Genomic DNA, 54,018 nt, shown 5'->3' on the forward strand with positions numbered 1-54,018 from the left:
ACCGAAATACTTGGTGATTGCTGCGGTCAGCGTGGTCTTGCCGTGGTCAACGTGGCCAATCGTGCCGATGTTGACGTGCGGTTTTGTACGCTCAAACTTTTCCTTTGCCATTCCTCAGGCGCCCTTTTGCGATTTGGGGGACCCTTGGTCCCGTGGTTACATCTGCGCGCGCGAGATATTTGGTTCAAAGGGGAAAATCAAGCACATCCTGCGTTAAAACCCGTTTATGACGCCGGATTTTGCGTAACCTCGACGGATTCCAGCGGCTGGATCAGGTCTGGCCGCCTGTCGAACCAGCCATTGTCCTTGTGTTCTTCGGCCAACCACTCTTCGACACGATCGGCTACTTTTAGTGCAAGACCGTCCATTTGCTCTTCTCTCGTGCGGGTGTGACCTGAGCCTGCCAAAGCACTTTCGCTGGTTGTATCTTCTAGAACCTGAAACTGCTTGCCCTTGGCCAGAAACTCTTTCTTGCGGACGTCGTAAACATTCACCAGGACGATAGCCGTGCTTTTGGGATTATAGATCACAGGCACGCCCGGAGGGGCCAGCATGTAACCTTCGAGGCTGATACCAATGTCATATTCCTGCGCGCCCTCGTAGCGGCCCAGACGAACATCCACCGCTTTCTGAATGGCGTCTTCCCATTCCTTAGGCGTCGCATCCCGAGACACCGGGCCCTGCTTGGCCTTCTCGGCAAATGCGTAATTGACGCGCAGCTTGAACTCGCCCAAGGATTCAGGTTCTTCATAAACCTGCGTCTGTGTACACGCGCCCATCAGGGCAAGTCCGGTGATCAGGGTCAGAATGCGCAGCATGTGTCTCGTCTCGATAGGCCTGTTTTTCTTTGATCTAGCGCACCGATACCGCCCGTGCCAAGCAGTATCGGCGGAATTTCACTGTTGTGGCCGCCTGATCACGAAAACTTATAGTCCCGCGGGAAGCCATAAGGCGGCTTTTTCCCGACACTTGCGCGCTTCGCGAGCCACTGAGACAAATCCGCCTCGTGCCGGGTCTTGTCGCCGCCCATGGACCACTTCAGACCCTCTTCCCAGTTGAAAGTGGTCACGTCGGACAGACCGCCGTCCAGTTCCAGCGTCCCCTGCCGGCCGCGCGCCATGTTGTATTTCTGCAGGCGCACGCCCTTACCGCGACCCATTTCCGGCAGCTCATCCACCGGGAACACCAGGAATTTGCCGTTCTGGGACACCACGGCGACGTGGTCTCCGTCGACCGGTTTACAGATCATCGCGGTCTCGTCACCCTTGACGTTCAGCACCTGTTTACCGTTGCGGGTCTGCGCCAGCACGTCATCCTCAGGCACCATGAAGCCGTTGCCCGCGTCCGAGGCCACCAGCAGCTTGCGCCCCGGCTTGTGGATCAGGATGTCGATGATCTGCGCTTCGTTCGGCAGATCAACCATCAAACGCAAAGGCTCGCCCATACCGCGCCCGCCCGGCAGGTTCGCCGAACTGACTGTATAGAATCGTCCATTCGAGGCGAAGACAAGCAACCGGTCCGTCGTTTCCGCGTGGAAGATGAACCGCGGGCCGTCGCCGTCCTTGAATTTAAGTTCGCGCTTCAGGTCGATATGGCCGGTCATGGCGCGGATCCAGCCCATTTGCGAGCAGACAACCGTGATCGGCTCTTTGTCGATCATCGCTTCAAGCGGAACTTCCTCGATCTGGCCGGCCTCGGCAAATTGGGTCCGGCGTGCACCACCCTCGTAGTCTTTGCCGAAGGTTTTCTTGGTCTCTTTAAGTTGCTCGGCGATCTTGGCCCATTGCAGGGCGGGATCGGCCAGCAGGTCTTCGAGATTAGCACGCTCTTCCATCAGCGCATCACGTTCGCGAACCAGTTCCATCTCTTCCAGACGGCGCAAGCTACGCAGGCGCATGTTGAGGATTGCGTCGACCTGCACTTCGGACAGTTCGCCCTCACCCGGCTTGGGCGAAACATAATCGGCTTCGCTGGTGGCACGGATGTGGTCGACGCCCCAATCCTCGCGCATCAGCGCGGCTTTGGGGTCGTCGTCATAGCGGATGATGTCGATCACCCGGTCGAGATTGAGGAAGGCAACGATAAAGCCCTCCAACACCTCAAGACGGTGGTCGATCTTGGCCATGCGGTGATGCGAGCGGCGGATCAGAACCTCTTGCCGGTGATCGAGGAAGGCGCGCAGCACTTCCTTCATCGAGCAGACTTTCGGAGTCACACCATCGATCAGCACGTTCATGTTCAGGCTGAACCGCACCTCAAGGTCCGAGTTGCGATAGAGCATGCCCATCAGAACCTCAGGGTCCACGTTCTTGGAACGCGGCTCAAGGATCAGACGAATATCATCGGCGGATTCGTCGCGGACATCCGCGAGGATCGGGATTTTCTTGGTCTGGATCAGCTCCGCGATCTTTTCGATCAGCTTGGATTTCTGAACCTGATACGGGATCTCGGTGACGATGATCTGCCACTGGCCACGGCCCAGATCCTCGACCTCATACTTACAGCGCAGACGGAACGACCCGCGCCCGGCGCGATAGGCCTGCGCAATGTTCTCGGGCGGCTCGACGATCACACCACCGGTCGGGAAGTCCGGGCCGGGCACGTAGTTCAGCAGGGTGTCGTCGCGCGCATCCGGCGTTTTGATCAGATGCAGGCAGGCGTCGCATAGCTCTGAAATGTTATGCGGCGGAATGTTCGTCGCCATACCCACCGCAATACCGCTGGCACCGTTGGCCAACAGGTTCGGGAACTGCGCGGGAAGTACAACCGGTTCGGTCAGTGTGCCGTCATAGTTGTCACGGAAATCGACGGCGTCTTCGTTCAGGCCCTCAAGCAGCGCCTCGGCCACGATGGTCATCCGCGCCTCGGTGTATCGCGAGGCAGCTGGATTGTCGCCGTCTATATTGCCGAAGTTGCCCTGCCCGTCGACCAGCGGGTAGCGGACGTTGAAGTCCTGCGCCAGACGCGCCATCGCATCGTAAATCGCAGCGTCGCCGTGCGGGTGATAGTTACCCATCACGTCGCCGGAAATCTTCGCAGATTTACGGAACCCGCCCGTCGCGCTGAGTCGCAACTCGCGCATCGCGTAGAGGATTCGCCGATGAACCGGCTTCAATCCATCCCGCGCATCCGGCAACGCCCGGTGCATGATGGTGGACAGCGCATAGGTCAGATAGCGTTCGCCAATCGCGCGGCGCAGTGGCTCGGCTATCTCGCCCCCGTTTTCAGGGGCCTCCATGTTGGGGTCGTCGATCGTGTCGGTCATAGATGATGTGATACGCCGCAAGAGCCCGCTGGTAAAGCAACCAGCATGTATTTTGCTGGGGACAAGTGGCGCTTTTTGCAACAGGGGGAGACAAGCCCCGGATTTCCCCCGTTTTTCGACTCGAACCCGGAAATATGGTAGGCTGTCTTTATTAGACTGCTGCTGAATTCTTGTTTCTTACGATTGATCTTGGGGGATGCGCCATGACGCGCCTTATTGTTATCACTTTCGCTGCCTTGGGCTGGTGTTTCTATGTAATGAGCGGCGGGCCGGACTTTGAACCGCGCGGCCAGCGCAGCGAACAACCTGTGCGCGTAGCAACAGCGCCGAAACCCGCAACCGTTAATAAGGCCGAGGAACTGGTGACCAATGTCGCGGCTGTGACGACCACCGCACGCGTGCAACCGGAGCCCGCAACCGAAGAGATCGTCCAGATCGTGCCGGAACCGACAAGTCTGCAATCGCTCTCGGGCATTTCGGTGTTCGACGATCAAAGCGCCAATATCACGCTTGCCTCACTGGAGGACGGAGTGGCGGGGCTGCGCCAGATCACCGAAGACGTGACGCAGGAGGCCGTAGAAACCGAGGTTATTCCCGAGCCTGAAAAAGACATCCGCGAAATCTCGGGTACCCGTGTGAACATGCGCGACGGGCCGGGTACAATCTATCCCATCATCGGCAAAGCGACCATGGGCCAAAAGGTCGAAGTCCTGAGCGAATCCGGAACCGGCTGGCTGCGCCTGCGCGTGTTGCCTGCGCAACAGGTCGGCTGGATTTCGGCTTCCCTGGTCAGAAAAACAGCAAACTGACGTAGTGCCGTCATTGTCCTGACCTCAACCTCGCCATAGCTTTGGCTTGAGTTAAGTTTCAGGAAGATCATGCAGAAAACCATTCTCATTACCGGTTGCTCGTCCGGAATCGGTTTGGACGCAGCACACGGCATGCGTGCGCGCGGTTGGCGCGTCTTTGCCTCCTGCCGTCAACAGCGCGATTGCGACCGGTTGCGGGCGCAGGGCTTTGAAAGCCCGCGCATTGACTACACGGATGCCGAAAGCATTTCCAAAGGCCTCGCCGAAGTGCTTGAGGCCACCGGCGGCACTCTGGATGCGCTTTTCAACAACGGCGCACACGGCCTGCCCGGTGCCGTCGAGGATCTGCCGACCGAAGGACTGCGCCTGATTTTCGAAGCCAACTTCTTTGGCTGGCACGAACTGACCCGCCAGGTGATTCCGGTCATGCGCGGTCAGGGGCACGGGCGAATCGTTCAGAACTCATCGGTTTTGGGTTTCGTCGCTTTCCCGTGGCGCGGCGCATATGTGGCCACGAAATATGCTGTCGAAGGTTTGACCGACACTCTTCGATTGGAACTGGCCGGAACGGACATCAAAGCGATCCTGATTGAACCCGGTCCGATCACGTCAAAAATCCGCGAAAATTCGATCCCCTTCTTCGAGCGCTTCATCAATTGGGAGAACTCGGCCCTACGCGAAAAATACGAGTCTTCGTTGTTGAAAAGACTGTACGAATCCTCAGGACCGGACCGTTTCGAGCTTCCAGCATCGGCCGTGACCAACAAGCTGGCCCACGCGGTCGAATCGAAAAGACCGCGTGCCCGGTATTATGTCACGACACCGACCTATATCGCGGGATACCTACGCCGCCTTCTGCCAACCCGTACTATCGATCGCATCCTGTCGGACGTCTGAGGCGAAGATTCTCATTCGCTTTTCACGGCTGCCCGGCTACATGGTAGCCTAACGAAACGAAAACGCGGACGGTGTACTCATGGACCTATTGATGGTCGTTTTGCTGTTGGCCATGGCGGCGGTCGTCGTCGTGCTGGCAATTGGAATCTCCAATTTCGGCAAAAGCGGCAAGGCTGCCGCGATGAAAAGCAACAAGATGATGCGGCTGCGCATCCTGTTTCAGTTCATTGCCGTGGTGCTCATCGTGCTCTACGTCTACCTGCGCGGACAGGGAGTGCAATAAATGGTCGTTCTGAACAAGATCTACACGCGTACCGGCGATGATGGCAAAACTGCTCTGGGCAATGGCGAACGCGTCGCCAAGTACTCAGGTCGTGTGGCAGCTTATGGAACCGTGGACGAGTTGAACGCCTTTGTCGGTGTCGCACGAACGGCGGCCGAAGGTGACGTTGACGCTGCCCTGGCGCGCATCCAGAACGACCTGTTCGATTTGGGCGCGGATTTCTGCCGCCCCGACATGGAAAAAGATGCCGAGGCCGACTACCCGCCGTTGCGGATCATTCCGTCTCAGATCGACCGGCTGGAAGCCGAAATCGACGTCATGAATGAAACACTGGAACCGCTGCGCAGCTTTATCCTGCCCGGAGGGTCGCAACTGGCGGCACACCTGCATGTCTGCCGGACGGTTTCCCGCCGCGCCGAGCGGCTGGCCGTAGAGTTGACCAACATGGAGCCTGTGAACGAGGTCGCTGTGAAGTATCTCAACCGCCTCAGCGACTGGTTTTTTGTTGCTGCCCGCTGCGCCAACGAAAACGGCACGTCAGACGTGTTGTGGGTTCCGGGCGCGAACCGCTGAAGCCAACGTTGAAAGCAATATTCTTTCGCGCCGTTGCGTCAAAATACACGAAACGCGACGTCTCAAGTTCATGACGTGACGATTTTGCTCTGTTGCAGCATGAATTGAGACGTTATTCAGTCCCCCGAGAGCATTGGTGGAGTCGCAACGCGGCTTACCATTTTTTGTGAGGAGCAAGCGCAAAATGAAGGTACTCGTGCCTGTGAAGCGCGTGATTGACTATAATGTGAAGGTCCGCGTGAAAGCGGATGGTAGCGGTGTCGATCTCGCCAATGTCAAAATGTCGATGAACCCGTTCGACGAGATTGCGGTGGAAGAGGCGATTCGCCTGAAAGAAGCGGGCAAGGCTGACGAAGTCGTTGCGGTTTCGATCGGTGTGAAGCAGGCGCAGGAAACCCTGCGGACCGCGCTGGCCATGGGCGCCGACCGCGCCATTCTGGTTGTGGCCGCCGATGACGTCCATCAGGACATTGAGCCGCTGGCCGTTGCCAAGATCCTGGCCAAAGTGGTCGAGGAAGAGCAGCCCGGCATCGTTCTGGCGGGCAAGCAGGCGATCGACAACGACATGAACGCCACCGGTCAGATGCTGTCGGCCCTGCTGGGCTGGAGCCAGGGCACCTTTGCCTCGGAACTGGACATTGAAGGCGACACCGCCAAGATCACCCGCGAGGTGGACGGCGGTCTGCAGACCATCAGCGTCAAGATGCCGACCATCGTGACCGTTGACCTGCGCCTGAACGAGCCGCGCTACGCGTCGCTGCCCAACATTATGAAGGCAAAGAAAAAGCCGCTGGATGAGAAGACCGCCGCCGATTACGGTGTCGACGTCACTCCGCGTCTGGAAATCGTCAAAACCGAAGAGCCGCCGGCACGTGCCGCCGGTATCATCGTAGGCTCGGTCGACGAGCTGGTCGAGAAACTCAAAGAAGCGGGGGCTGTGTAATGGCTGTTCTTCTTCTCGCAGAGGTTAACAACGGCGAACTGGCGCTGGACGCCACCGCCAAGGCTGTCACCGCTGCCAAGGCGCTGGGTGACGTGACCGTTCTGGCCGCGGGCGGTTCTGCCGCTGCTGCCGGTGAGGCCGCCGCCAAGATCGACGGCGTGTCGAAAGTTCTGGTTGCCGAAGACGCATCGCTGGGTCACCGCCTGGCGGAATCGACCGCAGCCCTGATCGTGGGCCTGGCCGATGGGTACGAGCACATCGTGGCCCCTGCCACCACCGACGCCAAGAACGTGATGCCACGCGTGGCCGCGCTGCTGGACGCCATGGTGATCTCGGATGCGTCCGGCGTGGTTGACGGTTCAACCTTCGAGCGCCCGATCTATGCGGGCAACGCGATCCAGACCGTCAAGTCGAACGACGCCAAGAAAGTCGTCACCTTCCGTACCGCGTCCTTTGATGCGGCCGGCGAAGGCGGTTCGGCTTCGGTTGAGACCATCTCGGTTGGCGACAACCCGGGTCTGTCGTCGTGGGTCGAGGACAAGGTTGCTGAAAGCGACCGTCCGGAACTGACCTCGGCTGGCGTTGTTGTCTCAGGCGGCCGCGGTGTCGGTTCAGAAGAGGACTTCAAACTGATCGAAACCCTGGCCGACAAGCTGGGCGCCGCCGTTGGCGCATCGCGCGCGGCCGTGGACTCGGGCTATGCGCCGAACGACTGGCAGGTAGGTCAGACCGGTAAGGTTGTTGCCCCCGATCTGTATGTCGCCGTCGGCATCTCGGGCGCGATCCAGCACTTGGCTGGCATGAAGGACTCGAAGGTCATCGTTGCGATCAACAAGGACGAAGAGGCCCCGATCTTCCAGGTCGCCGACTTCGGTCTGGTCGCAGACTTGTTCCAGGCCGTGCCGGAACTCACCGAAAAACTTGGCTAATCCTAAGGGTTTCTACGGAAAGTCTTGCCAGGCCCGCCAATAGGCGGGCCTTTTTCAGTTTAGGTTTCGAACGGGGCCAAGCAAAGCGGCCGCAATAGCCCGATGCGCCGCCGGCCCGATCATATGCTCCGCCATTGGCTGCTGCATCGTCCCGAACAACATGTCTTCAAGCTCATCCGACTGACCACTTACCTGAGTTGTCACATCCACAAAGTCAGCGCACTGGTTGGCTAGAGTGTCCATCATCTGATCCGTCACGCACACGCCGGGAAATTCGGGATGGTCCCTGCTTTCTGCATCCCAAAGCACTTGCAGCCGCAGAAGAATCACCGGTGATCTCAGCCGTTGCAGAAAGGTGCCAACCTGCCGAACCCAGTTGCTGCGCAGTTCGTCCGCCACCACTTCAAAGCGGGCATCCTCAAATCCATGCAAACACGTCAGCAAGTGGCGCACAAAATGTACATCGGTCAGGTCGACCTCGGGATACAGATATCTCAAGTCCTGTGTCGGTGCCAGAAACCGGTCGTTGCGCCTGGGATGGACGCGATAGAATCGGTTTGATTGCCCGAGCAAATCGGGCGCTTGCACAACGCAGGCATCAGCAACGTTGAGCAGGTCGAACAGCCCACCGTCGCGGCACAATGCATCGACGCCGCTGAACAGGCTTCCCAAATTCAAAACGCTCCGCTTCAACCCTTCCTCTAGTATCGTTGCAAAGGGTCGGTCGACAAATCGCCCGAATGTCTCATCTCCGCCGACGCAAGCCACGTAAGGTCGGTCCAACACTCGCTGCGCACCGCGAAACCACAACCTCGACCCGCCATACTGGCAAACGTCATGCCCGGGTCCCCCCGAGCTTGTTTGATGATAGCTCATAACACTCACCCAAATTTCACCCGATTGCCATTTAGAAGCCGCAAGTCTTGAGAAAATCCTAATGTGCGCATTTGAAGCAAATTCGAACAACCGGATTCCCTTGCCGCCCGCCCCGATCTGCCGATATTGTCGCCGTAACCCGGGACACAAAGGCACCTGAACATGGATGTAAAATCAGTCGGAGTGATTGGCGCAGGTCAGATGGGCAATGGCATTGCTCATGTTCTGGCACTGGCGGAGTATGACGTTCTGCTGAACGACGTATCGCAGGACGCGCTTGATGGCGCCATAGCGACGATTGAAAGCAATCTGGCGCGTCAGGCGTCGCGAGGCAAAATCTCGGACGCGGACATGCAAGCGGCGCTGAGCCGGATCAAGACGACCCTTGATCTGCCGGAACTGGGCCAGACTGATCTGGTGATCGAAGCCGCCACCGAACGCGAAGCAATCAAACAAGCGATTTTCGAGGACCTGCAGCCTCATCTGTTACCGCACACGATTCTGACGTCGAACACATCGTCCATCTCGATCACACGACTGGCGAGCCGCACGGACCGCCCCGAGCGTTTCATGGGATTCCATTTCATGAACCCCGTACCTGTGATGCAACTGGTCGAGTTGATCCGGGGCATTGCCACGGATGAAGCGACATTCAAGTCCTGCAAAGCGGTCGTCGATCGGCTTGGCAAAACAGCAGCCAGCGCTGAGGATTTCCCGGCTTTCATCGTGAACCGCATCCTGATGCCGATGATCAATGAGGCGGTTTATACCTTGTATGAAGGTGTCGGCAGCGTTCAATCGATTGACCAGTCGATGCGACTGGGTGCGAACCACCCCATGGGCCCGCTGGAACTGGCAGATTTCATTGGTTTGGACACGTGTCTGGCCATCATGAACGTGCTGCATGACGGGCTCGCGGACACCAAATATCGACCCTGCCCGCTGCTAACGAAATACGTCGAAGCCGGGTGGTTGGGGCGTAAGACCGAACGCGGGTTCTATGATTACCGGGGCGAAACTCCGGTTCCGACGCGATAAAAGGGGCCAGCCCCCGCGCCCGGATTTTATCCGGGCTCACCTCCGAGATATTTTCAGCCAGACGAAAAGCGGATCAGGGCTTGAGCGATTGGCCAAGCGCCATGGTGTGTTTTCTGAGCCAGGCCATGAAACCGCGCGGATCGCGTTCCAGCAATTGCATATCTTCTTCCGAAATCGGCTCGCCAATCACCGGCGACTGCGGCTTGTTGCACGAGCGGACGATTTCATGCAGCAACAGCCCCTGCCGCAAGATGGGCGAAAGTTTGTTGGCAATCTGATACGCGCGTGAGTTTCTACCAGGAAAGAAAATAGGCACCACCTGGGCGCCTGAACGCCGGATCATCTTGGCGGTGAATACGTTCCATTCACGCTCTATTGCTGGTCCGAACCAGTCGTCCGAGGACATCACGACCCCCGACGGGAACAGCGCAACTACGCCACCGTCTTTCAGGTGCTCCATTGCCTTGCCACGCATTTCCAGCATTTTGGTTTGTGCTTCCGGGTCATGCGGAAAAGGCACCGGGATCATGAAAGACGTCGCCGCCTCGTCCAGACCTGTCAGGACCGAGCGGGTCAGGATTCGGTAATCGCTGCGCACCTGTCCGATCAGCTCAGCCAGGATCATGCCGTCGACCATGCCGTGCGGGTGGTTTGCAACCACGACAACCGGCCCCTTCTTCGGCATCCGTTCAATCTGTTCCTGCGGTGTTGTTAGTTCGATTCCCATAGTCTTGAGGGCGCCGCCCCAGAACCGCTGACCACGATAGTATTCGTTCTTTTTCTCGAACTTGTTGACCATTCGCAGAATGGTCAATTTACCCGTGCACCATTCGATGGCGCGGATAGCTGTAGACGTCCAGGCATCGTCGAACGAGTTCGCATAGGTCAGGGTTCTACGGTCGTAGATTTCGCCCTGGTCTTCTGTCCCATCCACAACCGGGCCTGTCTTGGTCTCGTGCGTCGTTTCCGCCAATTCCTGGTCTTCCCGTTCTTCATGTCGCGACTGAGCGATCAGAACCCTTCGCCAAACTTGTCGTTCACCAGGGTTTCCAATGCATCAGCCAACGCCTCAGCATCCGGTCCGGACGTCTCGACGTCAATAGTCGTTCCGCGCGAGGCTGCCAACATCAAAAGACCCATGATACTGTCCCCTGATGCAGAAAGTCCGTCTTTGGACACCTCGGCCTGCGCATCAAAGCCCTCGACCACCTCAACCAGCTTGGCCGAGGCGCGGGCGTGTAGCCCCTTTTCATTGATTATTTTCAAGCTTCGATTGGTCATTCTTAATCAATCCGGTCTTAATCCAACGTCACGTTTTGCGCGTTAATGTACTTGCGGCCAGCCTCCATTGCCCGCCGAACAGCATCCCCGATCGGCAGGTGGCGACTTTTGGCCAGTTTAATCAGCATAGGCAGATTTGCACCGTAAAGGATACGGCGATCCTGCGGCGTGCAGGCTTTCAGACTCAGATTCGATGGGCTTCCCCCGAACAGGTCAGTTACCACGACGACACCGTCCCCGACATCGACATTGTCTGCAGCAATACAGATCTCAGCCTGCTTGGCCTCACGATCATGGTCGGCCTCGATCGAGATCGCGGCCAGTCCAGGTTGCTGCCCCACCACATGCTGCATAGCGGCCAGATACTCCTGAGCCAGCCCGCCGTGTGCTACGAGTACGATCCCGATCAATCCGGCCTCACATTCAACGATCGACGTTCCAATTCGCGGTGCCTAATTGCCACTTGCTGCCCCTGTTCTGCAAGGGCCTTTGCAACCGCTTCGGCGGTTGCAACCGATCTGTGTTGCCCTCCAGTACACCCAAAGGCCACCGAGAGGTGCGCTTTGCCTTCGGCGCGAAATGCCGGAAGCAGCAGCTTCAACAGATCAACGACCCGGTCGAAAAATGGCGCATAGTTCGCATCTGACTGAACGTAGTGCGCCACACCCGGGTTTCGACCATCTTCCGCCCGCAGTTCCGGTCGCCAATAGGGGTTTGCCAGAAAGCGGCAATCAAAGACCATGTCCAGCCCCCGTGGAAGGCCGCGTTTGTATGAGAAGGATTCGATCGATATCGCCAGATGCCGGCCGCCCTTCGGCGCGAACCAGCGCTCGACTTCCTCGCGCAGCTGATGAACGTTGAGTGGGCTGGTATCAATCAAGGTGTCGGCGATTTCGCGGATCGGGGCCAGTAGCTCCTTCTCCTGCCGGACACCGGTTTCAGGACCGGCATCGACCGCAACAGGGTGGCGCCGGCGGGTTTCCGAGAAACGGCGCAACAGCACTTCGTCGCTGCAATCGAGATAGAGTATCGTCAGGTCGACATGTTCCATCCGCCGAAGGCGCACGGCAAGTTCAACAAAACCGATGGTCGAGAAATCGCGGTTGCGCGCGTCAATGCCCAGCGCCATCGGGCGATCATTTTCGGGGCCGTCCAACAGGCGCATTAAAAGACCCATCGGCAGATTGTCGATGGCCTCAAAACCCAAATCTTCAAGCACACGGATCGCGGTTGACCGCCCGGCCCCCGAGGGACCAGTTACCAGAACGATACGCCGCTGTGGTTTCATTTGCTGGGCCATTCCGGGTCCACCCGCCCCATTTTTGTAAGTTGCATGAGTGCTCCTGCCAAATTGGGGACGCCGTGCGCCCGAAGCAAGGGAACAGTTTGCCTCAGGACTCGGACCAAAACCGGTTCCGGCAATCGCGCCGGCTCGGGCTGATCCATGTCCACGACGTAACTTATACTAACCGGCCCTATCGGTGACGCCTGGAGCAATCCAACACCGCGGGCCTCGATAATCCCACGGATGTTCGGCGCTGCATCTGCCATCACCTGATCCTCACCGTCACGCAACTCCACCCTGTCATCTGCGACAAAGTCGGCCCCCAGGGCCATCATCTGCAAGGCCAGAGCTGATTTGCCTGCCCCCGAAGACCCGACGATCAGAACACCTCGCCCCTCAACCGCTACGCAGCTTGCGTGAATAATGGCTGTGTCCCGGCCTTCTGCCTCAAAGAGAGTCGCGCCGTTCATGACTTATATGGGCAACCCAACGACAAAGCGCGCGCCCAGCGGGTCCGAGGTAATGTCAGCTTCGGTCGGTCGAATGTTCTCGGCCCAGATCACACCGCCATGTGCTTCGACAATCTGTTTGGAAATCGCCAGCCCAAGGCCCGAGTTATTGCCGAAATGTTCGGCTGGGCGCTGTGAATAGAACCTTTTAAAGACTTTGGTCAAAGCCTGTTCGGGGATACCGGGGCCGGTGTCTTCGACCACGACCAACACCCGATTTTCCCTCCGCCGAACCCAAACACGGATCGCGTCGCTTTCCTCGCAAAATGAAGTCGCGTTGGTGATCAGATTGACAAAGACCTGCGCCAGCCGTGCCTCGAGCCCATTGATTACAATCGGATCCGCGGGCAAGTCGGTGATATAGTCGATGCCCTTGGCCCGCGCCTCTTCACCCAGATATTGGCTGATATTGCCGACCAGCTTCACAAGGTCAAAGGGCTGTTCTTCTTCCTTGACCAGTTCGGCATCCAGACGTGATGCGTTCGAGATATCGCTGACCAGACGATCCAGCCGACGCACGTCATGTTCAATCACGCCCATCAGTTTTTCACGCTGGTCCTCACGCGTGACCATCCGCAGCGTTCCCACCGCAGATTGAAGGCTGGCCAGCGGGTTCTTGATCTCATGCGCGACATCGGCGGCAAACTGTTCGTTCGCATCGATCCGATTGTACAACGCGGTGACCATGCCGCGCAGGGACCGGCTTAGCAGGCCAATCTCATCCGGGCGTGCGGTCAGGTCTGGAATGCGGATACGGCCAGGGTTCACGCCAGCCCCCCGATCCTTGCCCAATTCAGCAGCGGCGGCCAGATCAGCCAGCGGGTTCGCAATGGTCGACGCCAAAACCAGACTAAGCCCGATCGAGACCAGCAGCGCGACAACAAACATCTGAAGGATGCGTTCTTGCTCGCGTCGGGCCAGTGCGTCGATTTCTCCGGATGGTCCGGCCATTGCAACAGCGCCAACGGCAGCGCCATCCTGCAGAATCGGAGCAGCAGCTACAATTACCGTTTCACCAAAGTCATCCTTGACCGCCTGCACCTGCATATGACCCTGAAGGGCTTCGGGGATTATGGACTGAACCCTTTGCGCTAGCGTTGGCGCGTCGCTGGGTTCAGCACCTGTGAAAACGCGTGACAAACCGGTCCAGACAGCGTTCAGGGCGTCGCTGATCAGCGTACTACCGGTCTGAAGTTCTGCTTCGGACATCAGCAGTTCCGATGATTGCGAGGCCGCCCCGCGCGCCCAACCGATCAGTGTTCCCCGAGCATCATAGACAAAGACCTCGCCCCCTGCGGGAAGGCTGAGGCCCTCAAGTGTATCCTTCACGTCCAGCGCGCTTGCACCCTGGGACAAATCTGACGCTTTCTGCCGCAACTGTGCTTCGAACACGTTGCTGACCAGTTGCGCGTCGCCGATCAGGTTGCGAGCTGTCTGCTGAACTTGCTCTTCCCTTGAATCGTCAAGGTAAAGCAGCCCTGTCACCAGAGTCACCAACGCGATCAGGTTGAAAGTGATGATCTTGCGGGCCAGCGGCGAGCCACGCATTGCGAACAGGTTGCGGCGACGGCGCGATGCCCTCAGCTCGGCCGACTCGGGATCCTGCGGGATGACCCAATCATCCCCCAGAACGACATCGCCGTCCCGCAATTCGCTGGCTTGTTCGGTATCGCGCACGAGACCCGGTTACCCCTAGTATGTGGCCACGCCTATTCTTCGTTGTACCTGTACCCAATTCCGTACAGTGTTTCGATCGCCGAGAACTCCGGGTCTGCAGCGCGCATCTTTTTGCGCAGGCGTTTGATATGGCTGTCGATCGTGCGGTCATCCACATAGACCTGATCGTCATAGGCCACATCCATCAACTGATCGCGGCTTTTGACAAAGCCCGGTCGCTGCGCCAGCGCCTGCAACAGCAGGAATTCGGTCACTGTCAAAGAAACGTCCGAACCCTTCCAGCTGACAGCATGGCGCAGGGGATCCATCCGCAGATCGCCGCGCTCCATAACCTTGGCGTCACCAGTGTTGGCCGTAGTCACATCGCCCGACGTCGCCTCTTGCCGGCGCAACAGCGCACGAATGCGCTCGACCAACAGGCGCTGAGAAAAGGGTTTCTTGACGTAGTCATCCGCACCCATCCGCAGACCAAGAACCTCATCGATCTCGTCATCCTTGGATGTCAGGAAAATCACGGGCATCTGTGTTTTCTGCCGCAGCCGCTGCAACAGGTCCATCCCGTCCATCCGCGGCATCTTTATGTCCAGAACGGCCATATCCGGCAGTTTCTTGTTGAAAGCGTCCAGCGCTGCCTGCCCATCGTTATAAGTCTCGACCTCGAACCCTTCGGCTTCGAGCGTCATAGAAACGGACGTCAGAATATTTCTGTCGTCGTCCACCAATGCAATCTTCGACATCGGGTTAACCCCTATTCCTGCTCACTCACGCAATAATTCGCTTATTAGTAAGGCATCTTTGGCGTTTTTACGGCCCCGAATCAATCCGTATCTGCGATTCGTGCGATTGTTGTCACACAGCTGCGGCAAAAAAGCCGTTAATGCGCGCGTAAAAGCGCCTTGTTTTCCGGCAGGAAATCCGTGGTGGCGCTAAACTTTGACTTGGTTGCGCTAACTGGGTCAAACCGCGCTGTTCATGCCCCAAACGACCGTGATAAGACCCGCCCATCCGCCGGTTTTTCCCGGTATACTGCCCCAAGAGCGCACCCCGGCCCAACCGCCGGCGCGCCGCCACAGGAGAAGAAACGCATGACATCTGGACGGGTTAACCCGCAATTCCGCCTCGAAGATCAGGGCATCGAGGGTCTGGGCAATGTCTATTACAACTTCATGGAACCGGCGCTGATCGAAGAAGCGCTGAAGCGCGGCGAAGGCACCCTTGGCAATGGCGGAGCTTTCCTGGTCACCACCGGCAAATTCACCGGCCGTTCGCCCAAGGACAAGCACGTCGTAAAGACTGACAGCGTCGTGGACACCATCTGGTGGGAAAACAACGCCGAGATGACCCCCGAAGGGTTTGACGCCTTGTATGCCGACATGCTCGAGCACATGAAGGGTCGTGACTATTTCGTGCAGGATCTCGTTGGCGGTGCCGATCCGGCCTACTCGATCAATGTGCGCATGGTCACCGAACTGGCCTGGCACAACCTGTTCATCCGCCACCTGCTGCGTCGCCCCGATCGGGAGGATCTGGAAGAGTTCGTTGCGGACTTTACCGTCATCAACTGCCCCAGCTTCCGGGCCGACCCGGCCAAGCACGGTTGCCGCAGCGAGACGGTGATTGCGCTAAATTTCGACCGCAAACTGATCCTGATCGGCGGCACCGAGTACGCGGGTGAAAACAAGAAGTCGGTCTTCACCTTGCTGAACTACATGCTGCCGGAAAAAGGCGTGATGCCGATGCACTGCTCGGCCAACCATGCCGTTGGCAATCCGGTCGACACAGCTGTCTTTTTTGGCCTGTCCGGCACCGGCAAGACCACCCTGTCGGCCGACCCATCGCGCACCCTGATCGGGGACGACGAACACGGCTGGTCGGATCGTGGGACCTTCAACTTCGAAGGCGGCTGCTATGCTAAGACCATCAACCTGAACGCCGAGGCCGAACCCGAGATCTACGCGACCACCAGCAAATTCGGCACGGTGATCGAGAACATGGTCTTTGACCCCGAAACCAAAGAGCTGGATTTCGAAGACGACTCGCTGACAGCGAACATGCGTTGCGCCTACCCGCTGGAATACATCTCGAACGCATCGAGCAGTGCGCTGGGTGGACACCCGAAGAACATCATCATGCTGACCTGTGATGCGTTCGGTGTTCTGCCTCCGATCGCACGGCTGACACCGGCGCAGGCGATGTATCACTTCCTGTCAGGCTTCACCTCGAAGGTTGCCGGCACCGAACGTGGCATCACCGAGCCTCAGCCGACATTCTCGACCTGCTTTGGCGCACCATTCATGCCGCGTCGTCCGGAAGAGTACGGCAACCTGCTGCGCGACAAGATCGCCCAGCATGGTGCGACCTGCTGGCTGGTCAACACCGGCTGGACCGGTGGTGCCTATGGCGTTGGCAGCCGGATGCCGATTCGCGCCACTCGCGCCCTGCTGACCGCCGCTCTGGAAGGATCACTGCGTGATGCTGAGTTCCGCAAGGATGCCAACTTTGGCTTTGACGTCCCTGTTTCGGTGCCTGGCGTCGCCGAAGTTTTGCTGGACCCGCGCCGCACCTGGGATGATCAGGCAGCGTTTGACAAGCAGGCTGAGAAACTGGTGCAGATGTTTGCGGAGAACTTTGAGCAATATCTGCCCTTTATTGATGATGACATCAAAGCCGTAGCAATCGGCTAAATCAAAAGGGGGCGGTCTCGCCCCCTTTTTTCTTTGCCCCAGGCGAGCAGAAACTAGGTTATCACCTTATAGTTGTATAATGCACAATGCATATACAAATACATTGCCCGACCCGTCTGATTAGAGTATTTCCGGATGTCATTATGATGAATGAGCCCGGCGCTTGCGCACCGGGCGGGAAGTAAAAAGACCTTGGGGCTACTCATGAGCGCGCACTCACATTCGCGATTTGAGCAACCTAATCAACTATCTAGTGTAATCCATCGGGGATGGGTGTCAATATGAGACGCGCCGCATATCATTGAGATTCAGCGAGCTGCTCACTTTCGCTCACGCGCGAAAGACGACAAGGAAAACAACAGGTAAAAAGAAATGACGGAAATCTCGAAACTGACCGAACTTCGCAAATTGATGCAGAGTATGGAACGGACTCTGGGCCTTGAGCAACTCTCTCCGGTTGAGCGTGACATTTATTACGCGGCCGAAGAACTGTCCAAAGCTGATCAGGAAGTCCGCACCTTCGGTCTGATCGAGCACACTCTTGTCCAAAGCGTTTCGCGTCCGACATTTTTCCGTGCGCTGAAATCGTTGGTGCAAAAGGGCTACCTGTCTCAGAGCGGCAGCGCCAATCGGGGACGGTATATCGTTCATGCGCCCAAATGATGCGCCCAACCTGCGCACTGATGGCTGAACACCGTGCGCAGATGGGCCTCTGATACTTTCTTTGCCTCATTGGCTTACGCAGTTGCATCATACCTCACCTTCGAGGTCCTGATGCCGCTTCAAAACGTGTTCTTTCCGGAATACCCAAGCCGGGCCAGTCTTCTGTTTCTACCCCATGGCGTGCGTGTGTTGGCAGCGTGGCTACTGGGTTGGCGCGCGATTTTCGCCTTGCTGCCCGGGGTCTTCATCGTTTTTGCGTTTCTGGGCGGCACCGATGTCTTTCTACCCAGCCGATTGCTGGCGATCGTCATCGCTGTAACAACTGTTCCGGCCGTTTTCTATCTGTGCAAATGGGCAGGCTGGGATCTGTTTCCCAGCCCCGACCGAAAGCCTTGCTGGTTGTGCGTCATGGGTGTGGGCGTCGTCACGTCCTTCCTTGTTTCCGCTTTGACCAACATGGCATTCGGCAGCGCAAAAGTGGAATACGTTGCCTTTTTGATCGGCGATATTTCGGGGCTGTTTTTTCTGATGCTCGGGCTGTATTACACGCTCCGTTTTGTGGACAGCAGGGGTTAACCCATCAGCCCCCGGCGGAGCAGGTTCAAACCGGCGACCAGCAGCACCATCAGCGTCACCTTACGAAACAGCGCTTGGTCGATCCGTGACTGCAATTGCATCCCAACCCACATTCCGGCTACCGCCGGCGCGATCAGAGCCGCGGAGAATGGCGCTGTGTCGGCCCTCAGAATGCCCGACCCCAGATGCGCCAGTGCCAGCGCAATTGCGCCAAGGCCGTAAATGACACCCTGAACACGCATCTGGACCGCTTTTGGAGTATTCAAAGCCGTCAGATACGCAACGGTCGGCGGTCCCCAGATGCCTGACATACCCCCAATGAAGCCTGCCACCGCCCCCATGATGATCTCGATACGGGCCGAAGGTTGTTCCAGTACAAGCTTCACCCCCAACACCTGAATCAACGCAAAAAACGCGACCGGAATGCCGACCATCAACAGAAAGGTCGACGTCGGCACCAGAGTGACCAGTTGGGCCCCCGCCAGAAGGAACACCAACCCGACGATCAGGAAAATACGAAACTGCTTGATCGATGACACAGCGGCAGGGACGCCCTGCCCCAAGGCCTGAAAGACATTGGTTACAAGTGTCGGAAGGATCAGCCCGGCAATGGCCAGCTCGGGCGGCAGGAAGATACTCAGCCCGGACACCAGCACCATCGGCATGGCAAAGCCGACTATTCCTTTGACCCAGCCCGCCAGAAAGGCAACGCCCATGGCGAACAGAAGATCGTGCAGAGTTATTATGGAAAACAATGTCATGACCCCGTGATATCACCTCTGGCGGGCGCTGCACTGCAAAAACGTCAAAGCAATTTTAGAACTTTTTCGCCACATAATACGTATTTTTGTTGCGCTGCACGTGCAGCATGATATGACCAGACGACACGAAAGAAGGACACGATTCATGGCCCATGACGGACAGGATATGACCCAGATGACGACAACCGCGATTTTGCCCGATCTTCTGACGCTGACCCGTGCGGCCGTACCCGCCGTTGAGGCAGTGTTCGAGCGCGCGCGCGAGTCGGTTCGCGGTATGGTTTCCGCAGATGGCCGGGTCTCAGGTGCCCTGATCGAGGCCAACCAGACGGCGGCCCACGGCCTGTCCTGGCTGGCCACCTACTCTCAGTCTCTGAAACAGATGCAACGCTGGGCCGAGGCGCTGGAAGCCGACGGCAAGTTTGGCGAGATCGAGCAACTGCTGCACCAGATCGCCTTTGGCGAATACCTGCATCAGGTCGCTGGCGGCATTCCCATGAATCAGGGCGAAGTCGTACGCCTTCAGGATATGGGTCTGGGCTGGGACGCTCTGTCCGGCTTCCAGATTTCCGAAATTCAAACGCTGATGGCGCAGGCCAACTCGCAGGCTGCTCGCAGCCGTCTGGTCGAGATGATGGAAGATCAGGCTGGCGCCACCATGTTCGGCGCCTCGGGTCTGGACGAAGAGCTTGAGATGATCCGCGACCAGTTCCGCCGTTATGCGGTCGAAAAGGTCGAACCTTTCGCGCACGAATGGCACCTCAAGGATGAGCTGATCCCAATGGAAGTCATCGAGGAACTGGCCGAGATGGGCGTCTTTGGCCTGACCATCCCCGAAGAATTCGGCGGTTTCGGCCTGTCCAAGGCGTCTATGTGCGTCGTGTCCGAGGAATTGTCGCGCGGCTATATCGGCGTGGGTTCATTGGGCACGCGGTCCGAGATCGCGGCCGAACTGATCATCGCAGGCGGCACCGACGAACAAAAAGCCAACTGGCTGCCGAAACTGGCCAGCGCCGAAATTCTGCCGACTGCTGTTTTCACTGAGCCAAACACCGGATCGGACCTTGGCAGCCTGCGCACCCGCGCGGTCAAGAATGCTGACGGTGATTACGAAATCACCGGCAACAAGACCTGGATCACCCACGCAGCACGGACCCATGTGATGACCCTGCTGGCACGGACAAACCCGGACACGACGGATCACCGCGGTCTGTCGATGTTTCTGGCCGAAAAAACGCCGGGCACCGATGACAACCCCTTCCCCACCCCCGGCATGACCGGCGGCGAGATCGAGGTTCTGGGCTATCGTGGCATGAAAGAATACGAGCTGGGCTTTGATGGTTTCAAAGTCAAAGGCGAAAACCTGCTGGGCGGCGAGGAAGGCAAAGGCTTCAAACAGCTGATGGAGACTTTTGAGTCCGCTCGAATCCAAACCGCCGCCCGCGCCATCGGCGTCGCCCAAAGCGCTCTGGATATCGCGATGCAATACGCGCAGGATCGCAAGCAGTTCGGCAAATCGCTGATCAAATTCCCTCGTGTGTCCGGCAAGCTGGCCATGATGGCGGTCGAAATCATGATCGCGCGTCAGCTGACCTATTTCTCGGCCTGGGAAAAGGACCACGGACAGCGCTGCGACCTTGAGGCCGGCATGGCCAAGCTGTTGGGTGCCCGCGTGGCATGGGCTGCGGCGGATAACGGTCTGCAGATCCATGGCGGCAACGGTTTCGCATTGGAATACAAGATCAGCCGCGTTCTGTGCGACGCGCGCATTCTGAACATTTTTGAGGGGGCTGCCGAAATTCAGGCACAGGTCATTGCACGGCGTTTGCTGGGCTAACCGGACTTCGGTATCCCGTTTCCCCAACTGACCCGGCCTTGTGCCGGGTCTTTCTTTTGTTGGCAGCTTTTCACGCAACCCTCCCTTCATTTTGTGCAAATACTGCCGCGACGGCTTCTGATCCCACGGTGGGGAAACTTCCCCCTTTGCTTTCGGTCCGAACCCCGTTACGCCACGCTGGGAAATAAACCGGACCCTGGGAATGGTGTGCACACAATGACCCGACTTATCTTTGCGCTTTGGACGACACTCGCAACCTTTGCCCTAGGCGGCTGCGCCACTGTTCAGCCGACCGCAGGTCTAAGCGATATTGATGCATTGGCGCTTGCGATTGAGGCTCTTGGTCCCAACGTCGATCCGGTTGAAGCGCAACAGGCCGCCACGATCACCTACACATACTCCCAACAGCTAAAGCGGGATTGGAACGTCACCGATCCGGCGATCGTTCATAATGCCAAGGTCATTAACGGGTTCCGCGAGAAGGGTCTGTGCAATGATTGGGCGCAGGCCATGACCCGCCGCCTTCAGCAGGAAAACTTCCGAACTCTGGACGTGCACTGGGCCACCTCACCCCCGACCGCATTCCGGATCATTCACCACTCGGCGGCGATCAGCGCCAAAGGAGACGCGATGCTTGACGGCATCATCCTTGACCCATGGCGCAACAGCGGGGCGCTGTACTGGGATCTGGTGCGCGAAGACACCAGGTACAACTGGCGTCCCCGCCTGGAAGTCCGCGAAGAGCTGCTGAACGGCGCGATACCCTACTAAAGTTCCCTTCGTGCCAGTAAACAGCTAAGACACCCATATCATGCGCCTGATCCTGACTTTGCCCCTGCTTGCCTTGTTTCAATGCGACAAGGACGAATCCGTTGCAGCCTATGGCGCGGCGGACCAAACATGGGTCCTGCAGGAAATAGATGGGCAGTCCTTTGAGGCCAGCGCTTTATTGCAATTCCCGGAGGAAGGCAAAATCGCCGGGAATGCCCCCTGTAACAGCTACAGTGGTATTTTAAACGCGCCCTATCCGTGGTTCGAGATTCAGGACCTCAGCGCCACCCGTGCCGCCTGTGCCGGGTTAGAGGCCGAGGGGTTTTACTTCGCAGCCCTCATGGCGATGACCCAATCCGAAGTGTCCGGTGACGTGCTGGTCCTGCGCAATGAAGACGGGCACGAAATGGTTTTCAAAGCCGCCGAGTGAACTGGTCCACAAACCTTGCCCGCGCTTCGGGCAAGGGATGGTGGCCCAATGACGGTGCCAGGTGGTTTTCCAGAAAATACCCAGTTGTCTTCAGGCCTGACGCAATCTCGGTATCCGGCGCAGTCCCTTGGCCGCGCAGACATGGCGGCAGAGGCAATAGTTTGTCTGCCCATTCCCCGGCGCCCTCGGCACTGACCGCGCGTCCGGTTTTTGGCGAAACATAGACCAGGCCGTCGGTGGCCCCGGTAACGGCACAAGCCGACAGGTCCAGACCGAACCCCAGCTCTTCCAGCAGCGCCAACTCCCACTGCATGTAGGCCAGCGGCCAAATCTCGTCCTGCCCCAGCAGATCCATCAACTGTTCGGTCTGCTTGTAGATCGCAGGGTGTGGTTCACGCTCTGGCAGGCAAAAGGACAAAAGCGCTACGGCTGCGTTCAGCCCTGCCAGTGCCATCCTCCCCGAGAACGCGGCTGCAGCGCGCGAACGCAAAGGCTCAACCTGAAAGGTGCCAAGATGTTCTTCCAACCGCGCGCGCCAAAGCACATCCAGCTGCGCACCTGGTTGCAGGATCGGGGCGACCTTACGGCTGGTGCCCCCGCGCACGACGCCGGCATGTCGGCCGTGATCTTCGGTGAACACCTCGATGATCGCCGCGGTTTCACCGTGTCTGCGAGTGGTCAAAAGGATGCCGTGATCGCGCCAGTCCAAATCAGGCTCCTTTCCCCTGAGGTTCGGCCTATCAGCGCAACAGATCGCAAGGCGTGCGCATCTGCAAGGGTCCTTGAACTTAGAACCGGGCCCGGAATGCCACCCCCACTAGTGGAGCTGTCTCATAGCTCTGCTGACTAAGTTCCGTGCCATTCGCATCATCCAACGTCAGGCGCCCATCCAAATCGGCCCCCGCGAACACGTTTAGCGAGACGCCGGGATTGGGGTTGTAGCCAAAGGACAGAACCACGGGGATGCTCTTGTCTTCGCCAACTCCGTTCGGTGCCAGCCCTTCCTCGTCGAGCCGGAATCGAACTCTCTCTGACCGCGCTGACAGGGCAACGTTCATAGTGTCATTCAGCGCATAGCTGAGGGTCAGGCCCGGACCCTGCGTGGCCCCAATCCCCGAGCCGGTGTTCAGGTTCCAACGATCATTGATGTCCCAGTCGACCAGCAGCGCCGGAAAAAAGTCGACGTCGTCATCTTCGAGCTGTGAAAACGCCCCAAAGGCCGGGCCAATAGTCAGGCTTTCACTTAATTTCCAGGCGATACCGGCGAAAACGCCATAGGTTCTGCCGTCTGACGCCTCGGCACCGCTCTGATAGTCCCACCTGATCTGCGGCGACACAAAAACGCTCGCTGTGTTGCCCACACGAAACCGCACCGGCGCCGAAATCCGGATATCGCGGATATCCTGCCATGGCTGGTTGCCCGCCTGACTGAAGTCGTAGTCAAACCTGCCGATGCTGGCCGACAGTCCTGCGGAGGCCCCGCCATCGAAATTGTACAACGCGGTGGTACGCAGAAAAGCGCGGCTCGCCGAAAAATCCCCGCCCTCACTCAGATTCGCGTCGCCCTGATAGGCCGCCAGCCCGTCGATCTGATACACCCAACCCAGCCGCTGTTGCGCGAATGTAGGTAGTGACATGAAGCCCAAAGCAAGAGCCGCGGAACTGCAGATTAAAGCAAGAGACTTCATCTTTTTCAACTCGATAGGGATAGCCACACACTTTCAGATAGCATTTCGCAGGGCTTGTTCAAATCAACGCAAGAACCAAAATTCTGAAATGTGTCGTCGCCGTCGCTTGCGCACCCTGTTCCAGTGGCAGAGCCTGTCGGCGGCCTTTGTGCTAAACTGCCGAAAGCCTGATATTTGCTGTTGATCGATTTGCGCGGGACACATCCTCGACACCTTTAGGAGCACAACATGAAGAAGTCATTTTTTACGTCTCCGTCCAATTACCCAGAACCTCTGAATGTACTGGGGGACAAAATAACGGTGCTGGCGCGCCTTGAGCAGATTGGTGACTATGCCGTTACTCTGAATTATGGCCACGAAGGGAATGGGCCGCCTCCGCATACGCACCCGTGGGATGAATCCTTTTTCGTCGTGAAGGGTGAGGTACATTTCACAATCGACGGTGAGACCAGAGTCGCGACAGAGGGCACTTTGGTCCATTTTCCCGCCGGTATGGTGCACAGTTTCAAATTCGGCCCTGGAGGCGCGCAATTGCTTGAAATCAGCGGCCGCGGCTCGCATGCCGTCGAGATGTTCACCGCCCTGGACCGTGAGGTACCGGGGCCGGTTCAAGACGGAGCTAAACTGGCAGACGTCCTACGGCAAACAGGTGTTGAGCTGGTCGGGTAAAGCTGTGTCCGAGCGCGGCTGTAGACCCGCCAGCGAAAGTCTCTGGCTTGACAACAGGCCGTCACCATCCTTTATTTAACAATGCTGTTAAACAGGAGGCCGCGATGCGAGGTATCACCATCACTTATACTTTCGATGGAGACGAAACCGAATGGGAGACCACGACAAGCGCTTTCATTTCGGCCATCGATTCAGATCCGGACGCTGCCGGCAAGTTCACCTATCAGGTCGCGGTCGCCGATGACGGGGTTTCCCGAATTCACTGGGGTCGCTGGGACAGCGCCGAAACGCTGGCGCATGTGCAGGCACAACCGTATTTCAAAACGTTTGCAGCGAAAGTGCGAGAATTTGCGGGCGGCGCGCCCAACGCAACCGGGCATGACGTCAAAGGCAAATCGACCGGGTGGTAGAGGTTATTCCAGCCCTTCTTCCCCCAACAGGTGCCGCCCCTGCCGGTCCTCGACCTCGACCACCCAGAGGTCAGGGTCGAAACTGCGTTGACGGGTGATGGCGTCATCCACATCTGACTCCGCGCCGCTGGACAGCTCGACCCATTTCCGCTCACCGCTCATCAGATCAAAACTGCGCTGAAACGCGACCGCCTGTCCGTCAAGAGTGTTGAGCTTAACCAGAACCGCGCCTGCCGTGTCGTCACCGTGAGCAACGACAAAAGCCGGGATTTCCTGGAATCGCAGGCGCGCCAGATAGGCATGGACCCAAAATTCAGCCGTCAGGCGGCTCATGCGTTGCCGTCTTTGAAATCCAGACCCATTTCCGAGTACCGTTCGGATTCTTCCAGCCAGTTGGGCCGGACTTTCACCTGCAGGAACAGGTGGATCTTGCGGTCGAGGAACTCTTCCAGTTCCGCCCGAGCAGCTTGGCTGACTGCCTTGATCGTTTCGCCACGTTTCCCCAGCACGATGCCTTTGTGGCCATCGCGCATGACGTAAATGACCTGATCAATCTTGGCCGAGCCGTCCTTGCGTTCTTCCCAGTTCTCAGTCTCAACGGTCAGCTGATAGGGCAATTCCTGATGCAGACGCAGGGTCAGTTTCTCGCGCGTCATCTCGGCAGCAATCATGCGCAGGGGCAAATCGGCAATCTGATCTTCGGGATACAGCCATGGGCCTTCCGGCAGTTCAGATGCCAGCCATTTACGCAAATCATCGACGCCATAGCCACGCTCGGCCGAAATCATGAAGGTTTCGGCAAACGGGTAACGCGCGTTCAGCTCACTTGTCAGGGCAAGCAACTTTTCGGACGGCACTTTGTCGATCTTGTTGATGGCCAGAGCGATGGTGCGGCCTTGGCCGATCTCTTCCAGACCTTCGAGGATGCGCTCGACCCCTTCCGTGATACCGCGATGCGCCTCGACCATCAGCACGACGACGTCGGCATCCGCAGCCCCACCCCACGCAGCGGCGACCATGGCACGGTCCAACCGGCGGCGCGGTTTGAACAGGCCGGGCGTATCGACAAAAACCAGTTGTGCATCACCCTCCATCGCCACGCCGCGAATACGCGCGCGAGTGGTCTGCACCTTGTGCGTCACGATCGAAACCTTGGCCCCCACCATGCGGTTCAGCAGGGTGGATTTGCCCGCGTTGGGCTCTCCGATCAGGGCGATAAATCCGGCGCGTGTGGTCATGTGTCTGGCGATCCTGTTTGCAAGTGCGCACCCCTATAGCAGAAAGCCCCGGCGGGCCAGAGGGTTTTGTCGCATTGCAGCCATGCAAATGCAGTGGCAAGCGGGGGCAACGCCGCGCCAATGCCAGCCAGGCGATCATTCAGATGATGAGGCACAATATGAAACGTCGGGAGTTCCTTTTAGGCGGCGGAGCCGCCGTCGGCGCGCTGGGTCTGGGCGGATTCGGAATGGCAAAAAGCGCTCAAGAACTGACGATCCAACCGGCAAGCTTTGCTCTGCGCGATACGGTCACGACCGGGATGGTCAGCCTGTCTCCGGACGCGCCTCCACCGGTTCTCTATGGCAAACAAGGCGAGGTCATGCGGCTGCCGGTGCGCAACACGCTGCCGGACTATACCGCGATGCACTGGCATGGCTTGCGTATTCCAAGCGGGATGGACGGCGTGCCCTACCTGACGCAGATGCCGATGGGTCAAGGTGAGCTGTTCGACTATGAATTCACCCCGCCAGATGCAGGCACCTTTTGGTACCATCCGCACTGCATGACGATGGAGCAGATGGCCCACGGTCTGACAGGCGTCATGGTGATTGCCGAGCCCGAGGATCCGGGCTTTGACAGCGAACAGGTGATCAATCTGCGCGATTTCCGGCTGAACGAAGAAGGAGCCTTTCTACCGGCTTACACTCAGCGTGGAGCGGCGCGGGCCGGCACCTTCGGCAACGTGCATACCGCCAACTGGTTGCAAAGTCCTGTCTACGAGCATTCGACAGGCAGTCTGGTGCGGCTACGCGTAGTCAACACAGACACAGCTCGCATCTACAAACTGCATCTTGAGGGCGGCAATGCCCGGATCATCGCGTGGGATGGACACCCGCTTGAGATCGAGGTCCCAATGCCCAGTGCCGACGAACCGCTGTTGGTTGGTCCGGGTCAGCGCGTGGATTTTGCTGTGGCGATGCCCGCAAATGAGGGCAAGGCCGTCGCGTTGATGGCCAAGCTCCCTGGTCAGCCGCACAAAGCCATGGCGCAATTGCGGTCGATTGGTGCATCAGCGGCGCGGGATTTGGAAGAATTGCGGCCTCTGCCCGTTAACCCCATCGCCAAACCCGATCTGGCCAATGCCGAAGTGCATGATTTTGTTTTTGGCTGGACACCTGAGGGGGGTGAGCCGAATAACGGGTTCTGTGGCTCGTTGGGCTACAACTTCTGGTCCATCAACCGCAAACCCTGGCCGGGTGACGCCGCGCAAGGGGTTGGACCCCTGGCAACGCTGAAAATGGGCAAAAGCTATATCCTTCGATTGCGAAACGAATCCCCCAACCTGCACCCGATCCACCTGCACGGGCTGGCTTTTGTTCCGCTGCGGTCTAACCTGCGCCAACTGCCACCGCTGGTGACAGACACAATGCTGCTTTTGAAGGACGAAGTGGCCGAAATTGCATTGGTCGCCGACAACCCGGGAGACTGGGCTTTTCATTGCCATGTGATCGAACATCAAAAGACCGGGCTGACCGGATTTATTCGGGTCGTGTAACTCAACGGTTAAAGTCTCAGCCCCCTATGGCTAAAGCTGCTAAACTGCTGCGAAAATGGGGGCTGTGAACGAACCGGCTGACAAAACTGGCAATCCGCGTAGGGTGCGTCGCCCTTAGCACCGCAGCGCTGCACATTGGTGCCGCGCTTGTGTCATTGGCATTTCTGGCGGGTACAGCCCATGCGGACGACGTCGCTTTCAAAGTAACCGACAGCGTGTCGGTCAAAGGAAAAGACATCCCTTACTCGCTATACCTTACTCCCAGCGAGATGTCTGACACCCAACTGGGGGTAGAGGCGTTTTTGGACCTCAGATCGTTGGAAAAAAACGCCGTGGACTTTTCGAACATTCTTAAAGAAACCTGCAAACAGAAATTCGCTTTGGCCGATACCGAGACAGCTGCAGAGGGCGACGCCCTGACCGTCGACGGACAGTTTCAGGCCAAGTTCTATGCGTGCGACACAGACGATCCCAAGGTGCACTACCGGGGTGTCCTGCTGTTCGGCCAGAACGTTGACGTCGTGGTCAAAGCAGGCGCAGACGCCTAGGAGAATTGCATCCTCTTGCGTCTGGAGGATGTCGAATTGGACCTGCAGGGGTTTGTTGGCACCGTCTCCGACTGGATCGGCATCTCTGAAAATGCGCACGCGCTTATTCTGGAGAAAGGCGTCGAAGTTCTGGCCGAAAACCCGGTTTGTCCGGAACTGCCTGAGGAACTCGCCGGGCTTGACCCCAATTGCACATCCGGCGGAATACGAGAAATCGGCGCGGACGGCATCGGGACCGCACTGACCGGGTCGGTCGACACCAGTTCGACCACGTTATTGGAGCTTGTTGCATTGCTGCAGGATAAACGCGGGCTGGGGGTCAACAATTGAAGACTCACTTCATCCCATTGATCTGCGCACTTTTGTCAGTGGGCTCTAACGCGGGCGCAAAAGACGTCACGCTGGACTTTATTCAGTCCCTCACGTTGCAGGACACCGAAGCGCCCTACCAATTGACCCTTACATTGACGGATCAGGCCCCTACCCGTATCGGCATCAACGCCTTGTTGGATTTGAGCAAAATCCAGGCCGCGCTGCCCGCCGCCCTTGCCGACATCAGTTTCGCGGAGGGGTGTAATGCAGAGATCGACTTGGACACCATCGACGCAGTGTCGAACGGCCAGGAAATCTCCGTACAGGGGCGATTTGGGCTGGACACATTCAAGTGCAACCGGGCACTTGGCCAGACGCCCGAACGGCAGGAAAAAACCGTCTCATTCGCTTTGTTCCTTTCCACCACAGCTTTCGCCATCGAAAGGGATCAGTGTGTGTTCTTCGGACCGTCAGATTTGGAGCTGACCCTTGCGGATCAACGCCTGATCTCAGATGACGTGACGAAGATTCTTCAGGATACCCGCGCGATCTTTCTGAAAGCCGGCGATGCAATTCTAAGCAAGACGCCGATCTGCCCGACATGCCACAGGAATTGGCGTCTTTGTCGCCCAGGTATAATAGCGGCGGCACGTTGGAAATCGGCGACGGCGGCATCGGAGTCGCGCTTACCGGATCAATCGACGTCAGCACCAAGACCATCGTCAGTGTCATGAAGGTATTACAGCGCGAAGGGGTGCCGCCACCCGCCCCCTAGTTCGCTGCGTCCAACCGTGCCAGCATGGCCTTGGCCGCCGCTTGCTCAGCCTGACGTTTGGATCCGGCCGTCGCTTGCGCTTCGGTACCATCCTGCAGACGCGCGGCAATGGTGAAGACCGGAGCATGGTCGGGGCCACTACGCCTGATCTCAACATAAGAAGGCGGTTTCTGTCCCCGCGCCTGCGCCCATTCCTGAAGCGAGGTTTTGGCATCGCGCGCGTCAGCCTCGACGTTGTGGATGCGGTCGCCCCAAAGACGCAGGATCACGTCGCGTGCGGCCTCGAAACCTGCATCGCGATATACTGCGGCAATCACCGCCTCCATCGCATCACCAAGCAAAGCTTGCTTGCGACGGCCACCCGAAAGCATCTCGGACCGGCCCAGTTTAAGCACCGCGCCCAGATCGATCTGGCGGGCCACGTCGGCACACGCCTCTTTGCGGACCAGCGCATTGAAACGGGGCGCAAGCTGCCCTTCCGAAGCTTTCTTGTCGGCCTCCAGCAGTGCAGTGGCCATGACCAGTCCCAAAACACGGTCACCCAGAAATTCCAGCCGCTGGTTGTCGGGGCGTGTCGACGACGACACCGAACCGTGGGTCAACGCGCGGACCAGCAGCTCGGGTTTGGCAAATTCATACCCAAGCCGCTGCTGGAACGCCTTTATTTCAGACGATAGTTTCAATTGACCGCCTTAAAGAAACGGTCGCCGCGCCATGTCCAGAAGAACAGCATCGACCGGCCTGCGGACGAGAACAGAATGCGATCTGCCCGCCCGATCAGGCCATCGTAGGGCACATAGCCTACACCACCAGCGGATTGCGGAAGGCGGCTGTCGCTTGAATTGTCACGGTTGTCGCCCATAAAGAAATAGTGGCCTTCCGGCACGGTATAGATGCCTGTGTTGTCTGATGCCTGATTGCCGATGTTCAGCACTTCGTAGGACACACCGTTCGGCAGGGTTTCGATCATACGCGACTTTTCACACACGCCGCCAAAGCCAACCGGTCCGTTTTCGCAACGCGGGCGCAGTCCCTGCGAGCCTTGCGGAGCAGCAATCTCGGTGAACACACCATCGGGTTTCTGCGGGACCGGAGTTCCGTTCAGGATAATCTGGCCTTCGCGTATCTGAATGCGGTCTCCGGGCAGGCCGATCAAGCGCTTGATATAGTCGCGGCCGCTGACCGGATGACGGAACACGATGACGTCGCCGCGTTCCGGTTCGCCCCCCCAGATACGGGTGTTATCGCCGCTCTGCATCCAACCACAGATATCTTCGGCGTCAATGTTCAGGCCGACGCTTGGGACGATCACGCTGGGACAGGACGCGTAGGAATAGCCATAGGCCATCTTGTTGACGAACAGGAAATCCCCGATCAGCAAAGTGGGTTTCATCGAGCCGGATGGAATCCAGAAAGGCTGAAACAGGATCGTACGGAATACGCCCGCGATCAGCAGGGCATAGACGATGGTTTTGATCGTCTCCCAAACGGCATTACCTGTTTTGGCTTCCTCGGCCATACTGCTCTCCGGTCGTTAGGTTGTTGGGGTGCTACATGCGTGTCGGGTGGGGGCGAGTCAAGGCTGAGCGGGCGCATCGTGAAGCGGGCGCGCCTCGATCACGACAAAGGCTTGGGCCCAGGGGTGGTCATCGGTCAGGGTGACATGGATGATCGCTTCATACCCTTCGGGCGTCATCTCTTTCAACCGTTCCGCCGCCCAGCCTGTTACATGCATCACCGGCTGGCCGGTTTTCAGATTGGTGACGGCCATGTCCTTCCACGCAATCCCCATGCGCAGACCGGTGCCCAACGCCTTGGAACACGCCTCTTTCGCGGCCCAGCGTTTTGCATAGGTGCCTGCGGTGTCGTGGCGCCGTTCGGCCTTGCTCTGCTCGATTTCAGTGAAGACCCGGTTGCGGAACCGGTCGCCAAACCGTTCCAGCGTGCCCTGAATGCGGTCGATATTCGCAAGATCCGTGCCGATGCCCAGTATCATGAGAGCCGTACCGTCAGAATTTTGTAGCTCGCCAGCCCAAAGAACCCGGCGAACGCAAAGTCGAACCAGCGGCGGGCGCGGCGATAAGCCCGAACCATGCGCTCGGAAGAAAACAAGAAGGCATATCCGATGAAGATCAGCAGCGAGCCCGCGTAGAGAAGACAAAAGTAGCCGAGCAACATCGCAAGGCTCGCGTCATTCGGAGCGACAATCGCGTAGATGGATCCCCAGCTCAGGATCGCCTTTGGATTGGTCAGGTGAATGGCTGCGCCTTTGGCGAAGACGGTGCGTAGCGAGCCAGTAACAGGTTTACCCAAGGCAACCTCGTCCGAGGTCATCGCCCGCCGCAACGCTTTGAACGCGAGCCATCCCAGATAAGCCACGCCGATGTAGCGGATCACCTCGAACACCCAGACATTGGCAAGCATAATTGCCGACAACCCCAGCGCGGCAGCGATGCCCCAAGCGGCAGAACCCGCGCAAATGCCCAGCGCAAAAACCAATCCTGCCTTGCGGCCTTCGTTCATCGCGGTACCCGCGATCCCCATCGTCGCCGGTCCAGGAGAGCCCCCGGCCATCAGCCAGGCAAACCAGATGGCGACAAAACCGGGCGTTATCATGCCCGCGCCTCATCCATCATCCGGCGCATTTCCTTGATCGCGGGCGTGAGGCCGCGGAAAATCGCCTCGCCGATCAAGAAGTGACCGATATTCAATTCGCGAACCTCAGGAAAGGCCGCGATCGGCTGCACCGTGTCGTAAGTCAAGCCGTGGCCTGCGTGGACCTCAAGGCCCAGAGAATGGGCAAAGGCGGACATCTCGCGCAGGGCTTCCAGTTCGCGTGCGGCCTCCTCCATGTGACCTTCAGCATGAGCATCGCAATAGGCACCAGTGTGCAATTCGATCACTTCAGCGCCGATGCGGTGTGCGGCTTCGATCTGGCGTTGATCGGCGGCGATGAAAATCGAAACACGGCAGCCGGCGTCGCGCAGGGGTGCGATGAAATGGGCCAGCTTGTTTTCTTCACGCGCGACCTCCAGTCCACCTTCGGTCGTACGCTCTTCACGTTTTTCGGGCACGATGCAGACCGCGTGCGGTTTGTGCCGCAAGGCGATTTGCTGCATCTCTGGGGTTGCCGCCATCTCAAAATTCAGAGGCACCGAAAGCACCTCCATCAAACCGTCGATATCGGCGTCCGAGATGTGGCGGCGGTCTTCGCGCAGGTGTGCGGTGATACCGTCTGCCCCGGCTTCCTCGGCCAGTTTGGCGGCCCGCAACGGGTCGGGATAGGCCCCGCCGCGCGCGTTACGCACAGTCGCCACGTGGTCGATATTCACGCCCAGACGTAGGTGGTTGTCAGACATCGCTCGAATCCTTCTTAAGCCCTTGGCCCGAGCCTAGGGTATTCGACTGCGGAACGGCAGGATTTGTTTCAGCCAAGCGTTTGATTTCTTCAAACTTTGCCTTGATCTTGTCGCGGCGGCGCTGTTGATAAGTGCGGATCAGCGGCAGGCTGAGGTAGTAACAGATCGCCCCCGCAAGCAGGCCGGGCAGAATGCCGCCGATCAGGTAGGGAAAGAACACCTCGTCGTAAAACACGTCCAACCCGCGCCAATCGGCAACGCGGTCGGTGAAAAGGGCAAAGAAGTTGTTCTTGAGGTCACCCAGCGCGTCGACGAAGTTATCCATCAGGCCCTTGGTTTCTTCCTTTTCAAAACTGTCGCCCAAAAGGAAATGGCCGGTTTGCAGGCAGACAACCCCAATCGGAACATAGGTCAGCGGATTGCCAAAGAACGTCCCGCTGAGCGCGGCCAATATGTTGCCGTTGATCAGGCGCGCAAAAATCGCGGCGAAAAGAAAATGCAGGCCGTAGAATGGCGTAAAGGCCGTGAACACCCCGGCCCCGACCCCGCGCGCGATGCGTTCGGGAGAGTCCGGCAACCTGCGGACGCGGTGTTTGACGTAGTGAAAGGCACGCGTCCATCCCCCCTTGGGATAGACAAACTCAGACGCGATCTGGACAGGCGAGCGTCGATCTCGGCGCTTGAAAACCACTCCTGATCACCCCTTCTCAGCCAGCCGCAACGGCGGTTTTGGTCCTGTCCCGATAGCGTTCGACCGCGGCAACATCGCTTTCTGCCTCCAACATCAGCATCAGTGAATGCAGCTGTTCCAGGTCGCGCAGTTCAACACTGACCAGAAGACGGTAAAAATCCGGTTTGCGGTCCACGAATTCAAGGTTCGAGATATTGGCCTTTTTCTCACCGATCAATGTGCAAATGCGCCCCAGTACCCCAGCGTCATTGCCAATAGTGACGTCCAGGGTGGCCCCGTAGACGGCCGGGTGCGTGCCCGAGTGCCAATGCAGGTCGACCCAACGCTCAGGTTCGCTTTCGAATTCGGTCAGGCGATCACAATCGATGGCATGCACCACAACGCCCTTGCCGCGGTACGTGATGCCGACGATCCGTTCACCCGGCAATGGCTGACAGCATGGGGCGCGGTCGAATTTCTGGCCGGGCTCTAGGCCAATCACCGCGCGGCGCGGCGAAATGGCGTCGCCCTCGTCCTGCGTAAGCTCAGGATAGACCGCGCTGACAACGTCGTGCGCCGTCAGTTCGGCGCTGCCCAATCGCGCCAGCAACTCGTGCCGGTCCTTCAGGCGCAGGTGTTTGGCGGCCGTATCCAGCGCCTTTTCGGTGGCCTTGCGGCCGACATGTTCAAACCCTGAGCGCGCGAGTTCCTTGCCCAGCTTGATAAAGCGTTCGCGGTCCACCTCGCGCAGCGCTCTTCTGATGGCCGTGCGCGCTTTGCCGGTGACTGCGATCTCAAGCCATGTGACCTGTGGCGTCTGACCATCGGCGGTGATGATGTCCACCGATTGCCCGTTCTTAATCCGGGTCCACAGCGGGACACGGATGCCATCCACCTTGGCCCCGACACAGGCGTGACCAATGCGGGTGTGAATGGCGTAGGCAAAATCAATCGGCGTCGCACCGCGCGGCAGCTTGACTACATCGCCTTTGGGCGTGAAGCAGAACACCTGGTCCGAATACATTTCAAGCTTGACGGCTTCGAGGAAATCCTCGTGATCGTCCTCGCTGTCAAATTGCTCGGTAAGGTTTGCAATCCATTTGGCCGGATCGACCGCAAAGGGGTTTTCCGAGCGGACGCCGTCACGATAGGACCAGTGCGCCGCAACGCCGGTTTCGGCCACATCGTGCATCTGGCGGGTGCGGATCTGCACCTCGACCCGCTTACCATCACGTCCCGAGACCGTTGTATGGATCGAGCGATAGCCGTTCGATTTCGGCTGGCTGATGTAATCCTTGAACCGACCCGGCACCGCGCGCCATCGCTGATGGATTGCTCCGAGCGTACGGTAACAATCTTCTTCAGACTGCGTGATGATGCGGAAGCCGTAGATGTCGGACAGGCGCGAGAAGCCCTGATCCTTTTCCTGCATCTTGCGCCAGATCGAATAGGGTTTCTTGGCACGGCCGAAAACTTCAGCTTCAATACCCGCCTTTTCCAGTTCATGGCGCATATCGCCGGTAATCCGGTGGATCACATCCCCGGTTTCGCGCTGCAGGGTAATGAAACGGCGGATGATCGACTGGCGACCTTCGGGGTTCAGGACACGGAAGGCGAGGTCTTCCAATTCCTCACGCATCCACTGCATACCCATGCGGCCCGCAAGCGGCGCGTAGATGTCCATCGTCTCACGCGCTTTGACGATCTGCTTTTCCGGCCGCATCGCCTTGATGGTGCGCATGTTATGCAGACGGTCAGCCAACTTGACCAGAATGACCCGCAGGTCCTTGGACATGGCCATGAACAGCTTGCGGAAATTCTCGGCCTGCTTGGTTTCGCGACTGGAAAGCTGCAGGTTGGTCAGCTTGGTGACGCCATCAACGAGTTTGGCGACCTCTTCCCCAAACAGCTCGGACACTTTGCCGTAGTTGGCCTTGGTGTCTTCGATCGTGTCGTGCAACAGGGCCGTAATGATGGTCGCATCATCCAGACGCTGTTCGGTCAGGATGGCGGCAACGGCAACGGGGTGGGTGAAATAGGGTTCGCCGGAATGGCGGAACTGACCCTCGTGCATCTGCTTGCCGAACTCATAGGCCCGGGCGATGCGGTCAGCATTCGTCTTGGGGTTGTAGTTGCGGACCAGCGCAATCAGGTCGTCTGCAGAAATCATCCGGTCCGCACCTTCGTCTTTGGGGATTACCCCTGGCCTTGAGCCTCCATCAGAGCGCGCAGCAACTTCTCTTCCGACATGTCGTCATCGGCAGGTTTGTCCGATTCCGCACCCATCAGCAGCGCCATCTGATCTTCTTCCGGCTCGTCGACCTCGATCTGAGTCTGGTTAGCCTCGATCAGGCGCTCGCGCAGTTCGTCCGCGCTCTGGGTTTCGTCGGCGATTTCGCGCAGCGATACGACAGGGTTCTTGTCGTTGTCGCGGTCAACGGTGATCGCCGCACCAGCGGAAATCTCGCGCGCACGATGGGCGGCAAGCATCACCAGTTCAAACCGGTTAGGAACCTTGTCTACGCAATCTTCAACCGTCACGCGGGCCATTGGGCGCTCTCCGTTACTGAATCCATGTCAGGAAGAGGTTTATCTAAGGGCGAATCCTTGCCTTGACAAGCAAGAAATGCTGCAAATGCACCGATCACGCGGCCGTGACCGCCGCAATATCCTCCGCAGGAAGGTCGGCGAGCATTTCGGTCACTGTCCGGCCCAGCACCGGATGCCGCCAGTCTGGGGCGACATCGGCCATAGGAACCAGCACAAAAGCACGGTCCTGCAATCGCGGGTGTGGCAGGATCAGTTGGTCGGGCGCCTTTTGCTTTTGCTCCTCTGTCGGCAAAGCCAGCCAACGGTCAAACTCGGTGCGGTCCGGTAGTACCAGATCGTCATAACACACCAGATCCAGATCCAGCGTGCGCATACCCCAGCGCTGCACCCTTTCGCGACCGAATTCATGCTCAATCTGGTGAAGCAGATGCAGCAATTCGGGCGGCGTCCTATCCGTTTCGATCAATGCAGCCGCGTTAACGTAGTCCGGCCCGGCACCCACAGGAAAACAAGGCGTCTCGAAGAAGCGGCTGGTGGCGCGAATCACCACCCCTTGACGCAAAATCGCGTCAAGTGCTCTCTGAAGTGTCACCTCGGGCTCCCATTCTCTCATTTTGAGATTTGCGCCCAGCGCGATAACGGCTTTTGACATGATTTTGTGCATTCTACTCCCTATATTCGGCGAATTGCATGCTTGCGATACGTCCGAAATGGCCTAATTATAGGAATACCAGCGCGCCGCTTATTTCCAATACCCACTCACGTAACACCAAGGCGCTCTGTATTATACCGGAAGGACCTATTTATGTTCTATAAAGACGAACGGCTAGCGCTGTTCATCGACGGCTCGAATCTATATGCAGCCGCAAAGGCACTGGGGTTTGACATCGACTACAAATTGCTGCGCCAGGAATTCATGCGCCGCGGCAAAATGCTCAGAGCTTTTTACTACACAGCGCTTTTGGAAAACGACGAGTATTCCCCGATCCGTCCTTTGGTTGACTGGCTGCACTACAACGGCTTCACCATGGTGACGAAACCGGCAAAGGAATACACCGACAGCATGGGGCGTCGGAAAGTCAAAGGAAACATGGACATCGAACTGACCGTCGACGCCATGGAGCTGGCACCGCGCGTGGATCATATCGTGCTGTTCTCGGGCGATGGGGATTTCCGCCCGCTGATTGCCAGCCTGCAGCGTCAGGGCGTGCGTGTTTCGGTCGTCTCGACCATTCGCAGCCAGCCGCCGATGATTTCGGACGAGCTGCGCCGTCAGGCAGACAACTTCATCGAGCTTGAGGACCTGCGCGACGTGATCGGACGTCCTCCGCGCGAGGTACCAATGGAACCCCGCAGCGTCGCTGCAGGTGGGCAGTAATACCCGGCCACTCACTTACCGGGGGGGGGGGAAGAAATTGGCGCGGTCAGGCTTTATCTGCCTGACCGCGCTTCTTTAACTAAAGTCAGGTGCTGAAACACCCACTGGCTAGCACTGATTCATGTCAGATCAATGACGTCGTCCTGTCTGGACCATGACCGGGAAAAGACTTACCTGTGGCCTATGGAGACTGTGACATGACCAAGCCGCCCCTTACGCTCTACCTCGCCGCGCCACGCGGCTTCTGCGCCGGTGTCGACCGGGCCATAAAAATCGTTGAAATGGCGCTGCAGAAATGGGGTGCGCCCGTCTATGTGCGCCATGAGATCGTGCACAACAAATTTGTTGTCGATGGTCTGCGTGCCAAAGGGGCCGTATTTGTCGAGGAACTGGACGAATGCCCTGATGACCGTCCAGTGATCTTTTCAGCGCATGGTGTGCCGAAATCCGTTCCGACCGCAGCTGCCCAACGCGAAATGATCTATGTCGACGCAACCTGCCCACTTGTTTCCAAAGTGCATGTCGAAGCGCAGCGTCACGCGGATGCCGGTCTGCAGATGATCATGATCGGTCACAAAGGCCATCCGGAGACCGTTGGCACGATGGGCCAATTGCCCGATGGTGAAGTCCTGCTGGTTGAAACCGTAGAGGACGTCGCCACGGTTCAGGTCCGCGATCCGGACAAGCTGGCCTTTGTCACCCAGACCACCCTGTCGGTGGATGATACAAAGGACATAATCGCGGCACTCGAGGCTAGGTTCCCCGCGATCGTTGGCCCACATAAGGAAGACATCTGTTACGCCACCACCAACCGGCAGGAGGCGGTCAAGGCCGTTGCACCGAAATCGGACGCTCTGCTGGTCGTCGGTGCGCCGAACTCATCGAACTCGCGTCGTTTGGTCGAGGTCGCCTCGCGCGCCGGGTGCAACTATGCCCAGCTTGTGCAGCGCGCCGGTGACATCGACTGGCGCGCGCTGGATGGAATTTCCAGCGTTGCGATCACCGCTGGCGCATCGGCCCCCGAAGTTCTGGTCAATGAGGTGATCGACGGCTTTCGCGCGCATTACGACGTGACCGTCGAGATGGTCGAAACCGCCGTCGAGAACGTCGAATTCAAAGTCCCGCGCGTCTTAAGGCAACCCGCATGAGGGGCGTGCCAAGGGCTCCGCTGATCCTCGCACTGGCAGGCCTTATCCCATTCATCTGGGGCGCACTGACCTACTTGAATGGCGACCTGCAGGACTGGGGCAGACAGACGCTCGGATCACGCTTTGTCGGGCCGTATATTCAGCTGTTTTACGGCTCAGTCATTCTTAGCTTCATGTCCGGTGTCCTTTGGGGGTTCGCCACCAAAACCTCGGGCAGCAAAGCGGCGACATGTTATGTGCTGTCAGTTTTGCCGGCCTTGTGGGCGTTCTTCATGACAGGGGGCGGCCCCGTCACAGCGGGCATCAACCTTATGTATGGATTTGCCGGATTGCTGATATTGGACGCCATCTTCGCGTACTGGCGGCTGACGCCCACATGGTGGCTCAGGTTGCGCGTTTTGCTTACCGTTATCGTGCTACTATGCCTTGCCGTAGGAGTTTACCTGTGACCGACCGTAAGACAATCGACGCCTACACCACGCGCGTGGCCGAGTATCTGAGCATTCCCCTGCCCCCCGAACAGATCGAGGCCCGAATGGCCTTTGCCGAAGCTGTTGTGCCCGAGGGCTATGTTCTGGATCTGGGATCAGGCCCCGGCGCAGACAGTTCGTTTTTCATGCGCGAAGGGCTGCGGGTGCGGGCCTTGGATGCGACCCCTGCCTTTGTGGACCACGCGCGCGAAAACGGTGTGGACGCATATCTGGGCACCTTCGAAGACGTGACCGAAGTGGCCACGTATGACGGCATCTATGCCAGCTTTTCCTTGCTGCACGCGCCGCGTGAGGATTTCCCGCGCCATCTGGCAGCCATTCATCGTGCGTTAAAGCCAAAGGGCATCTTTTTCCTCGGTCTGAAACTGGGAACCGGAGACCACCGCGACGATCTTGATCGCTATTACACCTATTTCTCACAGACTGAGATCGAAGAGGCACTGGCCGTGGCCGGATTCACCATCGACCGGATCACAACCGGCATGGGCACAGGCCTGGCCGGATCTTATGACGGCTTTATTCTGGTGATTGCCCATGCCTGAGTTGTTTGCCTATACCGACGGCGCGTGCTCGGGTAATCCAGGCCCCGGTGGCTGGGGCGTGCTTTTGCGCGCAATGGACGGCAACACCGTCCTGAAAGAGCGCGAGTTGAACGGCGGTGAGGCCGAGACCACCAACAACCGAATGGAACTGCTGGCGGCGATCAGTGCGCTTGAAACACTGGAACGCGCTTCGAAAATAACCGTCGTCACCGACAGCGCCTACGTAAAGAACGGCGTGACCGGTTGGATTTTTGGTTGGAAGCGGAACGGCTGGAAGACCTCGAACAAAAAACCCGTCAAGAATATCGATCTGTGGCAGCGACTGGATGAAGCACAGACCCGCCACGACGTGACGTGGGAGTGGGTCAAGGGCCACGCGGGTCACCCCGAAAACGAAAAGGCTGACGAGCTGGCGCGCGCAGGCATGGCCCCTTTCAAACCCAAAAAGGCGCAGGCGTGAGCGGTCTTGCACTGCTCGATTACGCCTCGGTTCTGGTATTTGCCCTGACAGGTGCCCTTGTTGCCAGCCGGGCGCAGCTGGACCTTGTGGGATTCGCCTTTATCGCCTGCCTGACAGCGGTGGGTGGCGGCACCATCCGCGATCTGCTGTTGAACCGGCACCCGGTGTTCTGGGTCGGACAACCCGACTATATCCTGATCGCCTCAGCGGCGGCGGTGCTGGTATTTTTCACCGCCCATATGGTCGAAAGCCGGTATAACTTGCTGGTCTGGCTGGACAGCTTCGCGCTTGCCATCGCAGTTGCAGCAGGAACCGGAGCGGCCCTATCCATGAACCAGTCCGGAGTGATCGTCGTGCTGATGGGTGTCACGACCGGCTGCCTGGGCGGGCTGATGCGCGACGTGGTTTGCAACGAGGTGCCCTTGGTCCTGAAACAGGGCGAGCTTTATGTCTCTTGCGCGTTCAGCGGCGCGCTGGCCGCTGTGGTGGCAGACCGTCTTGGATTCGACGAACTGGCCACGCTGGCAGCTTGCGCCCTGATTTGCTGGGCCTTGCGGGCAGGGTCTCTGGTGTTCGGATGGCAACTGCCGGTCTACAAAAGCCGCCCGCCACGTCATTAACGTGACAACAGTCGCGCGCCGATCTCTTTGACGAACTTCGCGGCCACCATTGCGGTCATGCCATAGGGGTCCCGATGCGGGTTCAACTCGACAATATCCGCGCCGACCAACTGGCCTTCGAACCGATGGATCAGGTTGATGACCTCACGGGTGCTTAATCCGCCGGGCTCGTGATGCGAAACCCCTGGCGCAAAGGCTGGGTCCAGCGCGTCCAGATCCAATGACAGATATACTGGGCCGTCAAAGCTGATCTCAAGATCTGGCCGCCAGTTTCGCATATCGATCACCTCGACTCCGAACTTGTCGACTTGTTCCTGTTGATGCTTGTTCATGGTACGGATGCCAACCTGTACCAATCGGTTGATCTGGCAAGTTTCCATCACGCGCGCGAACGGGCAGCCGTGGCCCAGCGGGCCGATCTGCTGGCTGTCATAGAGGTCCGGATGCGAGTCGATATGCAGGATGTTCAACCCCTTATACCGTTCGGCATGGGCCTTGATCAGCGGAAACGCCACCGAGTGATCGCCCCCCAGCGACAAAAGCCGTGCGCCGGTTTCGATACGGGCGGCTGCCCCGGCCTCAATCCGGTCGATGGGTTCCTGCCCCACCATCTCGAACACGTCGAGATCGCCGGTATCCTTGAAACGATCCGTCGCGCTCAGATCTGTGCCATCCTCGGCGGTCAGATTGGCGGCACCGGAATGCAGCGCCTCGCGGATACGCCCCGGCGCAAAAGCAGGACCCTGCAGGAAAGACGAGTGCAGATCCAGCGGAACGCCCATCAGGGCAACGTCACCGGGGTTCAGATCATGTGGCATGAGATACCTATTGGGCTATAAGTTCCGGCGATCTGGCCGTTAACCCGCCCAAAGGTCAAGAGGTTAGCGGCGTAGGTAAGTCTGCCAGATCCAGATTACCAGCAGGGCGCCCAGCACCGCGCCGACAAAGCCCGACAGCCAACCCGCCACGGTGATTAACGCCCGCAAAAGGAATCCCCCCACCAGCGCACCAACGATGCCGATCAGCATTGTGGTGGGAATATTCGCCTCGATCCGCATAAGGCGCGTGGCCAGAAATCCTGCAGCGGCGCCAATGACGATCAAGGCAATGACGGGCATGTCACTTCCTCCAGTGCGTCGGCACGATGATCAACGCACCGATGGATGAGATTACGGCGTTCAGGCCCGGTGGGCCAAAACTGATGCCGAACATGATACGCACGAAATAGAACAGAAATGCGCCACCAACACAGATAATGATGGATGGCAGGTATCCGTTGTGCGTAAAGCCCGTCGCCTCGGACAGATAGCCGACGATCCCGGCGATCACGACAGTGCCCATAAGGACCATGAACATGGGGCGCTACTCCGAAGACAAGCGGCTGCCAGCCGGAATGGGCCAGCCCCGCAAAAAGGTTTCCTTATCCTGCGCGCCTTTTCCCGCCCGTTGCAAGCGCAACAGGTCTACGGCGCCCGTACCGCAGGCGACGGTCAGGGCGTCATCCAGAACCTGGCCGGGCATACCCTGCCCTTCGGATATCCGAGACGCCAGCAGCTTGATGCGCGCGCCCTCAAACTCGGTCCAGGCACCGGGAAACGGGGACAGTCCTCGAATCCGCCGGTCGACCTCAACCGCGGGCTGGGACCAGTCGATCCGGGCCTCGGCCTTGTCGATCTTGGCGGCATAGGTGACGCCAACCTCGGGCTGCGGTTCGGGCGTCAGGTTGGGTAAATCACGCAGCGCCTCGACGATCAGGTTCGCACCCATGACCGAGAGGCGGTCGTGCAATTGATCGGTGGTCTCCTCGATGCCGATATCTGTCGCCTCGCGCAACAGAACCGGCCCTGTGTCCAGCCCGGCCTCCATCTGCATGATGCAGATACCGGTCTGGGCATCGCCAGACATGATCGCGCGATGAATCGGGGCGGCCCCGCGCCAGCGCGGCAACAGGCTGGCATGGATGTTCAGACACCCTTGCTTTGGCGCGTCCAGAATGGGTTGCGGCAGGATCAGGCCATAAGCCACCACGACGGCCACATCGGCCTTCAGCGCCTCAAATGCATCTTGTTCCTCGGCCGATTTCAGAGAAACCGGGTGGCGAACTGTCAAACCTAACGATTCAGCCCGGGCATGGACAGGCGTCGGGCGGTCCTTTTTGCCGCGCCCCGCCGGACGCGGTGGCTGACAGTAGACGGCTGCAACCTCATGCCCAGCCTCGATCAATGCATCCAGAACCGGGACTGAAAAGTCGGGTGTACCCATGAAAATGACGCGCATCTTTAACCCTGTTTTTTCGCTTTACGCAGCAGCATGTCCCGTTTGACCTTGCTGAGCCGGTCGAAATACATCCGGCCATTCAGATGATCGATCTGGTGCTGGACGCTGGTGGCCTCGATCCCGACAAAGTCGCGACGATCCACAATCCCCTGTTCGTTCAGGTATTTAACGGTCACAGCGCGCGGGCGTTTCACCTTGGCCGATACACCGGGCAGGTTCGGGCTGGCCTCGTCATGTTCGCGCAGTTCGATCGAGCTGTGCAGGATCTCCGGATTCGCGAGACGCACCGCCTTGCCCCGTTCGGTCGACCCATCGACAACAGCCAGCCGCAGCATGACACCGATCTGGGTCGCGGCGAGACCAACACCGGGCATCGCTTCCATCGTGTCGATCATATCGTCCCAGATGGCGCGGATCTCATCCGTGATCTCGATAACATCCTCGGCCTTGGTCCGCAGGCGCTGGTCGGGCCATGGCAGGCAGGTGCGGACGGTCATGCGCGGGCCTGTTCGCGTTTCAGTTTCTGCATTTTGCGCGTGATCATCTGGCGTTTCAGCGGCTTGAGGTAATCGATGAAAAGCTTGCCGTTCAAATGGTCGATCTCATGCTGAACACAGGTTGCCCAGAGGCCATCAAAGGTTTCCTGCTGCGCATTTCCATCCCGGTCGATCCAAGCGACATCAACCACTTTGGGACGCGTCACTTCTGCGAATTGCTCGGGGATCGACAGGCAGCCTTCCTCGTAGACATTGGTTTCATCCGATGACGCAATGATCTCGGGGTTGAACATGATCAGTGGGCGCGGCGACTCACCCTCTTCCTTTACGCAGTCCAACACGATCAGCCGGTCAAGCACACCGATTTGGGGCGCGGCAAGGCCAATGCCCGGGGCATCGTACATCGTCTCCAGCATGTCGTCGGCCAGCTTGCGCAGCTCGTCGCTGATGTCGGCCACAGGCGCACAGACCTTTTTCAGGCGGGGATCGGGATGGATCAGAATATTGCGTTTCATGGGGTTGATTTAGGGCATCCCGTCCCGCGCCGCAACGCCCCCCTTGCGCCCGCCGGAATAGTGGCTAGCTTTCGATCCGACAGATGGAGCAGACATGACTTTCAACGACCTGATCGACCGCCGCGGAACCAATAGTTCAAAATGGGACAAGATGGAGCAGCTCTACGGCGTTTCGCCAAAAGACGGGCTGGCCATGTGGACGGCAGATTCTGACTATCCAACCGCGCCCTGCGTCATCGATACCGTCCGCAAAGCAGCCGATCACGGTGTGTTCGGCTATTCTTGGCTGCACCCGCATTACCTGGGGTCTGTCCAGTGGTGGATGAAAAACCGCCACAACTGGGACATCGACACAGATTGGGTCCTGACCTCGCAAGGCTTGGGCAATGCAATCGCTCTGTGCCTGGACGTCTGGACGGAACCTGACGACGGCGTGGTGATTTTTACACCCGTTTACCATGAGTTCGCGCACAAGGTGAACAAAACCGGTCGCCGCGTCGTTGAGTGCCCGTTGGTTCGACAAGGTGATACTTACGGCATTGACCTGGACGATGCGCAGGAACGTCTGGACGGGTCGGAAAAGATGCTGCTGTGGTGTTCGCCCCAGAACCCGTCGGGTCGGGTCTGGACACCGGATGAGTTGCGCGCCGTGGCTACCTTTGCAGAGCGCAACGGGCTGATCCTGATCTCGGATGAGATTCATCACGATCTGGTTTATCCCGGAAACACGTTTGTGCCGATGGATGTGGCTGCTCCGGACGCGCGTTCCTGGACCGTGACCCTGACGGCGGCATCCAAGACGTTTAACATCGCGGGGCAGCGGACGGGGAACATGATCATTCCCGATCCCAAGCTGCGCGCGGCGATGCGGCACCGCATTCATACGCTGGATTATGACCCCAGCGCGCTTGGCGTGGCCATGATCACCGCCGCCTATTCGCCCGAGGGCGCTGCATGGGTCGACGAACAGATCGCGCATCTTTCCGGCAACCGCGCCGTCTTTGATGCGGCCATCGCCGAAATCCCCGGCCTGTGGTCCATGCCATTGCAAGCCACTTATCTGGCCTGGGTCGATTTTTCAGGTACTGGGATGAATCACGACGAGTTTGTCCGCCGCCTGCGCGAGGATGCAAAGATCGCTACATCCTCTGGTCCCGGATTTGGCATAGGTGGTGAGACGTTCGAACGGTTCAATCTGGCCACCCAACGCGAACGGGTTGAAGACGCGTGCACGCGGCTGAAGCTGGCGTTTGCCGATCTACAGTAAGCTGTGCGTCGGTTTGCCCTCATAACGCTGCTTATCCTTGTGGCGGGCGCGGCGTGGTTTGGCTGGCACCGTTTCGGTCCACGCCCTCCCGCGCCGCCTATGGCGCCGCAAGCCGCATGGATCGACCACATTTTGATCGAAAAGTCCGCTCGTCGTCTAACGGCAACTCAAAACGGCGCGGTTGTGTTGCAAGCGGACATTGCGCTGGGATTCGCGCCTGATGGCGACAAGCAGCAAGAGGGAGACGGCAAGACACCTGTGGGAATTTTCAGGATCGACCGTCGCAACCCGCAGAGCGCATTTCACCTGTCAATCGGGATTGATTATCCGCAGCCGCAGGACATCGAGCGCGCCAATCGTCAGGGCGTTGACCCTGGCGGCGACATCTTCATTCACGGACAACCAAATGGCGTCACCGGTTTGACGCTGCCCGGTGACTGGACCGCAGGCTGCATTGCCTTGTCGAATGCAGAAATGGAGCGCCTTTGGAGCCTAACCCCCGACGGCACAGTGGTTGAAATCCGCCCCTAATCCTTATTCCCCAGCAGCGCGATCGGCGCGCCCGGCGCGCGATAAAAGTCGAGCGGCGCCTTGTCAGCGGCAGCGGTGCTACGCTTGAATTCATAGCGCATTTCACCCGCCTCTTCCTCATCCGCGATGATGAGGCACTGATACAGGTGATTGGCCCCATCATAGATGTCGACAAGCCCACGCAGTTGCGGCGTGGTTTCTGCCTCGACCGTAAAGCCATCCTTCCACAATCTCAGTATTTTGTAGGTATTGTCGCTGATTTGAACACGTAGGCGGCTGGTTTTCTTCAGCCCCGCGATTCGCGCCGCATCCAGTTCGGCCGTTATTTCCTTTGAAATATATGTCGTCATAAAACCTTCCCCCGGCAATGACTTATATTGTGAAGCCCTTATCGTAAAAATCCAATGAACGAGAGCGCTCGGATTTAAATTTGTTGCACAGAAATCCCAAGCTAACTGTGCATGTGCGCAGGCAACGTGCGCGCGCGCTCGCGTAGGAACCGCGCCTACGACCCATTATGTTTGGCCAAATCGCTATTCGGAGGACGAAAGATGGGCCTTTTGGTCGACGGCAAATGGCACGACACCTGGTATGACACCAAATCCACGGGCGGCGCCTTCAAACGCAGCGCTGCACAGTTTCGCAATTGGATGACAGCCGACGGCAGTTCCGGGCCTTCGGGTAAAGGCGGGTTCAAAGCCGAGTCCGGCCGTTATCACCTATATGTCAGCCATGCCTGCCCATGGGCACACCGCACCCTGATCTTTCGCGAGTTGAAAGGGCTGAGCGATCACATCTCGGTTTCCGTCGTACATCCCGACATGCTGGATCAGGGTTGGACTCTTGAGCCTGACGACCATGGCGCAACAGGTGACACTCTGTATGGGTTGAGCCATGCCCATCAGATCTATACCAAAGCCGATCCCTCCTATTCCGGTCGAGTCACGGTACCGATCCTGTGGGATAAAGAGCAGGAGACGATAGTCTCGAACGAAAGCTCTGAAATCATCCGTATGTTCAACTCGGCCTTTGACGGAATCACCGGCAACACCGATGATTACTGGCCCGAGGCGATGCGCGATGAGATCGAAGCGGTGAATGCGCGCATCTATTCCAACGTCAACAATGGCGTCTACAAATCCGGCTTCGCCACCAGCCAGCAAGCCTATGACGACGCGGTGAACCCGCTGTTCGAAACGCTGGATTGGCTCGAAGACCGGCTGGCCTCGAACCGTTACCTGATGGGCAACCGCATTACCGAGGCCGACTGGAGGCTGTTCACAACGCTGATCCGCTTCGATCCGGTCTATCACCTGCATTTCAAATGCAACCGGCGGCGTTTGATCGACTACCCGAACCTGTGGGCATTCACCCGTGAGCTTTACCAGTGGCCGGGCGTCGCATCGACTGTGAACATGCATCACATCGTGCGCCACTATCACTACAGCCACGACAGCATCAATCCGCACCGCATCATCCCGACGAACCCGGTGCTGGATTACATGGAGCCTCATGGACGCGGTCAGCGACCCGCTGCGTAGTGTTCGACCATCGCCGCCAGATCCTCTGGCGGCGTACCGCTTTGCACATATGCGCAGGCATTCGGGCTATGGGCAAAAATCGACCCGTCCGAAAAGAACGTGGTATTGGTTACAAAGATCACACGCGCTTCCGGGCGGCGATAGCTGGCGAAATCTGCCACGGCCAGAGCGCTGCCGGTTTCCAGAACCAGATCCAGCACAATGATATCAAAATCCGTGCCATAAAGCGCAAGAATCGCCGCCTCTTGCCCGGCAACAAGCGTCACCTCGGCACCTTGCCTCTCCAGATGCCTTTTCCAGACCCGACCAAGGTCGGGATTACTCTCAACAATCAGTACTTTCATTTGCAACAACCTCGGCACTTGATAGAATGACTGGTGCCGACCCCCGTGGTTTGTGATCACGCTTATTCCTTAACAAAGTGTTAACAACGCCGATCAACCGGGCTGCTCACGCGGATTTGCTTGTACAAACGGCAAAAATCCGCTTGAAGCGGGCCTAAACAGGCAATTCCGGCGAGAACCCCGATGGCAAGCCACAAACAAGACTTGAACCCTCGCGCCTCCCGTGACCACGGAGGTGGGTTGGACGGCGCAATCGCCCAATATGGCGGTGCGCGTGAGGACTGGATGGATCTGTCCACCGGTATCAATCCTCACCCGTACGCTGTGTCGGGCCTGACCTCGTCGGATTGGGCGGCGTTGCCCGATCACGGTGCTTTCGAACGGCTGTCCATCGCCGCGCGCCGTTTCTGGTCCGTACCGGGCAGCGCCGCAATATTGCCCGCACCCGGCGCATCAGCAGTTATCGCCCGAATCCCCGCTCTTGCAGCGACTGGACGCGTGCAAATCACTGCGCCCACGTACAACGAACATGCGGCCGCCTTTTCAGCGCAGGGTTGGAACGTACAGTCAGACGGACCAGCCGAAGCCCGCGTTATCGTGCACCCCAACAACCCGGATGGGCGCATCTGGAATGCCGCTGACGTGGATGCACCGTTGACCGTAATTGACGAAAGCTTTTGCGATGTCTGTCCTGATGCCTCATTGATCAAAATGGCTGAACGGCCCGGAGTGCTCGTACTCAAGAGTTTCGGCAAATTCTGGGGGCTGGCCGGGCTACGGCTGGGGTTTGCGATCGGTCAACCTGATCTAATCTCGCGGCTGAACGATCTAACCGGGCCATGGTCGGTCTCCGGCCCCGCGCTGCGGATCGGCGAACAGGCGTTGCGAGATACCGAATGGGCCGTTGCCACGCGTCAGAAGCTAAGCCAAGCGACTGATCGGCTTGATCGGATCGTCACAGCCAAAGGCGCTTCGCTGGTCGGTGGAACCACCCTGTTCCGCCTTTACGAGGTCGACAACGCAGCGGCATGGCAAGACAAGCTGGCCCGCAACCATATCTGGAGCCGCGTCTTCCCCTATTCGCAAACCTATCTGCGCCTCGGCCTTCCCTCGTCTGACGGCTGGGATCGGCTGGAGGCCGCGCTGTGAGCACCGCTTTCCTTCTGGTCTGCGCCATGTGTCTGGACGCAGCCTTGGGAGAGCCCGACTGGCTATGGTCACGCATCCGCCATCCGGCGGTAGTGATCGGCAAAGTCATCGGCTGCCTGGACAAGCGACTGAATCAGGGTACGCACCGGCGGCTGAAAGGAGCTGCGGTTGTGGTTCTGCTGGTCGTCGGAGCGTTGGTTTTAGGCCGCGCACTCTCTTTGCTTGGGCCGGTGGTCGAGGGCATTATCTGCGCAATCCTCTTGGCTCAGAAATCGCTGGTATCTCATGTCCGCGACGTGGGCGAAGGGTTGCGGGCCTCATTGCAAGAGGGCCGCGCCAAAGTGGCCATGATCGTTTCACGCGACACGCGGGACATGACCGAAGCGCAGGTCGCCCGATCCGCCATCGAGAGCGCGGCGGAAAACCTCAGCGACGGCGTCATCGCGCCTGCATTCTGGTTCCTGATCGCTGGCCTGCCCGGGCTGCTGATCTACAAGGCGGTCAACACCGCCGACAGCATGATCGGGTACCGCAACGAAAAATACCGCGAGTTCGGTTGGGCCGCAGCCCGTCTGGACGACGTGCTGAACCTGATCCCTGCCCGATTGACCTGTGTGATGATTGTCGCCCTGTCTGGCCAGTGGGAGCGCTGGTCCGAGATGGTCGCAGATGCGCGCCGCCATATCTCACCCAATGCCGGGTGGCCCGAGGCTGCAATGGCGCGCGCGTTGAACGTCGCCCTCGCTGGGCCGCGCAGTTATGACGGGCAGATCCGCGATCTGGCCTGGGTCAACGGCAAAGCCCCGCGCGAAATCGGCGCGTCAGAAGTTTTCCGCGCATGCGATATGCTGTGGAAGGTTTGGGGGCTTGCGTTGGGCCTCGTGTCGGTGTGGGTTGGGGCAAGTTTCATTTTCTGACGGACCCGAACATGCGTTTTCTCTCAGGCATCGTTGCCGCCGCCCTTTTTGCCTCTCCCGCTCTGGCCCAATGCGGCGGCGGGTTCAATTCCTTCGTGAAGGGCCTCAAGGCCGAAGCGATTGAACAAGGGTTCGACAAATCCACGGTAGACAGCTTTTTCAAAGGCGTTCAGCAGGACGGTGCCGTACTCAAGGCTGACAGGGCGCAAGGGGTGTTCCAGAAACCTTTTGTCGACTTTTCGCGTCGCCTGATCTCGCAAAACCGCATTGATCGCGGGCAGGCCATGTCTCGAAAATACGACGCCGTGTTTGACCGGATCGAGCAGGAATACGGCGTGTCGCGCGGTGTCCTGCTGGCCTTCTGGGCGTTTGAGACGGACTACGGCGCGGTGCAAGGCGATTTCAACACCCGCAACGCGCTGGTAACACTGGCCCATGACTGCCGCCGTCCCGAGCTGTTCCGGCCACAGGTTATCGCAGCAATCGAGCTGTACGATCAGGGCAATTTCGATCCCGCCCGCACAACCGGTGCCTGGGCGGGAGAGATCGGGATGGTGCAAATGCTGCCCCGTGACATTCTTGAAAATGGCGTAGACGGGGATGGCGACGGTACGGTGTCGCTGAAAACCTCGGCGCCGGACGCTCTGATGTCCGGGGCCAAGATGTTGTCGCATCTGGGCTGGAGACCGGGTGAACCATGGTTGCAAGAAGTGACAGTCCCCGCGCAGATGGACTGGTCGCTGTCGGGCCCCGGCAAACCGCGCCCGGTGTCAGAATGGAAAGCAATGGGCGTTCAGGCGCGCGGCGGATCATTGAGTGACTTGCCCGCCTCTCTGATCTTGCCCCAAGGCCATCAAGGCCCTGCATTTCTGGCCTATCCAAACTTCGACGTCTATTTCGAATGGAACCAGAGCTTTGTCTACGTCCTGACCGCCGCCTATTTTGGAACAAGACTTGAAGGCGCACAGATCTATGACGCAGGCAACACAGCGCAGGCGCTTTCGGGGGCTCAGATGAAGCAACTGCAAAGCAAGCTACAGGCGCGTGGCCACGATGTGGGCAAAATCGACGGGATTCTGGGGGCTGGAACGCGCGCTGCGGTTCAATCTGAACAAGCGCGCTTGGGACTGCCCGCAGATGCATGGCCGACTGTGGACCTGCTGAACCAATTATAGGGCCTACTCAAACGCTTCGATCGGCACCCTATGGTGCCGGTTGCGGCAATTGCAGCCGTGCCGATTGCAGAAAGCGTGAGATCTCCAGTCCAAGGCTGGCCTCAATTGAAATCTGAAGGTTCGTATTCTTCTTGAACTCGGCCTCAAGCTTTGAAAACTGCCAAACGAGGATGCGCGTCTCGCGGGTGGTCACAACCGTCACCGGGGCCGTGAACGTGGTGTGGTCGCTCAGAAATGCTGTTCCGCCCAGAAACCGGTCACTTCCCAGCTGGTCCACGTTTGATCCGTTCATCTCAACTCTGGCAGCGCCCTCAACGATGAGCGAAAGCTGAGTAACCTTGGCGCCTTGTGTAAGCAGGCTGGTCCCCGATGGAACGGTCTCATACGTGCCCATCCGAAGGAGCTTGAACGCCTCTTGTTCCGTAAAGTTGCGAAGCGCGGTTTCATAAAGATGCCGCTCTTCATCCGTGAAAGGCACAGGGCGGCGTTCCAGCATTATTCGAATAATCCAGTAGATATTGATTGCGGTGAAAAACAGATTCCACCCAATGGGCGCCCAAAGCGGCGCGCTTTGCAGGTAATAGTAAGGCAGCAGCAAACAGGCGCCGATGACGGACAGGACACGCAGCCAGAAAATGTCTTTTGCTGAATAGGACAAAAGATAGAAAATGTTCGCCGTATTGACCAACACGTCCAAGCCTAACATACCGTCACCTCGTTTCTGCGCGGATGTTGAACACCGTAAATGACTGCAGGCAAAGAGCAACGTGGGAGGTGAAAACCCGACAGCTGCCCGGAAACGGACGCCGAACCCCTAATGCTCTGATGTTGAAACGTGGGTCTGTTACTCGGGTCGCACCGGATACCGATCGCCCTTTTCGTCGATCAGGATCAACCGTTCACCGCTGCGGACATAGAGATCGCAGCGGCTGAAACCATTTCGATACTGGATGCACACGCTGCCGTCATTGGCGATGGAGAACGTGCCATAGGCTGTGCCGCCGCCGTTGATTGCCGAATAGGTATAGGAATAGGCTCCGCCCGCCGAGAACCGAGACTGTCCGTCGTCATAGAAGGTCAACGTCTGCCCCTCCAGAGCGGCCAGTTCCTGCTTGTTCAAGGGCACATCACCGGGCTTGGTGGCCCACTCAGCCGCCCAAAGCGGAGTCGCGACAAAGGTCGACAGTATCAGGAACAATCGGGTCATGCGCCCACCATAGCCTGCTACAGTGCCAAACCGTCATAACGTTGCGGTGAGCGGTCAGGCGACCATTTGCTCGGCTTTCTTCAGGTCAACCGAAACCAACTGGCTGACGCCCTGTTCCTGCATTGTCACACCAAACAACCGATCCATCCGCGCCATCGTCACCGCGTGGTGGGTGATGATCAGGAACCGCGTGTCGGTCTGGCGGCACATTTCGTCCAGCAGATCGCAGAAACGGGTGACGTTGGCGTCATCCAGCGGCGCGTCGACCTCGTCCAGCACGCAGATCGGCGCAGGGTTGGCGAGGAATACGCCGAAGATCAACGCCGTTGCAGTCAATGTTTGTTCTCCACCCGACAGCAGGCTGAGGGTCGAGAGCTTCTTGCCCGGCGGTTGGCACATGATCTCAAGTCCGGCATCCAGCGGATCGTCGCTTTCCACCATGACCAGATTGGCCTCCCCACCGCCGAACAAGTGCTTGAACAGCATGGCGAAGTTCGAGTTCACTTGCTCGAACGCAGTCAACAGGCGTTCGCGCCCTTCACGGTTGAGGCTGGCTATACCGCTGCGCAAGGCCTTGATCGCCTCTTCCAGATCGGCTTTCTCGCTGTTCAGCGTGTCAAATTCTTCCTGAACTTCCTTGGCGTCTTCCTCGGCCCGCAGGTTCACCGCCCCCATCGCATCGCGCTGACGCTTGTGCCGGTTTACTTCTGCCTCCAGTGCGTCTGCCGCCGGCATCTGATCCGGGTTCACGTCCAACTGGTTGAGCAACTGGTTCGGGGTCAGCTGCTGATCCTCAGCGATACGTTCCGCCGCCGCAACAACGCTTTCCTTGGCGGCGTCGCAACGTGCCTCGGCGGCCGCGCGGGTTTCACGGGCTTCCGACGCCATACGTTCGGCTTCACGTTCGGCCAGCACGACCTCACGCTGCTGAGTTTCGGCCTCCGATAGCTTGTCAGCAGCCTCGGCCCGGCGGGCTTCGGCCGCTTCGATCAACTCATTCAGTTCTTCGCGCGCCTCGGCGATCTCACCGGGCGCCGCCATCGCCTCGGACAGCTCCTCCTCCGAGCTTTCCTTGCGTTCGGCCAGTTCGGAGATACGTTTCTCAGCTGTCTCCAACCGATGTCGCCAACCGCTCAGGTCCTTTGTCACCTCTTGCGTGCGCCGGGTGCGCGCCTCGCCCTCGCGGCGCAGCTCATCATGGGTCGAACGATGGGTCAGCATCGTGATCCGCGCCGCCTCGACCGTCTGTTTGATGTCCTCGACCTGCGCGCGGGCGCTATCGAGATCGCCTAACTCGGTCAAAGCACCCTCAGCCTCGCGCAGTTGGGCGCGGGCCGACATGGCGTCTTCCTTGTGGCGATCAACCGCCAGGGTCAATGTCTCAAGCTTACCTTGCGCCAAGTTGCGATCAGCTTCGGCGCGGCTGAGTTGACGTGCAGTTTCAGCCATACGCTGATCGGCTGCGCGACGTGCTTCGCGCGCGCGGCGGTCTGCTTCGGTCACGTCAGCCAGTTGCTGCGAAAGGGCTTCATGGGCCGCGCGGGCGCCTTCGGCCTGCGCCTCCGTTCGGGTCAGCTCTTGCTTCAGCGCCTCCAGCTTGTTGAGCTGCTCCAGCCGCAGGGCCGCAGCGCTTGGCGCATCCTCAGCCCAGGCACGGAAACCGTCCCAACGCCACAGATCGCCCGAACGAGACACCAACCGCTGCCCCGGCTTTAGCGAGGCTTGCAATCGCGCGCCCTGATCCGCGTCGATCAAACCGATCTGAGCAATCCGACGGCTTAGCCGGTCCGGGCCAGAAACATGCAGCGCCAGCGGCTCAACCCCGTCTGGCAGCGGCTGATCGGCGTCATAACCTGCAACCTGCACCCAGCCGGACGGGCCGTCACCCTCGACCAGAGGCGCTCGCAGATCATCGGCCAAAGCCGCGCCCAGCGCCTTTTCATAGCCCGGCTCAACACGCAGCAGGTCCAGCACCTGACCACCTTCGGCCGTATCCCGTTCAACCAGTTTGGCCAAAGCGGATGTCTCGGCACGGATGGCCCCCAACTCGCCTTCGGCCTCGGATCGCTGAGCCCGCGCCTCGGCTTCGCGAGCTTGCGTGTCGTTGCGCAGTTCGTC

General features: G+C 58.6%; 67 protein-coding genes (1 of these 67 only partly in view). 31 read left to right on the forward strand and 36 right to left on the reverse strand.

The genetic code is table 11. The features are described 5' to 3' along the window. The 3 genes from ACR0AA_RS20785 to ACR0AA_RS20795 form a co-directional block, all read right to left on the reverse strand. Positions 1-111 (reverse strand): GTP-binding protein (locus tag ACR0AA_RS20785; protein WP_170744588.1); only part of this gene is annotated, 111 nt, incomplete at its 3' end. Positions 112-224: 113 nt separating this feature from the next. After that, the gene (locus ACR0AA_RS20790) at positions 225-818 is read right to left on the reverse strand and encodes a hypothetical protein (protein WP_480665650.1); all 594 of its coding nucleotides are present in this window, start codon (positions 816-818) and stop codon (positions 225-227) included. Positions 819-916: 98 nt separating this feature from the next. Continuing rightward, positions 917-3,265 (reverse strand): DNA topoisomerase IV subunit A, encoded by a 2,349-nt coding sequence (locus ACR0AA_RS20795; RefSeq protein WP_480665651.1) that lies wholly within the window; start codon positions 3,263-3,265, stop codon positions 917-919. A 203-nt stretch (positions 3,266-3,468) separates the two neighbouring features. On the opposite strand from ACR0AA_RS20795, the gene ACR0AA_RS20800 reads away from it, so the two are divergent. The 6 genes from ACR0AA_RS20800 to ACR0AA_RS20825 all read left to right on the forward strand — a co-directional run bounded on the left by ACR0AA_RS20800 (position 3,469) and on the right by ACR0AA_RS20825 (position 7,699). Further along, the gene (locus tag ACR0AA_RS20800) at positions 3,469-4,074 is read left to right on the forward strand and encodes an SH3 domain-containing protein (protein WP_480665652.1); all 606 of its coding nucleotides are present in this window, start codon (positions 3,469-3,471) and stop codon (positions 4,072-4,074) included. A gap of 69 nt (positions 4,075-4,143) precedes the next feature. Beyond that, entirely contained in the window at positions 4,144-4,971 is an 828-nt protein-coding gene (locus ACR0AA_RS20805) for an SDR family NAD(P)-dependent oxidoreductase (protein WP_480665653.1), read from the forward strand. 79 nt (positions 4,972-5,050) lie between these two features. Further along, entirely contained in the window at positions 5,051-5,254 is a 204-nt protein-coding gene (locus ACR0AA_RS20810; RefSeq protein ID WP_480665654.1) for a twin transmembrane helix small protein, read from the forward strand. Next, complete coding sequence (locus ACR0AA_RS20815) at positions 5,255-5,827, forward strand: cob(I)yrinic acid a,c-diamide adenosyltransferase (RefSeq protein WP_480757156.1); 573 nt, start codon at positions 5,255-5,257, stop codon at positions 5,825-5,827. A gap of 184 nt (positions 5,828-6,011) precedes the next feature. Further along, positions 6,012-6,770, forward strand: coding sequence for an electron transfer flavoprotein subunit beta/FixA family protein (locus tag ACR0AA_RS20820; RefSeq protein ID WP_480665656.1), 759 nt, complete (start codon positions 6,012-6,014; stop codon positions 6,768-6,770). Then, complete coding sequence (locus ACR0AA_RS20825) at positions 6,770-7,699, forward strand: electron transfer flavoprotein subunit alpha/FixB family protein (protein ID WP_480665657.1); 930 nt, start codon at positions 6,770-6,772, stop codon at positions 7,697-7,699. The genes ACR0AA_RS20820 and ACR0AA_RS20825 overlap by 1 nt, the downstream gene beginning before the upstream one ends. Positions 7,700-7,753: 54 nt before the next feature. Here the strand turns inward: ACR0AA_RS20825 and ACR0AA_RS20830 are convergent, their stop codons facing one another. Beyond that, a complete protein-coding gene (locus tag ACR0AA_RS20830) occupies positions 7,754-8,575 on the reverse strand; it encodes a DUF6473 family protein (RefSeq protein WP_480757160.1) in 822 nt (273 codons plus the stop codon). A 162-nt stretch (positions 8,576-8,737) separates the two neighbouring features. Here ACR0AA_RS20830 and ACR0AA_RS20835 point away from each other — a divergent pair, with 162 nt between their 5' ends. Then, positions 8,738-9,613, forward strand: a complete 876-nt coding sequence (locus ACR0AA_RS20835; RefSeq protein WP_480665659.1) for a 3-hydroxybutyryl-CoA dehydrogenase — start codon at positions 8,738-8,740, stop codon at positions 9,611-9,613. Between the two features lie 73 nt (positions 9,614-9,686). Here ACR0AA_RS20835 and ACR0AA_RS20840 read toward each other — a convergent pair whose 3' ends face one another. The 7 genes from ACR0AA_RS20840 to ACR0AA_RS20870 are packed head-to-tail and all read right to left on the reverse strand — an operon-like array spanning position 9,687 to position 15,102. Beyond that, positions 9,687-10,586 (reverse strand): lysophospholipid acyltransferase family protein, encoded by a 900-nt coding sequence (locus ACR0AA_RS20840; RefSeq protein WP_480665660.1) that lies wholly within the window; start codon positions 10,584-10,586, stop codon positions 9,687-9,689. 38 nt (positions 10,587-10,624) lie between these two features. Continuing rightward, on the reverse strand, positions 10,625-10,894 hold the full coding sequence (locus ACR0AA_RS20845) for an HPr family phosphocarrier protein (protein ID WP_170428736.1): 270 nt from the start codon (positions 10,892-10,894) through the stop codon (positions 10,625-10,627). Between the two features lie 17 nt (positions 10,895-10,911). Beyond that, on the reverse strand, positions 10,912-11,304 hold the full coding sequence (locus tag ACR0AA_RS20850; protein WP_480757163.1) for a PTS sugar transporter subunit IIA: 393 nt from the start codon (positions 11,302-11,304) through the stop codon (positions 10,912-10,914). After that, on the reverse strand, positions 11,301-12,194 hold the full coding sequence (gene rapZ / locus ACR0AA_RS20855) for an RNase adapter RapZ (RefSeq protein WP_480757165.1): 894 nt from the start codon (positions 12,192-12,194) through the stop codon (positions 11,301-11,303). The genes ACR0AA_RS20850 and rapZ overlap by 4 nt, the downstream gene beginning before the upstream one ends. Further along, positions 12,179-12,649, reverse strand: coding sequence for an HPr kinase/phosphorylase (locus ACR0AA_RS20860; protein WP_480757167.1), 471 nt, complete (start codon positions 12,647-12,649; stop codon positions 12,179-12,181). Before ACR0AA_RS20860 ends, rapZ begins: the two co-directional genes overlap by 16 nt. A 3-nt stretch (positions 12,650-12,652) precedes the next feature. Next, entirely contained in the window at positions 12,653-14,365 is a 1,713-nt protein-coding gene (locus tag ACR0AA_RS20865; protein WP_480757169.1) for a sensor histidine kinase, read from the reverse strand. Positions 14,366-14,397: 32 nt separating this feature from the next. Beyond that, entirely contained in the window at positions 14,398-15,102 is a 705-nt protein-coding gene (locus ACR0AA_RS20870) for a response regulator transcription factor (RefSeq protein ID WP_480665665.1), read from the reverse strand. 348 nt (positions 15,103-15,450) lie between these two features. Here ACR0AA_RS20870 and ACR0AA_RS20875 point away from each other — a divergent pair, with 348 nt between their 5' ends. The 3 genes from ACR0AA_RS20875 to ACR0AA_RS20885 all read left to right on the forward strand — a co-directional run bounded on the left by ACR0AA_RS20875 (position 15,451) and on the right by ACR0AA_RS20885 (position 18,288). Beyond that, positions 15,451-17,049 carry a phosphoenolpyruvate carboxykinase gene (locus ACR0AA_RS20875; RefSeq protein ID WP_480665666.1) on the forward strand — a complete coding sequence of 533 codons (1,599 nt, stop codon included), beginning with the start codon at positions 15,451-15,453 and terminating at the stop codon, positions 17,047-17,049. A gap of 372 nt (positions 17,050-17,421) precedes the next feature. Next, positions 17,422-17,712 carry a hypothetical protein gene (locus tag ACR0AA_RS20880; RefSeq protein ID WP_170764026.1) on the forward strand — a complete coding sequence of 97 codons (291 nt, stop codon included), beginning with the start codon at positions 17,422-17,424 and terminating at the stop codon, positions 17,710-17,712. Positions 17,713-17,823: 111 nt separating this feature from the next. Continuing rightward, complete coding sequence (locus ACR0AA_RS20885) at positions 17,824-18,288, forward strand: hypothetical protein (RefSeq protein WP_480665667.1); 465 nt, start codon at positions 17,824-17,826, stop codon at positions 18,286-18,288. Here the strand turns inward: ACR0AA_RS20885 and ACR0AA_RS20890 are convergent. Then, on the reverse strand, positions 18,285-19,049 hold the full coding sequence (locus ACR0AA_RS20890) for a sulfite exporter TauE/SafE family protein (RefSeq protein ID WP_480757173.1): 765 nt from the start codon (positions 19,047-19,049) through the stop codon (positions 18,285-18,287). The genes ACR0AA_RS20885 and ACR0AA_RS20890 overlap by 4 nt on opposite strands. Positions 19,050-19,194: 145 nt before the next feature. Between ACR0AA_RS20890 and ACR0AA_RS20895 the strand changes: the two genes are divergently transcribed. From ACR0AA_RS20895 to ACR0AA_RS20905, 3 genes are all read left to right on the forward strand, one after another. Continuing rightward, a complete protein-coding gene (locus ACR0AA_RS20895) occupies positions 19,195-20,886 on the forward strand; it encodes an acyl-CoA dehydrogenase family protein (protein WP_480665669.1) in 1,692 nt (563 codons plus the stop codon). A gap of 216 nt (positions 20,887-21,102) precedes the next feature. After that, positions 21,103-21,657 (forward strand): hypothetical protein, encoded by a 555-nt coding sequence (locus ACR0AA_RS20900; RefSeq protein ID WP_480757177.1) that lies wholly within the window; start codon positions 21,103-21,105, stop codon positions 21,655-21,657. Between the two features lie 37 nt (positions 21,658-21,694). Continuing rightward, on the forward strand, positions 21,695-22,087 hold the full coding sequence (locus ACR0AA_RS20905; RefSeq protein ID WP_480665746.1) for an META domain-containing protein: 393 nt from the start codon (positions 21,695-21,697) through the stop codon (positions 22,085-22,087). On the opposite strand, the gene recO is transcribed toward ACR0AA_RS20905, so the two are convergent. Together recO and ACR0AA_RS20915 are read right to left on the reverse strand one after the other, a co-directional pair. After that, entirely contained in the window at positions 22,071-22,796 is a 726-nt protein-coding gene (gene recO / locus ACR0AA_RS20910; protein WP_480757179.1) for a DNA repair protein RecO, read from the reverse strand. The genes ACR0AA_RS20905 and recO overlap by 17 nt on opposite strands. A gap of 79 nt (positions 22,797-22,875) precedes the next feature. Further along, positions 22,876-23,724 carry a hypothetical protein gene (locus ACR0AA_RS20915; RefSeq protein ID WP_480757181.1) on the reverse strand — a complete coding sequence of 283 codons (849 nt, stop codon included), beginning with the start codon at positions 23,722-23,724 and terminating at the stop codon, positions 22,876-22,878. Positions 23,725-24,003: 279 nt separating this feature from the next. On the opposite strand from ACR0AA_RS20915, the gene ACR0AA_RS20920 reads away from it, so the two are divergent. Together ACR0AA_RS20920 and ACR0AA_RS20925 are read left to right on the forward strand one after the other, a co-directional pair. After that, positions 24,004-24,444, forward strand: a complete 441-nt coding sequence (locus ACR0AA_RS20920; RefSeq protein WP_480665673.1) for a cupin domain-containing protein — start codon at positions 24,004-24,006, stop codon at positions 24,442-24,444. 104 nt (positions 24,445-24,548) lie between these two features. Then, positions 24,549-24,854: a hypothetical protein gene (locus tag ACR0AA_RS20925; protein ID WP_480665674.1), complete on the forward strand. Its 306-nt coding sequence runs from the start codon at positions 24,549-24,551 to the stop codon at positions 24,852-24,854. 3 nt (positions 24,855-24,857) lie between these two features. Here ACR0AA_RS20925 and ACR0AA_RS20930 read toward each other — a convergent pair whose 3' ends face one another. Together ACR0AA_RS20930 and era are read right to left on the reverse strand one after the other, a co-directional pair. Further along, complete coding sequence (locus ACR0AA_RS20930) at positions 24,858-25,187, reverse strand: DUF1491 family protein (RefSeq protein ID WP_480665675.1); 330 nt, start codon at positions 25,185-25,187, stop codon at positions 24,858-24,860. Continuing rightward, a complete protein-coding gene (gene era / locus ACR0AA_RS20935) occupies positions 25,184-26,092 on the reverse strand; it encodes a GTPase Era (RefSeq protein ID WP_480665676.1) in 909 nt (302 codons plus the stop codon). The genes ACR0AA_RS20930 and era overlap by 4 nt, the downstream gene beginning before the upstream one ends. Positions 26,093-26,250: 158 nt before the next feature. On the opposite strand from era, the gene ACR0AA_RS20940 reads away from it, so the two are divergent. From ACR0AA_RS20940 to ACR0AA_RS20955, 4 genes are all read left to right on the forward strand, one after another. After that, on the forward strand, positions 26,251-27,627 hold the full coding sequence (locus tag ACR0AA_RS20940) for a multicopper oxidase family protein (RefSeq protein ID WP_480665677.1): 1,377 nt from the start codon (positions 26,251-26,253) through the stop codon (positions 27,625-27,627). 149 nt (positions 27,628-27,776) lie between these two features. Further along, the gene (locus ACR0AA_RS20945) at positions 27,777-28,175 is read left to right on the forward strand and encodes a hypothetical protein (protein WP_480757186.1); all 399 of its coding nucleotides are present in this window, start codon (positions 27,777-27,779) and stop codon (positions 28,173-28,175) included. 15 nt (positions 28,176-28,190) lie between these two features. Then, the gene (locus ACR0AA_RS20950; RefSeq protein WP_480665679.1) at positions 28,191-28,505 is read left to right on the forward strand and encodes a hypothetical protein; all 315 of its coding nucleotides are present in this window, start codon (positions 28,191-28,193) and stop codon (positions 28,503-28,505) included. Next, on the forward strand, positions 28,502-29,221 hold the full coding sequence (locus ACR0AA_RS20955; RefSeq protein ID WP_480665680.1) for a hypothetical protein: 720 nt from the start codon (positions 28,502-28,504) through the stop codon (positions 29,219-29,221). The genes ACR0AA_RS20950 and ACR0AA_RS20955 overlap by 4 nt, the downstream gene beginning before the upstream one ends. Positions 29,222-29,258: 37 nt before the next feature. On the opposite strand, the gene rnc is transcribed toward ACR0AA_RS20955, so the two are convergent. The 9 genes from rnc to folK form a co-directional block, all read right to left on the reverse strand. After that, positions 29,259-29,945, reverse strand: a complete 687-nt coding sequence (rnc, locus tag ACR0AA_RS20960) for a ribonuclease III (RefSeq protein ID WP_480665681.1) — start codon at positions 29,943-29,945, stop codon at positions 29,259-29,261. Beyond that, positions 29,942-30,781, reverse strand: a complete 840-nt coding sequence (lepB, locus tag ACR0AA_RS20965; protein ID WP_480665682.1) for a signal peptidase I — start codon at positions 30,779-30,781, stop codon at positions 29,942-29,944. Before lepB ends, rnc begins: the two co-directional genes overlap by 4 nt. Positions 30,782-30,838: 57 nt before the next feature. Next, positions 30,839-31,258 (reverse strand): holo-ACP synthase, encoded by a 420-nt coding sequence (gene acpS / locus ACR0AA_RS20970; RefSeq protein WP_480665683.1) that lies wholly within the window; start codon positions 31,256-31,258, stop codon positions 30,839-30,841. Next, the gene (locus ACR0AA_RS20975) at positions 31,255-31,878 is read right to left on the reverse strand and encodes a LysE family translocator (protein ID WP_480665684.1); all 624 of its coding nucleotides are present in this window, start codon (positions 31,876-31,878) and stop codon (positions 31,255-31,257) included. Before ACR0AA_RS20975 ends, acpS begins: the two co-directional genes overlap by 4 nt. Continuing rightward, positions 31,875-32,621: a pyridoxine 5'-phosphate synthase gene (locus tag ACR0AA_RS20980; protein WP_480665685.1), complete on the reverse strand. Its 747-nt coding sequence runs from the start codon at positions 32,619-32,621 to the stop codon at positions 31,875-31,877. The genes ACR0AA_RS20975 and ACR0AA_RS20980 overlap by 4 nt, the downstream gene beginning before the upstream one ends. Then, positions 32,614-33,312, reverse strand: coding sequence for a DUF2062 domain-containing protein (locus ACR0AA_RS20985; protein WP_480665686.1), 699 nt, complete (start codon positions 33,310-33,312; stop codon positions 32,614-32,616). Before ACR0AA_RS20985 ends, ACR0AA_RS20980 begins: the two co-directional genes overlap by 8 nt. A gap of 16 nt (positions 33,313-33,328) precedes the next feature. Then, positions 33,329-35,461: a RelA/SpoT family protein gene (locus ACR0AA_RS20990; protein WP_480665687.1), complete on the reverse strand. Its 2,133-nt coding sequence runs from the start codon at positions 35,459-35,461 to the stop codon at positions 33,329-33,331. Between the two features lie 26 nt (positions 35,462-35,487). Further along, positions 35,488-35,841: a DNA-directed RNA polymerase subunit omega gene (gene rpoZ, locus ACR0AA_RS20995; RefSeq protein WP_155142277.1), complete on the reverse strand. Its 354-nt coding sequence runs from the start codon at positions 35,839-35,841 to the stop codon at positions 35,488-35,490. 94 nt (positions 35,842-35,935) lie between these two features. Next, positions 35,936-36,505 (reverse strand): 2-amino-4-hydroxy-6-hydroxymethyldihydropteridine diphosphokinase, encoded by a 570-nt coding sequence (folK, locus tag ACR0AA_RS21000; RefSeq protein WP_480757192.1) that lies wholly within the window; start codon positions 36,503-36,505, stop codon positions 35,936-35,938. Positions 36,506-36,646: 141 nt separating this feature from the next. On the opposite strand from folK, the gene ACR0AA_RS21005 reads away from it, so the two are divergent. From ACR0AA_RS21005 to ACR0AA_RS21030, 6 genes are all read left to right on the forward strand, one after another. Further along, positions 36,647-37,219: a LabA-like NYN domain-containing protein gene (locus ACR0AA_RS21005; protein ID WP_239344490.1), complete on the forward strand. Its 573-nt coding sequence runs from the start codon at positions 36,647-36,649 to the stop codon at positions 37,217-37,219. A gap of 197 nt (positions 37,220-37,416) precedes the next feature. Continuing rightward, the gene (gene ispH / locus ACR0AA_RS21010; RefSeq protein ID WP_480757195.1) at positions 37,417-38,367 is read left to right on the forward strand and encodes a 4-hydroxy-3-methylbut-2-enyl diphosphate reductase; all 951 of its coding nucleotides are present in this window, start codon (positions 37,417-37,419) and stop codon (positions 38,365-38,367) included. Then, the gene (locus ACR0AA_RS21015; RefSeq protein WP_480757198.1) at positions 38,364-38,816 is read left to right on the forward strand and encodes a DUF3429 domain-containing protein; all 453 of its coding nucleotides are present in this window, start codon (positions 38,364-38,366) and stop codon (positions 38,814-38,816) included. The genes ispH and ACR0AA_RS21015 overlap by 4 nt, the downstream gene beginning before the upstream one ends. Then, positions 38,813-39,400: a class I SAM-dependent methyltransferase gene (locus ACR0AA_RS21020; protein WP_480757200.1), complete on the forward strand. Its 588-nt coding sequence runs from the start codon at positions 38,813-38,815 to the stop codon at positions 39,398-39,400. The genes ACR0AA_RS21015 and ACR0AA_RS21020 overlap by 4 nt, the downstream gene beginning before the upstream one ends. Next, on the forward strand, positions 39,393-39,860 hold the full coding sequence (rnhA, locus tag ACR0AA_RS21025; protein WP_480757202.1) for a ribonuclease HI: 468 nt from the start codon (positions 39,393-39,395) through the stop codon (positions 39,858-39,860). Before ACR0AA_RS21020 ends, rnhA begins: the two co-directional genes overlap by 8 nt. After that, entirely contained in the window at positions 39,857-40,480 is a 624-nt protein-coding gene (locus tag ACR0AA_RS21030) for a trimeric intracellular cation channel family protein (protein WP_480757204.1), read from the forward strand. The genes rnhA and ACR0AA_RS21030 overlap by 4 nt, the downstream gene beginning before the upstream one ends. On the opposite strand, the gene speB is transcribed toward ACR0AA_RS21030, so the two are convergent. The 6 genes from speB to def (ACR0AA_RS21060) all read right to left on the reverse strand — a co-directional run bounded on the left by speB (position 40,477) and on the right by def (ACR0AA_RS21060) (position 43,769). Continuing rightward, positions 40,477-41,298: an agmatinase gene (gene speB, locus ACR0AA_RS21035; protein WP_480665694.1), complete on the reverse strand. Its 822-nt coding sequence runs from the start codon at positions 41,296-41,298 to the stop codon at positions 40,477-40,479. The genes ACR0AA_RS21030 and speB overlap by 4 nt on opposite strands. Positions 41,299-41,361: 63 nt before the next feature. After that, a complete protein-coding gene (locus ACR0AA_RS21040; RefSeq protein ID WP_058273291.1) occupies positions 41,362-41,598 on the reverse strand; it encodes a GlsB/YeaQ/YmgE family stress response membrane protein in 237 nt (78 codons plus the stop codon). Between the two features lies 1 nt (position 41,599). Then, on the reverse strand, positions 41,600-41,836 hold the full coding sequence (locus ACR0AA_RS21045) for a hypothetical protein (RefSeq protein ID WP_239344498.1): 237 nt from the start codon (positions 41,834-41,836) through the stop codon (positions 41,600-41,602). Between the two features lie 6 nt (positions 41,837-41,842). Next, the gene (gene fmt / locus ACR0AA_RS21050; RefSeq protein WP_480665695.1) at positions 41,843-42,757 is read right to left on the reverse strand and encodes a methionyl-tRNA formyltransferase; all 915 of its coding nucleotides are present in this window, start codon (positions 42,755-42,757) and stop codon (positions 41,843-41,845) included. A gap of 2 nt (positions 42,758-42,759) precedes the next feature. Beyond that, complete coding sequence (def, locus tag ACR0AA_RS21055) at positions 42,760-43,254, reverse strand: peptide deformylase (RefSeq protein ID WP_480757207.1); 495 nt, start codon at positions 43,252-43,254, stop codon at positions 42,760-42,762. After that, a complete protein-coding gene (gene def, locus ACR0AA_RS21060) occupies positions 43,251-43,769 on the reverse strand; it encodes a peptide deformylase (protein WP_480665697.1) in 519 nt (172 codons plus the stop codon). The genes def (ACR0AA_RS21055) and def (ACR0AA_RS21060) overlap by 4 nt, the downstream gene beginning before the upstream one ends. Positions 43,770-43,863: 94 nt before the next feature. Between def (ACR0AA_RS21060) and ACR0AA_RS21065 the strand changes: the two genes are divergently transcribed. After that, on the forward strand, positions 43,864-45,036 hold the full coding sequence (locus ACR0AA_RS21065) for a MalY/PatB family protein (RefSeq protein WP_480665698.1): 1,173 nt from the start codon (positions 43,864-43,866) through the stop codon (positions 45,034-45,036). A 99-nt stretch (positions 45,037-45,135) separates the two neighbouring features. After that, a complete protein-coding gene (locus ACR0AA_RS21070) occupies positions 45,136-45,567 on the forward strand; it encodes a L,D-transpeptidase family protein (protein ID WP_480757211.1) in 432 nt (143 codons plus the stop codon). Here the strand turns inward: ACR0AA_RS21070 and ACR0AA_RS21075 are convergent. After that, positions 45,564-45,917: a hypothetical protein gene (locus tag ACR0AA_RS21075; RefSeq protein ID WP_480665700.1), complete on the reverse strand. Its 354-nt coding sequence runs from the start codon at positions 45,915-45,917 to the stop codon at positions 45,564-45,566. The genes ACR0AA_RS21070 and ACR0AA_RS21075 overlap by 4 nt on opposite strands. 201 nt (positions 45,918-46,118) lie before the next feature. Here ACR0AA_RS21075 and ACR0AA_RS21080 point away from each other — a divergent pair, with 201 nt between their 5' ends. Beyond that, positions 46,119-47,108, forward strand: a complete 990-nt coding sequence (locus tag ACR0AA_RS21080; protein ID WP_480757218.1) for a glutathione S-transferase family protein — start codon at positions 46,119-46,121, stop codon at positions 47,106-47,108. On the opposite strand, the gene ACR0AA_RS21085 is transcribed toward ACR0AA_RS21080, so the two are convergent. Continuing rightward, entirely contained in the window at positions 47,090-47,452 is a 363-nt protein-coding gene (locus ACR0AA_RS21085) for a response regulator transcription factor (RefSeq protein WP_170419044.1), read from the reverse strand. The genes ACR0AA_RS21080 and ACR0AA_RS21085 overlap by 19 nt on opposite strands. A gap of 183 nt (positions 47,453-47,635) precedes the next feature. Here ACR0AA_RS21085 and cobD point away from each other — a divergent pair, with 183 nt between their 5' ends. From cobD to ACR0AA_RS21100, 3 genes are read left to right on the forward strand one after another with little or no spacing between them, the layout of a single operon-like run. Then, positions 47,636-48,601 carry a threonine-phosphate decarboxylase CobD gene (gene cobD, locus ACR0AA_RS21090; protein ID WP_480665703.1) on the forward strand — a complete coding sequence of 322 codons (966 nt, stop codon included), beginning with the start codon at positions 47,636-47,638 and terminating at the stop codon, positions 48,599-48,601. Then, positions 48,598-49,518 carry an adenosylcobinamide-phosphate synthase CbiB gene (cbiB, locus tag ACR0AA_RS21095; protein ID WP_480665704.1) on the forward strand — a complete coding sequence of 307 codons (921 nt, stop codon included), beginning with the start codon at positions 48,598-48,600 and terminating at the stop codon, positions 49,516-49,518. The genes cobD and cbiB overlap by 4 nt, the downstream gene beginning before the upstream one ends. Before the next feature lie 11 nt (positions 49,519-49,529). Then, positions 49,530-50,693, forward strand: a complete 1,164-nt coding sequence (locus tag ACR0AA_RS21100) for a lytic murein transglycosylase (protein ID WP_480757223.1) — start codon at positions 49,530-49,532, stop codon at positions 50,691-50,693. A gap of 28 nt (positions 50,694-50,721) precedes the next feature. Here ACR0AA_RS21100 and ACR0AA_RS21105 read toward each other — a convergent pair whose 3' ends face one another. The 3 genes from ACR0AA_RS21105 to ACR0AA_RS21115 form a co-directional block, all read right to left on the reverse strand. Continuing rightward, positions 50,722-51,399 carry a cyclic nucleotide-binding domain-containing protein gene (locus ACR0AA_RS21105; RefSeq protein ID WP_480757225.1) on the reverse strand — a complete coding sequence of 226 codons (678 nt, stop codon included), beginning with the start codon at positions 51,397-51,399 and terminating at the stop codon, positions 50,722-50,724. A 138-nt stretch (positions 51,400-51,537) separates the two neighbouring features. Beyond that, complete coding sequence (locus tag ACR0AA_RS21110; RefSeq protein WP_480757228.1) at positions 51,538-51,900, reverse strand: hypothetical protein; 363 nt, start codon at positions 51,898-51,900, stop codon at positions 51,538-51,540. A gap of 54 nt (positions 51,901-51,954) precedes the next feature. Beyond that, positions 51,955-54,018: the 3' portion of an AAA family ATPase gene (locus ACR0AA_RS21115; protein WP_480757230.1), read on the reverse strand. 1,392 nt of this gene lie beyond the right edge of the window; the window shows 2,064 of its 3,456 coding nt (coding positions 1,393-3,456); the start codon falls outside the window, past its right edge; its stop codon occupies positions 51,955-51,957.

The sequence above is a fragment of the Ruegeria sp. CE8 genome (assembly GCF_056537465.1).

Coding starts and splice junctions, on each gene's coding strand:
- ACR0AA_RS21075 (WP_480665700.1), bottom strand. CDS start 45,917: ATGACGACATATATTTCAAAGGAAATAACGGCCGAACTGGATGCGGCG.
- ACR0AA_RS21070 (WP_480757211.1), top strand. CDS start 45,136: ATGGCGCCGCAAGCCGCATGGATCGACCACATTTTGATCGAAAAGTCC.
- ACR0AA_RS20790 (WP_480665650.1), bottom strand. CDS start 818: ATGCTGCGCATTCTGACCCTGATCACCGGACTTGCCCTGATGGGCGCG.
- ispH (WP_480757195.1), top strand. CDS start 37,417: ATGACCAAGCCGCCCCTTACGCTCTACCTCGCCGCGCCACGCGGCTTC.
- ACR0AA_RS20980 (WP_480665685.1), bottom strand. CDS start 32,621: ATGTCTGACAACCACCTACGTCTGGGCGTGAATATCGACCACGTGGCG.
- ACR0AA_RS20810 (WP_480665654.1), top strand. CDS start 5,051: ATGGACCTATTGATGGTCGTTTTGCTGTTGGCCATGGCGGCGGTCGTC.
- ACR0AA_RS20845 (WP_170428736.1), bottom strand. CDS start 10,894: ATGACCAATCGAAGCTTGAAAATAATCAATGAAAAGGGGCTACACGCC.
- era (WP_480665676.1), bottom strand. CDS start 26,092: ATGACCACACGCGCCGGATTTATCGCCCTGATCGGAGAGCCCAACGCG.
- def (WP_480757207.1), bottom strand. CDS start 43,254: ATGACCGTCCGCACCTGCCTGCCATGGCCCGACCAGCGCCTGCGGACC.
- ACR0AA_RS20825 (WP_480665657.1), top strand. CDS start 6,770: ATGGCTGTTCTTCTTCTCGCAGAGGTTAACAACGGCGAACTGGCGCTG.
- ACR0AA_RS21100 (WP_480757223.1), top strand. CDS start 49,530: ATGCGTTTTCTCTCAGGCATCGTTGCCGCCGCCCTTTTTGCCTCTCCC.
- fmt (WP_480665695.1), bottom strand. CDS start 42,757: ATGCGCGTCATTTTCATGGGTACACCCGACTTTTCAGTCCCGGTTCTG.
- ACR0AA_RS21105 (WP_480757225.1), bottom strand. CDS start 51,399: ATGTTAGGCTTGGACGTGTTGGTCAATACGGCGAACATTTTCTATCTT.
- ACR0AA_RS21065 (WP_480665698.1), top strand. CDS start 43,864: ATGACTTTCAACGACCTGATCGACCGCCGCGGAACCAATAGTTCAAAA.
- ACR0AA_RS20990 (WP_480665687.1), bottom strand. CDS start 35,461: ATGATTTCTGCAGACGACCTGATTGCGCTGGTCCGCAACTACAACCCC.
- ACR0AA_RS20800 (WP_480665652.1), top strand. CDS start 3,469: ATGACGCGCCTTATTGTTATCACTTTCGCTGCCTTGGGCTGGTGTTTC.
- ACR0AA_RS21015 (WP_480757198.1), top strand. CDS start 38,364: ATGAGGGGCGTGCCAAGGGCTCCGCTGATCCTCGCACTGGCAGGCCTT.
- speB (WP_480665694.1), bottom strand. CDS start 41,298: ATGCCACATGATCTGAACCCCGGTGACGTTGCCCTGATGGGCGTTCCG.
- ACR0AA_RS20795 (WP_480665651.1), bottom strand. CDS start 3,265: ATGACCGACACGATCGACGACCCCAACATGGAGGCCCCTGAAAACGGG.
- ACR0AA_RS20835 (WP_480665659.1), top strand. CDS start 8,738: ATGGATGTAAAATCAGTCGGAGTGATTGGCGCAGGTCAGATGGGCAAT.
- ACR0AA_RS20895 (WP_480665669.1), top strand. CDS start 19,195: ATGGCCCATGACGGACAGGATATGACCCAGATGACGACAACCGCGATT.
- folK (WP_480757192.1), bottom strand. CDS start 36,505: ATGCACAAAATCATGTCAAAAGCCGTTATCGCGCTGGGCGCAAATCTC.
- rapZ (WP_480757165.1), bottom strand. CDS start 12,194: ATGGCCCAGCAAATGAAACCACAGCGGCGTATCGTTCTGGTAACTGGT.
- ACR0AA_RS21005 (WP_239344490.1), top strand. CDS start 36,647: ATGTTCTATAAAGACGAACGGCTAGCGCTGTTCATCGACGGCTCGAAT.
- ACR0AA_RS20830 (WP_480757160.1), bottom strand. CDS start 8,575: ATGAGCTATCATCAAACAAGCTCGGGGGGACCCGGGCATGACGTTTGC.
- rpoZ (WP_155142277.1), bottom strand. CDS start 35,841: ATGGCCCGCGTGACGGTTGAAGATTGCGTAGACAAGGTTCCTAACCGG.
- ACR0AA_RS20805 (WP_480665653.1), top strand. CDS start 4,144: ATGCAGAAAACCATTCTCATTACCGGTTGCTCGTCCGGAATCGGTTTG.
- ACR0AA_RS20820 (WP_480665656.1), top strand. CDS start 6,012: ATGAAGGTACTCGTGCCTGTGAAGCGCGTGATTGACTATAATGTGAAG.
- ACR0AA_RS21110 (WP_480757228.1), bottom strand. CDS start 51,900: ATGACCCGATTGTTCCTGATACTGTCGACCTTTGTCGCGACTCCGCTT.
- def (WP_480665697.1), bottom strand. CDS start 43,769: ATGAAACGCAATATTCTGATCCATCCCGATCCCCGCCTGAAAAAGGTC.
- ACR0AA_RS20815 (WP_480757156.1), top strand. CDS start 5,255: ATGGTCGTTCTGAACAAGATCTACACGCGTACCGGCGATGATGGCAAA.
- ACR0AA_RS21085 (WP_170419044.1), bottom strand. CDS start 47,452: ATGAAAGTACTGATTGTTGAGAGTAATCCCGACCTTGGTCGGGTCTGG.
- lepB (WP_480665682.1), bottom strand. CDS start 30,781: ATGGCCGAGGAAGCCAAAACAGGTAATGCCGTTTGGGAGACGATCAAA.
- ACR0AA_RS20915 (WP_480757181.1), bottom strand. CDS start 23,724: ATGTCACTACCTACATTCGCGCAACAGCGGCTGGGTTGGGTGTATCAG.
- ACR0AA_RS20885 (WP_480665667.1), top strand. CDS start 17,824: ATGCCGCTTCAAAACGTGTTCTTTCCGGAATACCCAAGCCGGGCCAGT.
- ACR0AA_RS20875 (WP_480665666.1), top strand. CDS start 15,451: ATGACATCTGGACGGGTTAACCCGCAATTCCGCCTCGAAGATCAGGGC.
- ACR0AA_RS20925 (WP_480665674.1), top strand. CDS start 24,549: ATGCGAGGTATCACCATCACTTATACTTTCGATGGAGACGAAACCGAA.
- ACR0AA_RS21080 (WP_480757218.1), top strand. CDS start 46,119: ATGGGCCTTTTGGTCGACGGCAAATGGCACGACACCTGGTATGACACC.
- ACR0AA_RS20975 (WP_480665684.1), bottom strand. CDS start 31,878: ATGATAACGCCCGGTTTTGTCGCCATCTGGTTTGCCTGGCTGATGGCC.
- ACR0AA_RS20900 (WP_480757177.1), top strand. CDS start 21,103: ATGACCCGACTTATCTTTGCGCTTTGGACGACACTCGCAACCTTTGCC.
- ACR0AA_RS20860 (WP_480757167.1), bottom strand. CDS start 12,649: ATGAACGGCGCGACTCTCTTTGAGGCAGAAGGCCGGGACACAGCCATT.
- cobD (WP_480665703.1), top strand. CDS start 47,636: ATGGCAAGCCACAAACAAGACTTGAACCCTCGCGCCTCCCGTGACCAC.
- ACR0AA_RS20940 (WP_480665677.1), top strand. CDS start 26,251: ATGAAACGTCGGGAGTTCCTTTTAGGCGGCGGAGCCGCCGTCGGCGCG.
- ACR0AA_RS20870 (WP_480665665.1), bottom strand. CDS start 15,102: ATGTCGAAGATTGCATTGGTGGACGACGACAGAAATATTCTGACGTCC.
- acpS (WP_480665683.1), bottom strand. CDS start 31,258: ATGATACTGGGCATCGGCACGGATCTTGCGAATATCGACCGCATTCAG.
- ACR0AA_RS21040 (WP_058273291.1), bottom strand. CDS start 41,598: ATGCCCGTCATTGCCTTGATCGTCATTGGCGCCGCTGCAGGATTTCTG.
- ACR0AA_RS20930 (WP_480665675.1), bottom strand. CDS start 25,187: ATGAGCCGCCTGACGGCTGAATTTTGGGTCCATGCCTATCTGGCGCGC.
- rnhA (WP_480757202.1), top strand. CDS start 39,393: ATGCCTGAGTTGTTTGCCTATACCGACGGCGCGTGCTCGGGTAATCCA.
- ACR0AA_RS20890 (WP_480757173.1), bottom strand. CDS start 19,049: ATGACATTGTTTTCCATAATAACTCTGCACGATCTTCTGTTCGCCATG.
- ACR0AA_RS20880 (WP_170764026.1), top strand. CDS start 17,422: ATGACGGAAATCTCGAAACTGACCGAACTTCGCAAATTGATGCAGAGT.
- ACR0AA_RS20920 (WP_480665673.1), top strand. CDS start 24,004: ATGAAGAAGTCATTTTTTACGTCTCCGTCCAATTACCCAGAACCTCTG.
- ACR0AA_RS21045 (WP_239344498.1), bottom strand. CDS start 41,836: ATGTTCATGGTCCTTATGGGCACTGTCGTGATCGCCGGGATCGTCGGC.